Source organism: Nonomuraea sp. NPDC059007, assembly GCF_042740555.1.
Classification (GTDB): domain Bacteria; phylum Actinomycetota; class Actinomycetes; order Streptosporangiales; family Streptosporangiaceae; genus Nonomuraea.
On sequence record NZ_JBHYJD010000031.1, the window covers coordinates 1 to 54,952 of the forward strand.

Below are 54,952 nucleotides of genomic sequence, written 5' to 3' on the forward strand. Positions count from 1 at the left end.
AGCCGGGACTATGTCGCCCGGCTACCGGAACCGCGTCCTGGAACTGTCACACAGGAACCGGAACCAATGTGTCCACCATCTACCGGAACTGCACAAACGCCGGACCGGTGCCGAAGAGCAACCGCCGGACAACCAACGGCCGATCTCGGCCCTCGCAGGAGGCCACGAGAATCGAAAAACCCCAAGTCAGACGCGGTCTTTGGTGGTAGGGCGCCCGGGGCTCGAACCCAGAACCTACGGTTTAAAGTCCACAGCTGCGTTGCCCCGTGTGTGCGCCTAATCGCCCGTCCTCGTGACGGTCTCGCCATCGCCATCTCTGTCAGGTTCTGCCGCAGGCTATTGCTTTGTGTCGCCTCGCCCGGATGCCCGCCGGGTCCTTCTATATGGGCCGGAGGTGGCGGAATTTGCTGATCCTTGCCCGAGAGGGCTGTCCGATTTCTGGTCTGGTGGCAGGTATTTAGATTAGTGACGGGAGATTTTCCGTTGATCGTCGGGGCCGGCAAGGGTGTGTCAATTTCGGGTGGGGGGGTGGTGGTCGTTGGATTCCGGAACGGGGGTCGGATTGGGCTTGACCGATGCCGTGCAGGTGGGCGTCGATACATCCCCGCCCGACATGGCCATGCCGTATTCCCGGTGTTGGTCGCGGGGCGTGCTCGCCTGACCGGCATCCGGAGTGTGACTGCGCGCTGCCGGGCTCGCGGGCGGGAGAAGACATCGCATCGCAGGATGAGGGGAGAAAGTGATGGCTGACGGCACCACGTACAAGCGGTGCTCCTGCACGGGAGCCGACGGCAAGGCGCTGGGACAGAAATGCCCCAAGCTACGGCGTCCCGGTGGGGGCTGGAGTAACCGGCACGGCATCTGGAGTTACCAGATCGAGCTTCCGGCCACGGTGGAGGGGAAGCGCCGGGGTCCGCTGCGTCGTAGCGGCTTCGCCTCGCAGGACGCCGCTGGCGACCAGTTGGGGAAGGTGCGCGAGTTGCTGGCGCTGGCCGATCCGGGCGAGGTTGTGACCCGTAATCAGATCGCTGATCTGATCAAGAGGACGCTGGCCGAGACCGAAGCTCTGCCCAGCGTCGAGGTGGTGCGCCGCAAGGTGCGCACCCGCCAGGACCTGACCCAGGAGGTGACGGTCGAGCAGTGGCTGGAGGAGTTCCTCAAGCGCAAGCGGAAGATCGAAGAAACGACCCGGCGCTCCTACGAGGGCCACATCCGGCTGTATCTGACCCCCTACCTGGGTCATATCCGGCTGGATCAGCTCAGGGTCGGGGACGTGGCGGGGATGTTCGAGCAGATCGAGGAGTTCAACGACGTCATCGCCGAGCGCCGCGCCAGCGCTGACCGTGAGGTGCGGGCCAGCGTCAAGTATCGGCGGGCGGTCAGCATGGCCACCATGCACAGCATCCGGGCGACACTCCGGCATGCGCTGAACGTGGCCATCCGCCAGGACCGGCTGATCGACTTCAACCCCGCGGCGGTGCTGGAGATGCCGGCCAAGACCCGGCCCAGGCCACTGGTGTGGACCCGGGAGCGGGTCGAGGAATGGCATCAGGACTTCCGCGCCTACCGCAGCGCGGAGAAAGCGCGCCGGGGAGGGCGGCGAGTGGATCCGATCGACGCCTACATCCGGGTGCCGCGCCCATCGGCGGTGATGGTATGGACACCGGAGCAGACCCGGCTGTTTCTGGAAGAGGCCGGTCGGCATCCGTTGTTCGCCTTGTATCGGCTGATCACGCTTCGCGGGCTGCGGCGGGGCGAGGCATGCGGGCTGCGCTGGAAAGACATCGACCTGGATACCGGAGCCGCGAGCATCTCCTGGCAGCTGGTGCAGCTGGCCGGGCGCATCCACGAGGGCAAGCCCAAGACCGACGCCTCCATGCGCACCATCGCCCTGGACGCCGAAACGATCACGATCCTGCGCGCGCACCAGCGGCGTCAACGCGAACAACAACTCGCAGCAGGGGAGACATGGAGGGGGACCGGGTTCGTGTTCACCCAGTCCGATGGGGATCGGCTGCATCCGCAGCATGTGTCCGACCAGTTCCTGTGGCTGGCCTACCTGGCGGGACTACCACCGATCCGGCTCCATGACCTCCGGCATGGGGCTGCGTCGTTGATGCTGGCCGCGGGTGTGGAGATCAAGGTGGTCCAGGAAACTTTGGGGCATACCTCCAGCGCGTTCACCGCCGACACCTACACCTCGGTCTTTCCCCAGGTAGCGATGGCGGCGGCGGAGAAGACCGCAGCGCTGTTGCTGGGCGACGACGAGGAGTACGGCACACTGCGGCATCTGCGCGCATAGCCAAGAGTGCCTGACAGGGTCACAGGACGGCTTCGTCCCGCCGGAAACGCGGCGGACGGGGCCGTCCGCCGTATCGCGGGAACCGGTGAGTGCGGTGTCGGACGGCATGGTGATCATGGTGTGTACGGGGTTGGTACGGGCGAGCACGGTTGGAGCACGGAACGGCTAGAACTATGTTCCGCCCAGACGGCCAAGCGCATGTTTCAGCAGGTCAACGGCATGATCTAAGCGCGCCCTGCAGGATTCGAACCTGCGACCGTCGGATTAGAAGTCCGATGCTCTATCCAGCTGAGCTAAGGGCGCTCCCGCCTTATTGTGCATGATCCGGCGAGTTGTCACGCACTCGATTTGACCGTGTCACTCGGTCAGTCCGATCACCGCCCACATGAACAGCGTGCCCGCCAGCGTAGCCGTCAGGGTCAGGCCGGTGGATCGGCGGGGGGTGTGGGCTTCGGGGAGGATGTGGGAGGTGGCCAGGTACAGGAGGAAGCCGGCGAACAGACCCAGGTACGCGCCCAGCAGGCATTGGGGGATGGTGAGGAGGGTGGTCAGGGTGGCGCCGGCTATGGGGGCTATGGCATCCAGGGTGAGGAGGATGATGGCGCGGCGGCGGGCGTTGCCGTACAGGGTGGTGAGTGTGTAGGTGTTGAAGCCGTCGGTGAAGTCGTGTGCGATGACGCCTATGGCGACCGCCACGGCGAGGGCGGTGTCGGTTTGGAAGGCGGCGCCTATCGCGGCGCCGTCCAGGAAGCTGTGGATGACCAAGGCGCTGCCTGCTGCCAGGCCCATGCCGGCGTGGGCATGGCGGTGGGCGGCGTAGTCGCCTTCGTGCGTGTCGTGCATGGCCACGGCGCGTTCCACGATGTGGACGGCCAGGAAGCCGGCGGCGAAGGTGAGCATGGGCAGGGGGACGCCGTGCAGGGTCATGGTGTCCAGGGCGAGGGCCTCTGGTAGGAGGTCGAAGGCGACGACGCCGAGCATGACGCCGGCGGCGGCGCCCAGGACGAGGTTGCGGCGTTCGCGGACGCGGTGTGCGACCAGGCCGCCCAGGAGCGTCATCAGGAACGCCACTACGGACAGCAGGATCGGCATAAGGGCCACGCTATGGGCAGGCGGCGCCGGGGCGGTGGTCCGACACAAAAAGCCAGGCGGGATCGGTCTAAAGGGGTCTAAGATGCCGTTGCATGGTCGCGACGCTCCTGCATGAGACACCGCTGCGGGGCGGGGACGTGACGGACGGGGTGGTTCGGGTCGGGGATACGGTCCGCCGTCCGAAAAGCTCGTCCACGCCCGCCGTGCACGCCCTTTTGCGGCACCTTGAGGCCTCGGGGTTCGCCGGGGCGCCTCGGGTGGTGGGGTTCGATGAGTTCGATCGCGAGGTCATCACCTTCATTCCGGGTAGTTGCGGGCTTACCGTGCACAACGTGGCCGAGGATGGGTTGCGGAGTCTCGCGGAGCTGTTGCGGGGGTTTCATGACGCCACCGAAGGGTTCTCCGCCCAGGGGTGGGTCGAGGGGTCCAATGATGACAGGGCGCCGGAAGTCATCGGACACTGTGACTTACGGCCGGAGAACACGATTTTTCATCGTGGCAGCGCCGTCGCGCTGATCGACTTCGACCAGGCCAGGCCCACGACGCGCCTGTTCGACGTGGTCACCACGCTGCGCCACTGGGCGCCCATCGCCGATCCGCTCGACCGCCATCCGCTCCTGCGGGGCGTGGACGTGGGTGCTCGGCTGCGTCTTTTCTGCGACGCGTACGGCCTGCCGCCCCGAGACCGGCGCCGCCTGCTCGACCTGGCCAGGCTCCGCTTCCACCGCAGCTACGACGTGATGCGGAAGCGGGCGGACCAGGGCGGCGCCTGGGCGGCGATGTGGGCCGGCGGCGCCGGTGAGCGCATCCGCCGGGCGGCCGCCTGGCTCGATGTGCACGAAGATGAACTTCATGCACATCTGGTCTAGGTCCGCCGGTATCGCGCTCGGTGTCGCGCTTGACGCCGTGTTCGCGGATCCGCGCCGCGGACATCCCGTCGCGTTGTTCGGCCGGGCGGCCGCCGCTCTGGAGAAGCGCCTGTACGGCGACGCCCGCCCGAACGGCGTCGCCCACGTCGCCCTGTGCGTGGGCGCGGCGGCAGGCGTCGGCATCCTGGCCGAACGCGTACGCCACCCGCTGGCTCGCACCGCGCTCACCGCGGCGGCGACCTGGGCGGTGCTCGGCGGTACGACGCTGGCCCGCGAAGGCGCCCACATGGCCGGCGCCCTGGAGGACAAGGACGTCGAGCGGGCCAGGCGCCGCCTGCCGCACCTGTGCGGGCGCGACCCGTCGGAGCTGGAGGAGCCGGAGCTGGCCAGGGCGACGGTGGAGTCGCTGGCCGAGAACACCTCGGACGCCGTGGTGGCGCCGTTGTTCTGGGGTGCGGTGGCGGGGATTCCCGGATTGCTGGCCTATCGGGCGATCAACACCTTGGATGCGATGATCGGGCATCGTTCGCCCAGGTACGAGCGGTTCGGCTGGGCGGCGGCGCGGCTGGATGACGTGGCCAACTACGTTCCGGCGCGGGTGACCGGGCTGATCACCGTGGCGGTGGGGCCGGATCGGGCGGGGGCGCTGGCCGTACTGAAGAAGGATGGGCATCGGCACCCGAGCCCGAACGCGGGACGGTGCGAGGCGGCCTTCGCCGGCGCGCTCGGGGTGACGCTCGGCGGCACCAACGTGTACGGCGGGCGGACGGAACACCGTCCGACCATGGGCGACGGCCGCGCGCCCGAGGTCGGGGACATCGGGCGCGCGGTCCGGCTGACCAGGGCGGTGAGCTTCACGGCCGCCGGGCTGGCGGTGCTGGCGGCTATGCGTCCCTGGCCTCGTCGAGGACCTTCTTGGCGTCCCGCTCGAAGGACGCCCGCGCGCCCAGCGTGATCAGCCCGCCGAGGACCATGGGCACGATCAGCACGTACATGCCGCCGACCAGGGAGCCGAGCCGGTCGGAGAAGATGCCCACGATCAGCGAGCCGAACGCGCCGCCCGCGGTCGTGAACACCTGAAGGACGGCGAAGCCGAGCCCGCGCGAGCCCGCTCCGACCACGTCGGCCAGGCAGGCGGTCATGTTCGGGATGGCGATCGACATGAGCGAGCAGGACAGCAGGGTGAGCGCGGCCATGGCGAGCAGGGAGTTCATGGAGAGGGCGGCGGCGAGCACCGCGGCGCCGATCGTGATCCCGCCGCCGCCGGCCAGCAGCCGCCCGCCCTTGACGGTGCCGTGCCACTTGCGCCCGAGCCACGCGCCGACCAGGGTGCCGACGAGCGTGCCGGCGACCGTGATCAGGCCGCTGTAGGAGCCGGCGGTGGCCGGGGTGGCGCCGAACGCGCGCACCATCAGCGTGGGCAGCCAGAAGAAGATCCCGGCCAGGCCGAGCGTGAGCAGGGCCAGGCCGACGCAGACGAACATCAGCGTCGGATTGCGCAGCACGAGACGGAACTGCGGCCAGAACGGCTGCTTTGGCGCCTTAGCCGAAGAAGCCGGAGAAGCCGGAGAAGCCGGAGAAGCCGGGGTGGTTCCGCCCGCGACCAGCCGGTCCAGTTCGCCGCGTTTGGGCTCACGCAGCATCCAGCACAGGATCGCGGTGAGCACGCCCGGGATGACCATGACGAGGAAGGCGTTGCGCCAGCCCATGGCCTGGCCGAGGACGCCGCCGAGCAGGGTTCCGATGCCGCCGAGGTAGGTGGTGACGCGCGTGAGCCCGTACGCCTTGGCGCGGGAGAGCGGCGGATACCAGTCGGCGAGCAGGCTGCCGGCGGCGGGGTTGTCGATGTTCTCCGCGGCGGCCAGGAAGACGCGCATCAGGTAGAACATGGCGAATCCGGTCGCGAGGCCGGAGCCGAGGGTGGCGATCGCCCAGCAGAAGACGACGATGGCGAGGATGCGGGTGCGGTTGTAGCGGTCGGCGAAGTACCCGGCGGGCAGGGCCACCACCGCGGCGGCGAGGGCGGCGGCCGTGGGGATGGATCCGGCGGCGGTGTCGGAGAAGCCCCATTCCGCCTGGACCAGAGGGAGGACGCCCGACAGCAGGTTGTACTCGATGCGGTCGACCAGGCCGACGATGAACAGGACGACGAGCGGCGTCCAGCCGTACGGCGCGCGGTCCTGTGCGTTGATCACACCGGTTCGTGGTGATCCGAACGTCCCGACCATGCGGCACCTCTCTTAGAGCGACGTTCTAGGAGATTGTTCTAGAAGGGCAGTGCGCTGTAAATGGGGCACGTGTGAAAAAATGCCGCGGTGAAGGGTGCGTTGCTGGTGGCGGGGACGACGTCGGACGCGGGCAAGAGCGTGGTGACCGCCGGCATCTGCCGGTGGCTGGTCCGCCAGGGTGTGAAGGTGGCGCCGTTCAAGGCGCAGAACATGTCCCTGAACTCCTTCGTCACCGCCGGGGGCGCCGAGATCGGGCGGGCGCAGGAGGTGCAGGCGAGGGCGGCGCGGCTGGAGCCCGTCGCGGACATGAACCCCATCCTGCTCAAGCCGGGCAGCGACCGGCGCAGCCAGGTGGTCCTCATGGGCCGGCCCCTGACGGACGTGGACGCGCTGGAGTACGGGGCGCTCAAGGACATGCTGCGGGAGAAGGCCCTGGAGTCGCTGGAACGGCTGCGCGCCGCCCACGACGTGGTGATCTGCGAAGGGGCGGGCAGCCCTGCCGAGATCAACCTGCGGGCCGGTGACATCGCGAACATGGGCCTGGCCAGGGCGGCGGGGCTGCCGGTCGTGGTGGTGGGCGACATCGACCGGGGCGGGGTGTTCGCCGCCTTCTACGGGACGGTGGCGCTGCTGGACGCCGCCGACCAAGCCCATATTTCCGGATTTATCGTCAATAAGTTCCGCGGAGCGGTCGAACTCCTGCAACCCGGACTGGACACCCTCCACACGCTGACCGGGCGCCCCGTCTACGGCGTGCTGCCCTGGCTCGACGGGCTCTGGCTCGACGTCGAGGACTCCCTGGCCCTGGACAACCGCCGCGTCGTCACCCGCGGCCCGTACGGCAGGCAGACCCTGCGCGTGGCCGTGGTCCGGCTGCCCCGGATCTCCAACTTCACCGACCTGGACGCCCTGGCCGCCGAACCCGGCGTGGTCGTCCGCTTCGTCACCGACCCCGCCGAACTGGACGACGCCGACCTCGTGGTGCTGCCCGGCTCCCGCGCCACGGTCTCCGACCTCGCCTGGCTGCGGGAGAACGGGCTGGCGCGTGCCGTACAGGAGAGAAAGGGGCCGGTGCTGGGCATCTGCGGCGGCTTCCAGATGCTCGCCCGCGACATCCACGACGGCGTGGAGTCCGGCGCCGGCCACGTGAAGGGGCTCGGGCTACTTCCGGCGACCGTGACGTTCCGGGCGGAGAAGACGCTCGCCCGCCCCACCGGCGAGGCCTACGGCCAGCCCGTGCGCGCCTACGAGATCCACCACGGCGTGGCCGCCGTCGAGGGCGGCGAGCCGTTCCTGGACGGCTGCCGCGTCGGCGACGTCTGGGGCACCACCTGGCACGGCGCCCTGGAGAACGACGGCTTCCGCCGCGCCTTCCTCGCGGACGTGGCCGCGCGCGCCGGGCGGGCCTTCGCCCCGGACCCCGGCGTCAGCTTCGCCGCGCTGCGCGAGGAGCGCCTGGACGCGCTGGGCGACCTGGTCGAACAACATCTGGACGTCGGCGCGATGATGCGCCTCATCGAGCACGGTCCGATCGACGCTCCGCTTCTGCCTCCGGGAGGTGCCAGGCGTCCCGCGACGCCAGGTGGAGGATGAGGGCGGCGATGTTCCAGGCGTCGTCCTCGCCCCGGTGGTGCCGGCCTTCGAGCGGGAGCCCCGCGATGGTCAGCGCCTGGGCCATGCCGGGGCGTTTGCGCAGCCCGTGGGCGGCGGTGAAGGGCAGCTTGGCGTTGGTGTGGTTGCGGGAGAAGGGGTAGCGGGCGCCGGTGGCGGCGCACTGACGGGTGAACTGCTTGCGGTCGTAGTCGCCCCAGCTCGCCCAGGGACGCGAGCCCGCCCGGTGGTCGGCGGCCAGGACACGGCAGGCCTCGGCGAACGGCACGCCCCGCCCGACCTCGTCCTCGGTCAGGCCGGTCAGTTCCGTGCAGAACGGGCTGACGGTGGAGCGGGCGGGCTTCACCACGATGCCGTGCCTGCTCACGCGCTCGCCGGCCGCCAGGTCCACGACGGTCAGGCCGATCTCGATGATCTCGCTGACCATGCCCGGCGGCGGGGAGCCGGGCCAGCAGGTGGCCTCGACGTCCACGACGTTAAGGAGCAGGACGTTCAGGAAACGGTCCATGGCAGGCCAGCGTACGAGCCCTCCTACGGCTGGCGCACCTGATATCCGGTGGCGCGGAAGTGGAAGGAGGCCCACGAACGGTAGGGGCGCCACGAGTCGGCGATCTTCCGGTAGGCGGCGGGCGGGGCGTCCTCCGGCAGGCCGTACGCCTCGCGCAGGATCGCGAACAACCGGGGCTCGTCACCGGGGAAGGCGTCCGGTGCGCCCGCGCCGCGGATCAGGATGAGCCCGGCGGTGAACGGCCCGACGCCGGGCAGCCCGCGCAGTTCCGCGAGCGCCTCGGACGGCGGCAGGCCGCGCAGGTGCTCGGTGGTGAGGACGCCGTCGAGCGCGGCCCTGGCCAGGTCGTGGATCCACTCCTCCTTGCGTGCGGGCAGGCCGAGCCCGCCCGCCTCCACCAGGGAGATCGGGGGAGGGAAGGCCACGAAGGGGTGGCCGTCGACGTCGAGCGTGGCGCCGTACCGTTCGGCGATGCGCTGTTTGACGCGCGCGGCGATGTGCATCGAGGAGCGCTGCACGATCACCGCCCAGCACGCCGCCTCCCAGGGGCTCCAGAAGCACACCGGCCGCAGTCCGGGGCGCAGGCGCAGGACGTCGCCGAGTACCGGGTCGGCGGCGGCCAGCGCGGCGAAGCCGGTGCCGTCGACGTCGAGGGAGAGGATGCGGGCGATCTCGGCGCGGATCGCCGGGCCGGCCGGGCGGCTGGTCCGCACGGAGACGCCGCCGGGCGCCGCGCGCACGCTCACGCCGATGGGCCGCCAGTCGGACTCCGCGTTGTAGGCGAAGCGCAGGGCCGTGCCGTCGCTGGGCGCGAGCGTGCTGGTGGCGGGCCAGTCCTCGACGAAGCGCAGGGACTCGGCGAAGTCGAAGGGACCCTCGGCGGCGAGGGTGAAGCCGTGCGTGCTCATACGGACATGGTAGTAAGCTCCCTGAATTGGGATTTCACCAGCAGGGAATGAGGAATTGTTGATGGACGGTGACCGGGAATTCGTGCAAAAGGAGCTGCAGCGGCTCCGTGACAGTATCGACAATCTCGACGCCGCCCTGGTGCACCTGCTCGCGGAGCGGTTCAAATGCACGCAGGAAGTCGGGAAACTGAAGGCGGAATACAGCCTGCCGCCCGCCGATCCCGAGCGCGAGAAGCGGCAGATTACCCGGCTGCGCAGCCTGGCGGAACAATCGAAACTCGACCCGGTATTCGCGGAGCGCTTTCTTAATTTCATCATCGCCGAAGTCGTGCGCCACCACGAGCTGATCGCGAACAACCGGGCCCGCAGGTCCTAGCCGGCCACCTTCTGGGCGGCGATCCAGTCGTCGATGCTCTCCCATTGGTCGTAGAGCCAGCGGATACGTTCCTCGCGTTCGCGCGGGATCTCCGCGGCCGGTACCCGCCACCACTGGGCGGTGATCTTCGCCTCCAGGGGGAGCCGGCGCCAGATGTCGCCGACGGTGACGAGGTCGTCGAGGCCGGTGTGGGCGACGAAGATGACGTCGGCCGACGGGCAGGCCTCGATGGCGGCGATCGCCCCGCCCGGCCGGGGCGGCAGCAGGTGGTCGAGGCCGCGCGCCCGCTCGGCCTCGGCCGCCAGGCCCTTCTCCTCCAGGCGGCGGATGGCCAGGCGCCGGCGGCGCGGGGTGAAGTTGCCGCCTTCGGGGAAGATGACCAGGGCGTCGTGGTCCTCCATCGTCGAGGACAGGCGGGTGATCTCGTCCAGGATGCCGCTCTCGGTCACCCGGCGTGGGACGAAGGCGTTGGGCAGGCGGTTGACGAGGACGTCCAGCGAGGGGTCGTACTGCAGGGCCGCCTTCATGACGATGCGCGGCTTGCGCCGGTACAGCGCCAGCAGGTGGTGGACCAGCAGGAAGCTGTCGCCGGGGCCCGCGTGGCGCGAGAGCACGATGACCGGGCGGGTCAGCCGGGCGGCCTGTTCCTGTTCGGTCAGCGGGGGTTCGGCGATGGTGACGGTCAGGCGGAAGACACGTTCGGCGGTGCCGTACACGCGGGCGAGGAACCATTTGATCAGCGCGTAGTGGCGCGTCTGGAACTCGTCCCTGCGCAGCCGCCCGCCGAAGCCCGCGGCGACCCACAGCGCGAAGCAGGCCAGCAGCGCGCCGCACTCCAGCACCAGCCACGCCGCCGCGAACCAGATGAGCCGCACCCCGCGCCGCTGCGGCGGCGGCAGGCGCAGCGAGGCCACCGCCACCACCACCAGCCAGAACGGCAGCGTGACGACCACCACGACGGTCAGCACGATGACCAGGGGTGCGAGGATGAGGCGCCGCAGAATGCGTGGGGGCACGTCCTCATCCTCCCCTTGAAGCCAAATATCGGGAAGAAGCCTTGTAAGCGCGCTCGACATAAGCAGAAATCAGCGAAGCGTCCCGATAGCGGAGCGGAGAGACCGGCTCCGGCGCGCCCGCCGGCAGCACGTGCACCTCCACGCCCGGCGGCAGGTTCGCCATCTCCTCGGCGAACCGGTGCCGGCGCGCGATCTCGAAGGCCACCATCCCCACCTCCCACGGCCGCGTCGGCGCGCTGAGCGGGCGCTCGATCCGTCCGACATGAAGCACGAAAACCCGGCTGGCCCCCAGATGTACGGCCCGCCCGACCGGAATGCTGTGCACGAGCCCCCCGTCGAAGAAGTGCTCACCGCCCACGTCCACCGGCGGCAGCAATCCGGGCACGGAGCACGAGGCGAGCACCGCGTCCACCAGCGGCCCGCCGGTGAACCAGTGCGCCGCCGCCCGCTCCACCGAGGCCGCCACGCACTGGAACGGCACCGCCAGCTCCTCGATCCGCTCCACCCCGAGCGTGGCCGCCAGCATCCGCCGCAGCGGCCCGGCCGGATGCAGGTGGGTGCCGGTCCTGGCCAGGGTGGACAGCCGCGAGACCCATGAGCCGGCGAAAGCCGTACGGACCACGTCGGACGACCACAGGGTGGTCAGCCGTTCGACCGCGCGGTCGGGGTCGGCGGCCAGCACCGCGCCGTTGATCGCGCCGATCGAGGTGCCGAGCACCACGTCGGCGCGCACGCCCGCCTCGTCGAGCGCCCTGAGCATGCCCACCTCGTGAGCGCCGAGCAGCCCGCCGCCGCCGAGCACGAATGCCGTCTCCACGAAGGCAACATTATTGCCGGAAGACGGAAACCAAGCAGACTCCGCGACTGCCGGACTCGTGTGATGACGACGGGCCGGTGGCGGAGGAGCATCCGGGACATGACAGCAGTCGTGGAGGCCGAAGGGCTGACGAAGTACTACCGGGCGCGCCGCGGCCTGGAGGACCTGACGCTGGAGATCCGTCCCGGCGAGGTCTTCGGCTACCTGGGCCCGAACGGAGCAGGGAAGACGACCACCCTCCGCCTGCTCCTCGACGTGATCCGGCCGACCAGGGGCACGGTCCGGGTCCTCGGGCACGGCACCCGCGAGCCCGCCGCCCGCGCCAGGATCGGGTACCTGCCCGGCGAACTGGTCCTGGAGGGCCGCGAGAAGGCCCGCGACTACCTGCGCTTCCTGGGCAGGGTCCGCGGCGGCGTACCGCCCAAGCGGATCGAGGAACTGGCCGAGCGGCTCGACGCGGACCTGTCGGTGCCGATGCGCAAGCTCTCCAAGGGCAACAAGCAGAAGGTCGGGCTCATCCAGGCGTTCATGCACGAACCGGAGTTCCTGATCCTGGACGAGCCGACCAGCGGCCTCGACCCGCTGCTGCAGCGGGAGTTCCTGTCGATGGTGCGCGAGGTGCGCGTGTCGGGGCGGACCGTGCTCATGTCCTCGCACGTGCTGGCCGAGGTGGAGCAGGTCTCCGACCGGGTCGGCATCGTACGGGAGGGCCGCCTGGTCGCGGTGGAAGACGTCTCGGCGCTGCGGGAGAAGGCGGTACGCCGGGTGGAGCTGCACTTCGACGCGCCGGTGCCGCCCGAGGCGTTCGCCGGCCTGCCGGGTGTGCGGGAGCTCAGCATCCGCGGCGCCGCGGTGGCCTGCACGATCGACGGCCGCCCCGACGCGCTGATCAAGGCCGCCGCGCGCTTCACCGTCGTGCACCTCGTCAGCTCGGAACCCGACCTCGAAGAGATCTTCCTGACCTACTACAGCGAGGCATCATGATCGCCAAGGCCCTGGGCGAGTACCGCAGGTCGCTCATCGGCTGGTCGGTGGGCATCAGCCTGTTCCTGACCATGTACGTCAGCGTCTACGCCGGCATGCGCGAGGACCCCGAGATCCTCAGCAGGCAGGCGCTGGCCAAGTCGCCCGGCGCGCTGCGCGACATCATGGGCGGCATGGAGGACATCGCCTCCGCCTCCGGCTACCTCCAGACCGTCGTCTACCAGTTGCTCGTCCCGATCATGTTCATCGTGTGCGCGATGGTCCTCGGCAACCGGGCCCTCGCCCAGCCCGAGGAGTCCGGCACGCTGGAGCTGACGATCACGCTGCCCGTCGACCGCAAACGGCTGCTGCTGGAGCGCTACGCCGCGATGATCGCGGCGCTCTTCGTGATCGCCGCGATCACCTTCGCGGTCCTGGTGGCCGTCGCCCAGTCGATCGACCTGGGCGTCGGCGTGGACCGCATCCTCGCCGCCCACACCGGAGTCTTCCTGCTCGCCGTGTTCTTCGGCACGGTCACGGTGACCGTGGGCGCGGTGACCGGCCGCAAGGCCCCGGCCATGGCCGCCGTCGGCGTCTGGGCGGTCGCCGGCTACATGGTCGTGACCGTCGGCAGGAACGTCGAGGCGATCTCCTGGCTCAAGTGGCTCTCGCCGTTCCACTACTACGCCGAGGGCCGGCCCGTCTACCAGGGGCTGCCCGCATGGGACTACGTTGTGCTGGCGGGGGCGGCGGTCGTGCTGGCGCTCACCGCGGTCCTCGCCTTCGACCGGCGCGACGTAGGAGTCTGACGGGCAGATGGACGAGCCGCTGCGGCGTCTCGTGGCCGAGCACGCCGCCGCGGGGCGGCTGCCGGGCCGCGCGGCCGTCGAGGAGTGCCGCGCGATAGGCGAGAGCGCCGCCGTGCGCGGCGTCCCGCTGCGCGTGCTGGTGGACGACGCACTGGCCGCTGCCGACGGTACGGCGCCGCCCGCGCTGCGCCGGCTGGTGGCCGCGCTGATGGAGGGCTACGAGGCGGCCCAGCACGCCGCGCTGCGCAGCGAGGAAACGGCCCGCAAGGAGTTCGTGGACGACCTGCTCCAGGGCCGCGCGGAGCGCCTGGCCGAGCGGGCCGAGCACTTCGGGCTGCGCCTGGCCGAGTCGTACGTGGTGGCCGTGGCCAGCGGCATGAAGGACGGCGACCAGGACCGGATCGAACGCGACCTGGTCGCCAGGTTCGGCTCGCACAACATCCTCGTGGCCGCGCGCGAGTCCCTGCTGGTGTGCGTGTCACCGGCGACGCTCCCGGCCGCGGTGGGGAGTTCACCCACCACGTGCGGGCCAGGTTCGCGCCCGGCTGGCGGGTCGCGGTCGGGCGGGCACAGCGCGGTCCCGGCGGCGTCGTCACCTCCTTCAGGGAGGCCGAGCGGGCGCTGGAGCTGGCGGGCCGCCTCGGCCTGGCCGCCCCGGTGGTCAAGGCCGCCGACCTGCTGGTCTTCCCGGTGCTCCTGCGCGACAGGGCCGCCATCGAGGACCTGGTCAACAGCGTCCTCAGCCCGCTGCTCGGCGCGCGCGGCGGCCACGAGCCGCTGCTGGAGACGCTGGCGGCCGTCTTCGCGGTGCACGGCAACCAGGCGGCGGCCGCGCGCCGGCTCGGCGTCAGCACCAGAACCGTCACCTACCGGCTGGAGCGCATCCGCCGCCTGACGGGCTTCTCGCCGGACGAGCCGACGCAGCGGTTCACGCTGGAGACGGCGGTGCTGGGGGCGCGGCTGCTCGACTGGCCGCCGGCGTGATCAGCTGGGGTCCCGATCCGTCCTCGCCGACCAGGTGGCAGGCCACCGACCCGCCCTCCACCCGCCGCAACACCGGCTCCTCGGTACGGCAGCGCGCCTCCGCCACCGGACACCGCGTATGGAACCTGCACCCGGAAGGCGGATCGGCGGGCGAGGGCAGTTCCCCGGAGAGCACCACCCGCGTCCTGGCCCGCTGCGCGTCGGGATCGGGCCAGGGCGAGGCCGACAGCAGCGCCTGCGTGTAAGGATGACGGGGCGTGGCGAGCACCCGGCCGCTCTCCACGATCCGGCCCAGGTACATGACGGCCACGGTGTCGGCCAGGTACTCCACGGCTGACAGGTCGTGGGTGATGAACAGGCAGCCGAAGCCCAGGTCGCGTTGCAGGTCGGCGAGCAGGTTGAGCACGGCGGCCTGCACGGAGACGTCCAGCGCGCTGGTGGGCTCGTCGGCGATGAGCAGGTCGGGCCCCGAGACCAGGGCGCGGGCGATGCCGACGCGCTGGCGCTGGCCGCCGGACAGCTCGTGCGGGAAGCGGGCGGCGATGCGGGCGGGCAGGCCGACCTTCTCCAGCATCTCGTGCGCGCGGGCCGACCGCTGCCGTCCCGGCACGCGCTCGCTGCCGACGCGCAGCGGCTCGGCGACGATGTCGCCCACCCGGAACCTGGGGTCGAGCGAGCCCGCCGGGTCCTGGAAGATGATCGACACCTTGTGGCGGTGGGGGCGCAGGCGCCGCCTGTTCAGGGTGGTCACGTCCACGCCGCCGAGCAGGATCCGGCCGGAGGTGGGCTGCAGGAGCCGTACGACGCAGCGGCCCACGGTGGACTTGCCCGAGCCGCTCTCGCCGACGAGCGCGACCACCTGGCCGCGGTCGACGCGCAGGTTCACCCCGTCGACCGCGCGTACCCGGCCGAAATGCAGCACCAGATCCTCTACTTCACACAACGCACTCATATTTCGGCCCTTATGCAGGCGACTTCGTGGCCTTCGCCGCCACGGAGCGGTGGGCGGCCCGCCAGGCAGCCGGGTACGGCCAGCGGGCACCGGTTGGCGAACGTGCACGCGTCGGGCGAATCCGCCAGCACGGGCACCATGCCGGGGATCTCGGTCAGCCGCCGGCCGGCTCCCGCGGGCACCGCGCCCAGCAGGCCCCTGGTGTACGGGTGCAGGGGACGGGTGAAGATGGCGCGGGCGGTGCCCGACTCGGCGACGCGGCCCGCGTACATGACCACGACGCGGTCGGCGGAGTCGGCCACCACGCCCAGGTCGTGGGTGATCAGCAGGACCGCCGTGCCGAGCCTGGAGCGCAGGTCGCGCAGCAGGTCGAGGATGGCCGCCTGGATCGTCACGTCGAGCGCCGTGGTCGGCTCGTCGGCCACGATCAGCTTGGGGCCGCAGGCGACCGCCATCGCGATCATCACGCGCTGGCGCATGCCGCCGGAGAGCTGGTGGGGGTAGTGGCCGAGGCGTTCGAGCGGACGCGGGATGCCGACCAGGTCGAGCAGTTCCGCGGCCCGGTAGGCGGCGGCCCGCCTGGAGAAGGAGGTGTGCGCGCGGACCGCCTCGACGATCTGCCTGCCGATGGTGAAGACCGGGTTGAGTGAGGTGGCGGGCTCCTGGAAGACGTAGGCGATGTCCTTGCCGCGCACCGAGCGCAGCAGGTGGGCGGGGGCGCCGACCAACTCCGTGCCCTCGAAGCGGACCGAGCCGGACACGGCCGCGGTCGGCGGCAGCAGGCCGGTCAGCGCCATCGCCATGACGCTCTTGCCGCAGCCCGACTCGCCCACCACCGCGAGCACCTCGCCGGGCCGCACGTCGAACGAGACGCCGTCCACGGCCCGCACCGGACCGTCCTCGGTGCGGAAGCCGACCGACAGATCGGACACCTCGATCATCGGCGGCTCTCCTTCGGGTCGAGGGCGTCGCGCAGCCCGTCGCCGACCAGGTTGAAGGCGAAGGCGACCAGCAGGATCGTGATGCCGGGCACGACCGCGGTCCAGGGCGCGGTCGAGCTGTAGGACTGGGCGTCGGAGAGCATCGTGCCGAGGCTCGGCACCGGCGGCTGCACGCCCAGGCCGAGGAAGGAGAGCACGGACTCACCGATGATCGCGATCGGGACGGCCACCGTGGCCTGCACGATGATCGCGGAGACGGCGTTCGGGAAGACGTGCCGGGTGACGATCCAGCCGTCGCGGGCGCCGGCCGCCACGGCGGCGTCCACGTAGTCGAGCGCCTTGATCCGCAGGGTCTCCGAGCGGGTGACCCTGATCATGCCGGGGATCTGGGTGATGCCGATGGCCAGGGCGGCGTTGGTGAGCGACGGCCCGCGGATCGCGGCGAAGCCGACGGCCAGGATGAGGAACGGGAAGGCCAGGACCAGGTCGGTCAGGCGGGAGACCAGGCCATCGAAGGTCCTGAAATATCCGGCTATGAGACCTAGGGGGACGCCGATGCCCACGGCCAGCAGCACGGACAACACCCCCACCTGCAAGGAGGCCCGCATGCCGTACATGATGCGGGAGAGGATGTCGCGGCCGAGGTCGTCGGTGCCGAGGACGTGTCCCGGCGAGCCGGGCGGGCGGAACAGGCCGCCGAAGTCGGCGCGGTCGAAGGCGTGCGGCGCGAGCCACGGCGCCAGCAGCGCCGCCCCCACGCCGATCACGAGGACGAGCAGCCCGCCGACGGTCAGGGGGTTGCGCAGGAGCCTGCGCACGGCCCTCATGCGACCCTGATCCGCGGGTCGATGACCGAGTAGAGCAGATCGACCAGGAGGTTGATGACGATGTACGCGGTGGCGGTGACCAGCACCACGCCCTGGATGATCGGGTAGTCGCGCTGGAAGACCGCGTCGACCGTCAGCTTGCCGAATCCCGGGATCGCGAAGATCCGCTCGGTCACCACCGCGCCCGAGATCAGCACGCCCAGTTGCAGCCCGGCGATCGTGACCACCACGATCAGGCTGTTGCGCAGCGCGTGCACGCCGATCACCTGGCGTTCGGCCAGCCCCTTGGCCCGCGCCGTCCGCACGTAGTCGGCCGACAGCGCCTCCAGCATCGACGCCCTGGTCTGCCGCATGATCACCGCGGCCAGGCCGGTGCCCAGCACGACCGCGGGCATGACCATGCGGTGCAGGTTGCCCAGCGGGTCGGTGAAGAACGGGACATAACCGGAGGCCGGGAACAGGCCGAGCGCCACCGACAACCACAGGATGCCCATCAGGCCCAGCCAGAAGTTCGGGATCGACAGGCCGAGCAGGGCGAAGCCGTTGGCGACCCACTCGGCGGGGCGGCCGCGCCGTACCGCGGCGACGACGCCGGCGAGCACGCCGATGAGGACCGCGATCGCGAGCGAGAGCAGGGCCAGCTCCACCGTGACCGGCAGCGCCTGGGCCAGCATGTCGCGCACCGGCAGGCCGGTGCGCAGGCTCGTGCCCAGGTCGCCGGTGAGGCTGGTGGTGACGTAGCGGGTGTACTGGACGAGAAGCGGCTGGTCCAGCCCGTACTGCTCGCGGATGGCGGCGAGCAGTTCGGGCGTGGCGTCCTCACCGGCCAGCGCGCGCGCCGGATCGCCCGGCAGCGCCCGCACGCCCGCGAAGACCACCACGGTCGCCAGCAGAAACGTCACCGCCGACTCGGCCAGCCGCCGGAGCAGGTAGCGCCGCATGTCACGACACGAAACCGGCGAAGGCCACGCGGACCAGGCCGTCCGCGAACCCCTGCACGCCCGTGAGCCGGGCGCTGACGCCGGTGATGTTGCGCTGCCGGTAGAGGTAGATGAGCGGGTTGTCGCGCTGGAGGAGTTCGATCACCTGCGCGTAGGTCTGCGCGCGCTCGGCGGGCTGGAGCTGTTCGCGCGCCTTGTCCAGAAGCGCGTCGACCTGCTCGTCGCTGTAGCCGGCGACGTTCTGCGCCGCCTGGGTGCGCACGAACGGCGTGATGTTGGCGTCCGCGTCCACCCGCCCCGACCAGCCGATCTGCAGCGTCTCGTAGTCACCGGCGTCCTGCAGGTCGAGCAGCGAGGCGAACTCCGCCGCCTGGATCTCCATCTCGAACCCGCCGTCCTTCACCATGGCCTGGAGCGTCTGGGCCAGGCGCAGGTTCAGCGGCGTGTTCGTGACGGACATCTTGATCTTGTACGGCACCGCCGCCCCCGCCTCGGCCAGCAACTGCCGGGCCTTGGCCGGATCGTGCGGCCGGCACCGCTGGGCCCGCTCGCTCGTATAGGGCGAGTTGGGCGAGACGGGCGAGCAGGCCGTCCGGTAGAGCCCGCGGAAGACGGTCTTGACCAGGGCGTCGCGGTCGATCGCGTGCTCCAGCGCGATCCTGACGCGCGGGTCCTTGGCGATCGGGGTGCCGAGCGTCTTGGGCGGTTTGCCCAGCCCGTCGGTGTTGCCGACGTTGACGGTGAGCGACTGGTAGCCGAGCGAGTCGGACTGCAGCACCCGCAGGTTCGTGTCGGCGCTGAGCTGGGGCACGTCCTCCGGCGAGATCGTGTCGGCCACCTGGGCGTCGCCCGAGCGCAGGTTGGCCGCCCTGATGCTGCCGTCGGTGATGATCCGGTAGACGAGCTTGTCCAGCTTCACCTTGGCCGCGTCGTAGTAGTTGGGGTCCTTGACCAGCTCGATGCTGCTCTGCGGGACCCGCGAGGCGAACTTGAACGGCCCGACGCAGACCGGGGCGGCGGCGAAGTTCCCCTGGAGCGCCTTGGGCGACATCACCATGCCCGCCCGGTCGGCCAGGGCGGCGGTGAGCGGGGCGGTGGGGCGTTCGAGCGTGATGGTGACGGTCCGCGGATCGGTGGCGCGCACGGCCGTGATCGGCCCGAGCTCGCTGCGGCGCGAGGAGGTCTCCAGCGTGAGGTGCCGGTCGAGGCTGCGCTTGACCGCCTCGGCGTCGAACGGCGTGCCGTCGGCGAACTTCACCCCGGCGCGCAGGGGAATCGTGTAGGTCCTGCCGTCGGGGCTGATGCTCGGCAGGGCGGCGGCCAGTTGGGGGACGACCTGGACCTTCTCGTCGACGTCGTAGAGCTTCTCGCACATGGCGTGGAAGATCTGGCGACTGACCAGCGAACGGCTGAGCGTGGGATCCAGGTGGTCGGGGTCGGCGTTGAGCGCGAAGGTGAGCGTGCCGCCCGCGCGCACGGGGCCGGTGGAATGGGCGGGGCTCTGGGGCTGGGCGGGCTGGATCGAGGAACAGGCGGCGACGGTCAGCATGGCCGCCACCATGGGGATCACGGGTCTCATGGGGGCCTCCCGTGACCACGAGCTGATCACTCTGACTGTCGCCTGTCAAGAAGTTCAGCGCCGGACTAATCACGTCATCGGACGCGTTATCGTGACTGAGACATTTATGTCTCGCCATGAGACAAGGGAGGTTGGTCGTGCGCTGGGATCACAGCTTCGACGTCGTCGTGGTCGGATCGGGCGCCGCGGGGCTCACCGCGGCGCTGACCGCGCGGTTGCGCGGGCTCACCGCGGTGGTCATCGAGAAGACGGACAAGTACGGCGGGTCGAGCGCGCTGTCCGGCGGCGCCATCTGGGTGCCCGGCAACCTCTACCTCGACGGCACCGGCCTGAAGGACGGCAAGGAGGAGGCCGGGGCCTACCTCAAGGCGACGGTCGGCGACCGGGTGCCGGAGGATCGCCGGGCGGCGTACCTGGACAAGGGGCCGGAGATGGTGCGCTTCTTGCACGAGCGGACCCGCCACGTCCGCTTCGAGTACGCCCGCGGCTACCCCGACTACTTCCCCGAGCTCCCCGGCGGCAAGGCGATGGGCCGCTCGGTGGAGCCGCCCGTGTTCGACCTGCGCCGGCTCGGCGCGCTACGCCGGATCATGCGCCGTTCCGAGCTGGCGACGTACGGGATGGTCATGAAGTCCTCGGAGTTCCACGAGGTCAACATGATGACGCGCACCACGCGCGGCAAGCTGATGGCGGCCAAGATCGGGCTGCGCGCGGTCAAGGGGCTACTCACCGGCGCCCGCTACGCCGCGCTGGGCGAGGCGCTGGTCGGCCGGCTGAGCCTGTCGCTGGCCGAGGCGGGCGGTAAGATCTGGGTGAACACGCCGTTCGAGGAGTTCGTCGTCTCCGGCGACCGGGTCACCGGCGTACGCGCGGGCGGCAGGACGATCGAGGCGCGGGGCGGGGTGGTCCTGGCGGCGGGCGGGTTCTCGCACAGCCAGGAAATGCGGGAGAAGTACCTGCCGCTGCCCACCGACGCCCGCTGGAGCTCGGCGGCCCCGGCCCAGACCGGCGACACGATCGCCGCCGCCCTCGCGCTCGGCGCCGAACTCGACCTCATGGAGCGGGTCTGGGGCATGCCGGCCGCGGTGCCGCCGGGCGAGCCGCCGACGTTCCTCGTCACCGACCGCGGCGTGCCCGGGATGATCGTCGTGGACGGGCGGGGCGAGCGCTTCGTCAACGAGGCGGCGCCGTACCACCTGTTCGTCGACACCATGTACGCGCGCGACGCCGTACGTTCCTGGATGGTCATCGACCAGCGCACCAAGAACCGGCACATCATGCTCGGCCACTTCCCCGGTCAGCCGTTCAAGGCCGCGTGGCTCAAGAACGGCTTCGTCAAGAAGGCCGCGACCGTCGAGGAACTGGGCGCCCGCATGGGACTCGACCCGCGCAAGCTGCGCGCCACCGTGGACCGCTTCAACGGCTTCGCCCGCGCCGGCTCCGACGCCGACTTCCACCGCGGCGACAGCGCCTACGACCACTACTACGGCGACCCGACCCTGCCCAACCCGAACCTGCTGCCCATCGAGAAGGGCCCCTTCTACGCGATCCCCCTGGTACCCGGCGACATCGGCACGAAGGGCGGCGTGGTCACCGACGTGGACGCCCGCGTGCTGCGCGGGGACGGCTCGCCGATCGCCGGCCTGTACGCGGCGGGCAACGTCGCGGCCGCCGTCATGGGCGAGACCTACCCGGGGCCGGGCGCCACGCTGGGCCCGGCGATGACGTTCGGCTACGCCGCCGCCCTGCACATCGCCGCCTCGCTACGCTGACCTCCATGGACATAGCAGCATCAATCGCCTCGTTCGCCGCGGTCGTCGCCCTGCTGACGCTGACCCCCGGCCTGGACACGGCCTTGATCCTGCGCACGTCGCTGCTGTCGGGCCGGCGTCCGGCGTGGGGCGTCGTCCTCGGCATCCAGGCCGGCACCCTGGTCTGGGGCCTGGCGACCGCCGCCGGGCTGTCCGCCCTGCTGGCGGCCTCGCACCTGGCCTACGAGATCCTGCGCTGGGCCGGGGTCGCCTACCTCGTGTACATGGGCGCCCGCATGCTCTGGGACGCCCGCCACCCCGCCCGGCCGGAGGCCGCCCCGGTCACCGACCAGACGTTCGCGCGCGCGTTCCGGCGCGGCCTGCTGACCAACCTGCTCAACCCCAAGGTCGGCGCGTTCTACGTGGCGATGTTGCCCCAGTTCATCCCTGACGACGTGCCGCCCGCGCTGATGGGGCTGGCGCTGGCCGGCGTACACGTGGGCGAGGGGCTGGTGTGGAGCGCCCTGCTGGTCGCCTTCGCCACGTTCATGGGCGGCGTCCTGCGCACGCCCAGGGTCCGCCGCCTGCTCGACCGCCTCACGGGCGTGGTGATCATCGGCTTCGGGGTACGGCTGGCCGTACAGGATTGACGGGGAGTGCTGCGATACTCCCGTCTATGATCGATAGTCTGCTCGGCCGGGCCACGTCGATCCTTGAACGGCGCTCTCCGCGCAGTGCCTTCTTGACGGTGCTCCTGTTCGCCCCGCCGGCCGCGTCAGCGCCCCAACCCGCCGATGACCCGGCGGTCAGGATCGTGACCGGAGCGGCCGGGCCGGTCGGCCGTGCGGGCTGAGCTGCGGGACCGGGTCCGGAGGCTGGTGGCGTGGCTGGAGGGGCACCCGCTGGCCGCCGACGCGTCGCTGGCCGGGATCGCGTGTGCGTATCTGCTGATCGAGGTTCCCTACACCGAGGCTACGCTGGCCGAGATCGGGAGCGTTCCGCTGACGTTCTGGGGGGATCTGGCGGCCTTCGCCCTGCTGGCCCTGCGGCGGCGGTGGCCGCTCGGGGTGCTGGCGGCGGTCTGGGTGTTGTGGCTGGCGGTGGGGCGCTGGGACGTCTGGGCCGAGGTCAACGCCTCGTGGGCCGAGCTGGGGGCGTCCACCGCTCTGCAGGTCGCCTTTTACACGGTGGGCAGGTGGCGGGCTTCGCCGTACCACGGACTGCTGCTTTTGGGGGTGCTGGTGCCGGCGGGGGTGATGTCGGCGCTGGTGTGCGCGCTGCCGTGGGGCGCGGGGGTGGCGCGGCGGCGGTGGGTCGTCGCGGCGGCCGGCGCCGAGGAGGGGCGCGCGCGGGCCATGGTGGCGGAGGAGCGGGTGCGGATCGCCTGCGAACTGCACGACATCGTGGCGCACAACGTCAGCGCGATGGTGATCCAGTCGCACGTCGCGGTGTCGGCGCTGGCGGCGGAGGACCACGGGCCGGCGCGGACCTCGCTGGAGTCGATCAGGGAGTCGGGGCAGGCGGCGCTGACGGAGCTGCGGCTGCTGCTGGGCGGGCTGCGCGAGGAGCCGGGGGAGCGGCAGCCCGGCATCGAGGCGATCGACGCGCTGGTGGAGCGGCATCCGCTGGAGGTGCGGTTACGGGTCGAGGGGCGGGTCAGGGCGGTGCCCGCGGGGCTGGGGCTGGCCGCCTACCGGATCGTTCAGGAGGCGCTGACCAACGCGCTGAAGCACGCGGGCAAGGACGCCGAGGCGGACGTGGTGCTGCGCTACGGCGAGCAGGCGCTGGACATCACGGTCATCGACGACGGCGCCGGCCGGCCGCCCGCGCCGCCGCGCAGGTCCGGGCACGGCCTGGTCAACATCGCCGAGCGGGCCGCGCTGTTCGGCGGCGTCTCGCGGGCCGCGCCGTCGCCGCAGGGCGGGTTCAGGGTGGAGGCGTCGCTTCCGTGGGTGTGAGCCGGGCGCCCTGGAGGTAGAGCCTGACGATGGTGTCCGTGGCGTCCTCCACGCCCAGCTCCGACAGCGGCGCGAGCGTCAGCGCGCCCAGGATGAGCGCGCCGTGGGCGGCGGCCAGGAGTTCGGCGGGGACGTCGGCGCGCAGCACGCCCTCGCGCTGACCCCGCTCGGCCAGGATGCGCAGCCGCTCGCCGACCTCTTCCTCCTCCGGCCACAGCTGCGGCCGGTGGGTGCTGACCACCCAGAACTCGCGCCCGGCCGTCAGCAGGGCCCTGGTCAGGCGGGTCAGGGCGGTCTCGGTCGCGACGCCGTCGATGCCGGCCGCGTCGATCACCCGGATGGACTCCTCCGCGGCGAAGCGGCCGAGCTCGACCAGCAGGTCGTCGCGGGTGGCGAAGTGGCGGTAGAGGGTGGCGCGGCCGACGCCGGCCGCGGCGGCGATGTCGGCCATGCCGGCTCGCTCGTGGGTGCGCAGCGCCGTGGCGGCGGCGCGGAGGATCGCGTCCCGGGTTCTCGCCATGGAGTCGGAGGTGCTCATCAGGACATATCCTAGACGAGACATAGTTGTCTCGTAGTGAGACGTGGAGGATTCATGGAGCGTTTCGCGGGCAAGAAGGTCCTGCTGACCGGCGCGGCCACCGGGATCGGGCGGGCGACGGCCCTGCGGCTGGCGGAGGAAGGGGCGCGGGTCTTCGCCGTCGACCTCAACCCGGAGATTCCCCGCCATCCGGCCATCACCCCGCATGTCGCCGACGTGGCCGACGAGGGGCAGGTCAAGGAAGCCGTGGCCCTGGCGGCCAAGGAGTTCGGCGGGATCGACACGTTGATCAACGTCGCCGGCATCCACAAGACGACGCCGCTGGCCACGCTCTCGCTCGCCGACTTCCGCAGGCTCCTTGAGGTCAACCTGCTCGGCACGTTCCTGTTCTGCCGGGAGGCCATGCCGTACCTGGTGGAGGTCAAGGGCGTCGTGGTCAACACGGCCTCCACCTCGGCCACGCACGCGCACCCCTACATGACCGGGTACGCGGCCTCCAAGGGCGGCGTCCTGGCGTTCTCGCTGAGCCTGGCGGCGGAGGTGGCGCCGCAGGGCGTGCGGGTCGTGGCGGTCTCGCCGGGCGGCGTGGTGACGCCGCTGATGAGCTCGGTGAGCTTCCCCGACGACGTGGACGCCTCCTTCTACGGGCGGATCATGCCGCAGGTCGGCTTCGGCGAGCCGGAGGCGATCGCGGGCACCATCGCCTACGCCGCCTCGGCCGACGGCGCCTACCTCACCGGCGTGGAGCTGCGCGTCGACGGCGGCTCCCACGTGTGAGCCCGAGCCCCGAGGACGGTGAGCCGTCCTCGGGGCTGAGGTCTCAGGGGATCAGAAGCAGCTTTCCCGTCGTACGGCGCGCCGCCAGGTCCTCATGCGCCCGCGCCGCCTCGGCCAGCGGGTACCGGTGGGAGACGTCGATGCGCAACTGCCCGGCGGCGATCCACCCGAAGACCTCGCGGGCCCGCCACAGCAGTTCCTCCCGCTCGGCGACGTGGTGCACGAGCGTGGGCCGGGTCAGGAACAACGAGCCCGACCGGTTGAGCATCTGCGGGTCCATGGGCGGCACGGGGCCGCTGGCCGCGCCGTACAGGGCCATGAGGCCGCGCGGGCGCAGGGCGGCCAGGCCGCCGTCGAAGGTGGTGGCGCCGACGCCGTCGTAGACCACGTCGATGCTGTTCTCGAGCGCCTGCGCGAAGTCGTCGTAGGAGTGGACCTCGTCGGCGCCGGCGGCGCGGGCCAGCTTGGCCTTCTCGTCGGTGGAGACGGTGGTGTGGACGGTGGCGCCGTAGAGCTTGGCGAGCTGGATGAGCAGCTGGCCCATGCCGCCGGCGCCGGCGTGGATGAGGATCCGGTCGCCCTCCTTGACCTCGTGCGTGGAGCGTGTGAGGAAGTGGGCGGTCATGCCCTGCAGGAGGGCGGCGGCGGCCAGGTCGGCGGTGACGCCGTCGGGCACGGGCACGAGGCGGTCGGCGGGTACGACGGCCTTCTCGGCGTAGCTGCCCAGGACGTTCGCCCAGCCGACGGTGTCGCCGACGGCGAAGCCGGTGACGCCGGGGCCGACGGCCGAGACGGTGCCGGCGCCCTCACCGCCGATGGGGCTCGGGAGCTGCAGCGGGTAGACGCCGGAGCGCTGGTAGATGTCGATGAAGTTGACGCCGCTCGCGGCGACGTCGACGACCACCTCTCCGGGTCCCGCGACAGGATCGGGGTGCTCGGCGTATTCGAGGACCTCTGGGCCGCCCTGGGCGGCGATGACGACTGCGCGCATAGTCCTGTCTAACCCAGGCGCGCGTGTATTGCTTCCAGCCGCGCGGACATGCCGGGCGCCGGGTGAGTCAGGGCTGCTCCGAGCGCTGGCCGCGCAGTTCGAAGTCGTCGAAGACGGTCTTCATGATCGACTTCTCGTCTTTAGGCACCCGGGCGAACAACCCGACATGGCCGGTCTTGATGCCGTTGGGGTCCTCGGCCCGCAGTATCTGCTTGCCGTCCACCCACATGGTCAGCTTCACCGTTGAGCCCGACTGCTCGCAGAAGGCCTCGAGCCGGACCTTGGCCTGCGGTTTGATCTCGAGCTCCGCCTGCTGCGCGAGCGTGCCGCCGGCGCCGTCGATGATCTTCCTGATCCGGGCGTTGCCCGTGGTGTCGAGGCCGAACTCGTAGAAGGTGCCGTCCGCGGTGTTGTGGCAGTAGACGCCGTACTCGCCGTCGCCGGAGACCTTCCTGGCCTGCGCCGTCACGCTGATCAGCACGGAGTCGGGCATGAGCGGGGTCGGGGTGGCGCTGGGGGAGGGCGTGGGGGAGGCGTTGGCGAAGGGCGCCGGAGCCTTGGCCCAGCGCTGCTCGTAGCTCGGCTCGACGTCGAGGCCGTAGGTGCCGTCGGTCTTGTAGCCGAAGCTGGCCTCGTCGTCGGCGTCGTAGGTGCCGTCCCAGCCGCCGGAGGAGGTCGTGAAGTCCTCCTGGTAGAGGCGGCCCAGGTGGGTCGGCGGCGAGCCCTGCGACAGCATCAGCGCCGCCACGGCGCCGCCCGCGACCAGCACCGCCCCGGCCGTGAGGCCCGCGATCAGCTTGACGCGCCGTGCGCCGCCGCCCGGCGGAGCGGGCTGCGCCGTGGTGATCGGGGTGGTCGCCCGCTGCCAGGCCACCTGCACGGTGTGCGCGGCCTGCTCGGGCGCGGCCTGCCTGCCCACCAGATGGTCGAGCAGTTGCTGCGCGGTCGGGCGCAGCGCCGGGTCCTTCTGCAGCGCCGCCACGACCAGCGGGCGCAGCCCCGGCTCCACACCGCCGAGGTCGGGCTCGGTGCTGAGCACCGAATAGATCATCGAGGGCAGCGAGTCGCCGCCGAACGGCGCCCGCCCGCTGGCCGCGAAGGCGATCAGGCAGCCCCAGGAGAACACGTCACAGGCGGGCGAGACCGGCTCGCCCCGCAGCACCTCGGGCGCCATGTAGCGGGGCGTGCCGATGATCTCGCCGGTGCCGGTCACGCCGCCCAGTTCGTCAAGCGCCCGCGCGATGCCGAAGTCGATCACCCGCGGGCCGACCGGCGACAGCAGCACGTTCGACGGTTTGAGGTCGCGGTGCACGACCCCGGCGCCGTGGATGGCGGTGAGCGCGGTGGCCACGCTGACCGCCAGCGCGTCGAGGCTGGAGCCGGTCAGCGGTCCCGACTGCTTGACCGCCTCCTCCAGGTTCGGCCCCGGCACGTACTCGGTGACGACGTAGAGCTGGTTGCCGTCGAGCGCGGCGTCCAGCACCGCCGCCGTGCAGAACCGCCGCACCCGCTGCGCCGCGTCCGCCTCCCGGCGAAAGCGCATGCGAAACTGCTCGTGCTGGCTGAACTCGGGGTTGATCACCTTGACCGCGACCCGCACGCCTGCGGGGTCCTCGGCCAGGTGAACCGTGCCCATCCCGCCGCGGCCCAGCACACTGATCAGTTTGTAGCGCCCGATGTGGGAGGTTTCACCGCTCACGGCGGGTTAGCTTACCGACATGGCATGCAGTTCGGGCAGGCCGTGCGCAGGATCGACCACCACGACCCGGCATCCGGCCGACGTGGCCGCGGCGATGCCGGCCGGACTGTCCTCCACGGCGACGCACTCCTGCGGCCGCAGCCCCAGCAGCCGCGCCGCCTTCAGATAGGGATCCGGGTACGGCTTGCCCCGCGAACTGTCCTCCGCCGTGATCACCAGATCGAAGCGGTGCCCGTCGAGGTTGGGCAGCACCCGCTCGACGATGCTCCGCGGCGAGGCGGTCACCAGCGCCGTGGGCACCCCGGCGGCCGTCAGCTCGCGCAGCAGGTCAAGGGCGCCGGGGATGAGGTCGATGCCACCGGCGATGCGCTCGGCGAAGGCGTCGGTGAGGCGGACCGCCACCGCCCCCGCGTCGGCGGGCGCCAGGTGGGCGGCGGTGTCCTCGACCGAGCGGCCGAGGACGTGGGGGACGTCATCGGGGCCGAGTCCGCCGTGGCCGAGCGACTCGGCGACGGCGGCGGTGGCCTGCCACCACAGGCCCTCGGTGTCGACCAGGGTGCCGTCCATGTCGAACAGGACGGCGGCGGGGAGATCAGACGGCATCTGCTGTTTCCGTGACGGGGGCGGGGACCGTGACCGTGCGGGCGGCCACCAGGACCGGTCGTTCGACCAGACGTACGGTCACCTTAGTGCCGGCCGCGAGCCGTACCGCCTCGTGACCTGGTACGTCGGCGAGCACCTCGCCCCCTTCCAGGGCCACCCTGAGCCGGACCGAGGCGCCGCGGAAGGAGGCGGCCAGGATCTCGGCCCTGCCGTCCGCCGCGGGGGTGACCTGGACGGCCTCCGGGCGGATGAGCACGTCCACGGACGGGTCATCGGGCACCTGGCCGTCCACGGGCAGGAGCTGGCCGAGCACCGTCACCTGGTCACCGGACACCCGCCCGGCCAGGTGGTTCATGGTGCCGACGAACTCGGCCACGAACGGGGTGGCGGGCCGGTCGTAGACCTCGGCGGGCGCGCCGCACTGCTCCAGGCGGCCGTCCCGCAGCACCGCGACCCGGTCGGCGATCGACAGCGCCTCCTCCTGGTCGTGGGTGACGAAGATGGTGGTGATGCCGAGATCGAGCTGCAGGCGGCGGATCTCCTCGCGCAGGTTGACGCGGACCTTGGCGTCGAGCGCCGACAGCGGCTCGTCGAGCAGCAGCACGCGCGGCTCCAGGGCCAGGGCGCGGGCGAGCGCCACCCGCTGCTGCTGGCCGCCGGAGAGCTGGTGCGGGTAGCGGCCGGCGTGGGAGGGCAGGCCGACCAGCTCCAGCAGTTCCAGCGCCTTGGTCCGGCGCTGCGCGGCCGGGGCCTTGCGCACCCGCAGGCCGAAGGAGACGTTGTCGGCGGCGTTGAGGTTCGGGAAGAGCGAGTAGGACTGGAAGACCATGCCCGCGTCCCGCTTGTTGGCGGGGACGGCGGTGATGTCCTTGCCGTCCACGAGCACGGCTCCGGAGTCGGGACGCTCGAACCCGGCCACGCAGCGCAGCGCCGTCGTCTTGCCGCAGCCCGACGGGCCGAGCAGGGCGACGAGCTCACCCGGCTCGATGGTCAGGTCAAGGCCGTCGAGCGCGACCGTCTTGCCGAACACCCTGCGAAGAGCCCGAAACTCCACCTGGGCTGTCACGAGCCCTCCTTCGTCGGTCTCGCGACAAGGTCGCTGTGTTTGACGATGCCCTCACTCCGTTCGGTCATTGCTTCTTCTCCTTGCCGAAGACGCTGGAGACCACCAGCAGCAGCAGCCAGATGAGCAGCAGGCTGAGGATCGAGACCGCGACCGACAGCTGGCCCCTGGAGCCGGAGATCGTCACGATCCAGACCGCGAACGGCTGGTAGCCGAGCAGCCTGGCCACGGTGAACTCGCCCAGCACCAGGGCCAGCGTCAGGAACGAGGCGCTGGCGATGGCCGAGCGCAGGTTGGGGATGATCACCCGGAACATCACGTACGGCCACGAGGCGCCGAGGTTGCGCGCCGCCTCGACCAGTGTGCGCACGTCCATGGTGCGCAGGCCGGCGTCGAGTGAGCGGTAGACGAACGGCAGCACCAGCACCACGTACGCGAGCACGAGCACCATGGGGAAGCCCGGGTTCTGGATCGCGATGAGCGTGGCCCAGAACGGGGTGGGGGCGAGCACCTCGCCGCCCACCGCCAGCGACTTGCCGATCCCGACGACGAACGTGATCGGGGGCACGACGAGGGGCAGCGTGCACAGCACTTCCATCACGGGGCGCAGGCGCGGGGCGGCCAGCCGTACGGCCAGCATCGCCGGCAGCGTGAGCAGCAGGACCAGCACGATCGTCGCGACGGCCAGGCTCAGCGACAGCAGCAGCGACTGGGCGAAGCCCTCGGCGGTCAGCAGTTCGGCGTAGGGCGCGAGGGAGAAGCCGGTGTTCGCGTTGTAGACCGTGTACCAGAGCGAGGCGCCGAGCGGCACCAGGAAGTACAGGGCGGCCGGCAGGAACACGGCCCACCGCCAGCGGCCTCCCCGCTGCACGGCGCGGACCTTCTCCAGGCCCGTCACTGCAGCCATCGGGTGCTCCTCTTCTGCAGCGGCAGGTAGACCGCCATCACGAGCCCGGCCACCACGATCATGTCGAGGCTGAGCGCGAGCGCCACGTTCTCCTGGCCGATCAGCACGTCGCTGGTCAGCGCGTTGGCGATTTTGAGGGTGACCAGCGGGACGACGGTTCCCGCGCCCATGGCCGCGGCCGTGGCGTAGGCGGAGAACGCCATGCCGAACAGCAGCACGACACCGCCGAGCAGGGCCGGGGTGAGCACGGGCAGGGCGACGTAGCGCCAGTAGTGCCAGGAGGTGGCGCCGTTGTTGGCGGCCGCCTCCCGCCACTGGGGCTTCAGCCCGTCCAGCGCGGGCGCCATCACGAGCACCATCATCGGCACCGAGAAGTACAGGTAGACGATGACCAGCCCCCAGAACGTGAACAGCACGCCGGAGGGCAGCCCGAACAGGCCGCTGACGATCCCCGAGTTGCCGAGCGTGGCCACCCAGAAGAACGCCAGCGGCACCCCGCCGAAGTTGGCCAGCACGCCGGAGGCCGTCAGCACGGCCGAGCGCAGCGCGCCCGACCCGGAGGTGACGACGGCGTAGGCCAGGAACGTGCCCAGCACGGCCCCGGCCACCGCCACGACCGCCGACACCTGGACGCTGCCGGCGATCGCGGTCAGGTTGCCGCCCTGCAGGCTCAGCCGCATGTTGTCGAGCGTGGGCTCACCCCGCGAGGTGAACGCCCCGGCCAGCAGGGCGACGGCCGGGACGCCGAAGACGAGCGCGTAGACGGCGAACAGCGGCAGCGCGCCCAGCCAGCCCCGGGACTTCCTCATCCGGAGATCGCGGCGTCCCAGCCTTCGGCGAGCTTCGCCTTGGCCGCGTCCACCTGCTCGGGGGTGGGGAACGTGGGCGTGCCGTCGACCTGCGGCAGCTTCTCGGCGGCGGCCTTGTCGACGCTTCCGTCGGTGGTCATGACGGGCAGCAGGACCGGGCGGGCGAAGCCCTTGAGGTAGAGGTTCTGGCCTTCGGCGCTGTAGAGGTACTCCTGCCACAGGCGCGCGGCGGCCGGGTGCGGGGCGTCCTTGTTGATGGCCTGGGCGTACATCTGGAAGTACTTGCCGTCGCTCGGCACGTTGACCTTCCAGTCGAGGCCCTTGGCGGCCAGCTGCGGCGCGTAGGCGGCGTTGTTGTAGTCCCAGTCGATGCTGATCTGGGTCTCGCCCTTCTCGATGGTCGCCGGCGTGGTCTCGACCGGGTTGTAGTTGCCGGCGGCCTTGAGCTGCTTGAAGAACTCGATGCCGGGCTGGATGTCGTCGAAGGAGCCGCCGTTGGAGATGGCCGCGGCGTAGACGCCGGCGAAGGCGGAACCGGACTTGGTCGGGTTGCCGTTCATCGCGACCTTGCCCTTGTACTCGGGCTTGAGCAGGTCCTTGAAGCTCGTGGGGCAGTTCGGGATCTTCTTGGCGTCGCAGCCGATGGAGACGTAGCCGCCGTAGTCGTTGGTCCAGAGGCCGGTGGCCTCCTTCTGGCCTTCGGGGATCTTGTCGAAGGACTGCACCTTGTAGGGCGCGAACAGCCCCTCCTTGGCGCCGCTGATGGCGAAGGACTGGCCGAGGTCGAGCACGTCGGGGGCGCGGTCCTGGCCCTTGCGGGTCTTGACGGCGTTGATCTCGTCGGCGCTGGCCGCGTCCGGGTCCTCACTCTCGATCTTGATGCCGTACTTGGCCTCGAAAGTCTTGATGATCTCGCCGTAGTTGGCCCAGTCCGGGGGAAGCGCGATCACGTGGAGGTTGCCCTCCTTCTTGGCCGCCTCCACAAGCTTGTCGAAACCACCGAAGTCGGCGGCGGAGGTGGCCGTCTTGGCGTCCACCCCGCCCTTCGACGGTTCGGCGGTCTGTGTGCCGGGTGCCGCGCCGCAGGCGGCGGTGGCTACGGTTAGGGCTGCTATGACGCCTGCCACGCTGGCGCGAGGAGTGAACACGTCGCCTCCACTCTGGGGGTGTAGAACGAACTTAGGGGAACTTGTACAAACAAGGCCAGCCCTAGTAAGTCGGATAAAGATTGCTCTTTCGTGAACGGGAAGGGTCGAGAATGGTCGCGCGCTATGAACGAATCGCCGCTGAGCTGCGCGATGACATTCTTCGGGGTGTGCACTCCGTGGGGTCCACGTTGCCGACCGATGCCGAGCTGGCTGCGCGCTACTCCGCAGCCCGTGGCACGGTACGGCAGGCGCTGGCCGTACTGGTGGCGGAAGGGCTGGTCGGCAGCCGTCAGGGGGCCCGCCGCATTGTCCTCGGCAACTCGCGTAGTCAGAGTTTCGCGGAATTGCACAGCTTTGCCCAGTGGGCCAAATCCAACGGCTACAGCTTCGGCGGGCAGGTGCTCCAGCAGCGCCGCCGGGCCGCGGGTCCCGCGGAGGCGGCCAGGCTGGGCTCCGAGGAGGTCCTGGAGGTCCTGCGCCTGCGTACGCTCGAGACCGAGCCCGTCCTCGTCGAGCGCACCGTCTACGCGGGCTGGATCGCCGCCGCCGTCGAGGCCATCCCGCGCGACTGCGGCTCGATCACGCAGGCGCTCTACGACTCCACCGGGCTGGTCTTCGCCTATGGCGAGCACCTCATCGACGCCGTGGCCGCGGGCGCGCAGGACGCCCGCCTCCTGGGTGTACGGCGCGGCAGCCCCCTCCTGCGCCAGCGCCGGATCACCACCACGCAGGAGGGCCGGCCGGTGGAGAGCTCGGACGACCGCTACCGGGCCGGCAGCGTGACGTTCAGCATCCGCAACTCGATCGGCGCGAACCCCCTCATACGGCAGGCGGGCGACTTGCACTTCGGGGTGTGAGAACGTATGTTCGAGTATTAGCAGCGCCCGTCTTCCCCCGGGTGGCTCACCGAAGGACCAGAGCCGCGGGGAGAAGAAGCGTCTTGAGCAGACTCTATGGCGATCCGATCGAGGTGTGGACCCGCGACGGGCAACCCACCCAATTCGTCTGGCGTGACCGCCTCTACCTCGTCCGGCGCGTCCTCGACCACTGGGTCGTGGCCCGGGAGTGGTGGAAGACCAGCGAGGGGGATCCGGGCGAACGGCAGTTCTGGCGGGTCGAGGCCAGCCCCGGCCGCGAGACCGGCTCCTACGAGCTCCGTTTCGACACCGCCAGCGGTGGCTGGCTGCTGCTGCGGGCGTGGGATTGATGGCGCGCCCGTTCCCGCACCTCAGCGTCAGCTCCGCCTACTCGATGCGTTACGGCACCGCCTTCCCGCGGCAGCTTGCCGCCCGCGCGGCCGAACACGGGATGGACGTCCTCGCCCTGACCGACCGCGACGGTCTCTACGGCGCGGTCAAGCACGCCCAGGCCTGCGCCGACGCCGGGCTGCGCGCGGTGTTCGGGGTGAACCTGGCGCTGCGGCCCGACATCTACGCGGGCGCGCCGGGTCCCGACCTGTCCTTCTGGGACGCGCCCCCGGGCTCCGCAGGCGCTGATCTCTCCGGTTCCGCCGGCGGCGGCTCTTCACGAGGCGGCTCCCGAGGCGGCTCCAGGGGTGGCGGCTTCCCCGGTGGTGGCCTTTCCGGTGGCGGCCTTTCAGGTGGCGGCCTTTCGGGTGGCGGCCTTTCGGGTGGTGGCTTTTCGGGTGGGCGGCCGAAGACCGGGCCGATGGCGGAGGACCGCGTCACCGTGCTGGCCCGCAAGGGCGGCTGGCCGAGGCTGGCCAGGCTGGTCACCGCCGCCCACCACATGGGCGAGCGCGGCGACCCGTGGATCACCCGCGAACTGCTGGCGGAACTCGGCGCCGACGACCGGCTCGTCGTGCTGCTCGGCCCGCGTTCCGACGTGGGCAGGGCGGTCGCCGAGCGCCGTGACGAGCACGCCAGGGTGCTGCTCAACCTGTGGCGCTCCATGGTCTCCGGGATCGCGATCGAGCTGGTCGACCAGTACGGCTACCGCGACTCCGGCACCGCCGTGCGCATGCTGGCCCTGGCCGAGTCGCTCGGCGTACCCGCGGTGCTGACCAACGCGGTGCGCTACCTCGACCCCGCCGACCACCAGGTCGGCGACGTGCTCGACGCGGCCAGGCAGCTCGTCCCGCTGCACCCCCGGCACCTGGACCGGCCCACCTCGCACGCCTATCTCAAGAGCACCAAGGAGATGTGGCAGGTGGCGCTGAAGGTCACCGGCGCCGACCGCGAGCGGGCCGGGCGGCTGCTGCTGACCACGCGCCAGCTCGCCGAGGCCTGCGCGGTGGACCCGGTCTCGATGCTGGCGCTGCGGAGCGAGCCGCCGAACCTGCACCTGCCGGAGATCGGCGGCGACCCGGTGCCGCTGCTGCGCCACCGGGTGGAGGACGGCCTGCACGCGCGCGGGCTGGAGGGCTCGCGCGACGCCAGGGAGCGGCTGGACGAGGAACTGGCGATCATCGAAAGCAAACGCCTGTCCGGATATTTCGTGGCAGTGGTCGGCATCACCGACATGATCCGAAAAATGGACATCAGGTGTGCCATCCGGGGCTCGGGAGCGGGCAGCCTGGTCAACTACCTCATCGGCATCGGCGAGGTGAACCCGCTCGAACACGGCCTGCTCATGGAACGCTTCCTGTCCCACGGCCGCATCGGGCTGCCCGACATCGACATCGACGTCGAGTCCGCCCGCCGCCTCGACTGCTACAAGGCCATCTTCGATGAGTACGGCGAGGCCCGCGTCGCCTGCGTGTCGATGATGGAGACCTACCGGGCCCGCAGCGCCATCCGCGACGTGGCCGCGGCCATGGGCCTGCCGCCCCACGAGATCGACGCCATCGCCAAGGCCTTCCCGCACATCCGCGCCCGCCAGATCACCGCCTCACTCAGCGACCTGCCGGAACTGCGCGACAGCCGCCTCGGCGAGGCCGGGCTCGACCGGGTCTTCCGGCTGGCCGAGAAGCTCGACGGCCTGCCCAGGCACATCGCGCTGCACCCCTGCGGCGTGCTGATCGGCAACGCCGGGCTCAAGGACGTGACGCCGGTCGAGCGCAGCTTCCTGGACTTCCCCATGTCGCAGTTCGACAAGGACGACGTCGAGGAGGCGGGGCTGCTCAAGCTCGACGTCCTCGGCGTACGCATGCAGTCGGCCATGGCCTACACGCTCGGCGAGATCAAGCGGGTGGACGACGCCGACGTCGACCTGGACGCCGTGCCCCACGACGACGCGGCCACCTACGACATGATCTGCGCGAGCCGTACCCTGGGGTGCTTCCAGATCGAGTCGCCGGGGCAGCGCGAGCTCGTGGCCAAGCTCGAACCGCGCACGATGCACGACCTGATCGTGGACATCTCGCTGTTCCGGCCGGGGCCGGTCAACTCCGACATGGTCACGCCGTACCTGGAGGCCAGGCACGGGTGGCGGCAGCCGTACTATCCGCACGAGAAACTGCGGGAGGCGCTCAAGGAGACGCACGGCGTGGTCGTCTTCCACGAACAGGTACTCAAGATCATCTCGGTGATGACGGGGAAGGACCTGCACTTCGCCGAGAGCATGCGGCGCACGCTCGCCACCGAGGCGGGACGGCTGAAGGTGCGCGGCCACTTCGTCCCGCTGGCCAAGTCGCGGGGCTTCTCCGACGAGGAGGTGGAGAAGGCGTGGAAGGTGCTCGACGCGTTCGGCGCCTTCGGCTTCTGCAAGGCGCACGCCGCCGCCTTCGCGCTGCCCACCTACCAGTCGGCCTGGCTCAAGCGGCACCACGCGGCCGCCTTCTTCGCCGGAGTGCTCACCCACGAGCCCGGCATGTACCCGCAGCGGGTCATCATCGACGAGGCCCGCCAGTGCGGGGTGGCCATCCTGCCGCTCGACATCAACAAGTCCGGCAAGGACTGGCAGGTCGAACGCCTGAAGGTCCGGGTCAAACCGGCCGACCTGGGCGACTACCGGCGGCGTGAGTTCAAAATCTCCGAGATCGGCAAGGGGTACGCGCTGCGCGTGCCGTTCTCCGCCGTCAAGGGGGTGAGCGAGGCCGAGGTGGAGCGGATGGTGGCGGGCCAGCCGTACACCTCGATGGCCGATTTCTGGGACCGGGCGCGGCCCGCGCGGCCGACCATGGAGCGGATCGTGCAGGTGGGCGGCCTCGACGCCCTGCACGACCTGCACCCCGGCGGCGAGCGCTGGCGCGCGGGCGAGCTGACCAGGCGCGATCTGATCGCCCAGACCGGCGTGCTGGAGCGCGCCTCGTCGTCCGGCGCGACCACCGCGCCGCGCCGGCGGCGCGGCTACACCCCCAGAACAGCCCCCCGGCAGAACGGCGCCGCGACCCCACCGGGTTCACCGGGCGGCCATCGTCTGCCGGGGGGCCTGCCTTCCGGCATACCTGATTCCGCGCCTCCGGACCAGCCGGAAGCCGGAAGCGCCGTGCAGTTGCCGCTGGGGTTCACCGAGCACATCGCGCCCGGCGAACTGCCCGAGATGACCGAGAGCGAGATGGTCGAGGCCGAGCTGGAGATCCTCGGCATCGACGTGAGCAGGCACGTGATCCGCTTCCACGACGAACTGCTCGACCTGATCGGCGTGGTGCGCTCCCAGGACCTGCTCGACCAGCGCAACGGTGCCGAGGTGCTGGTGGCGGGGGTCAAGGTGGCCACCCAGACGCCGGCCGTACGCTCCGGCCAGCGGGTCATCTTCGCCACGCTCGACGACTCGACCGGGCCGGTGGACCTGACGTTCTTCGAGTCGGTGCAGGGGCGGTGCGCGGCGACGGTGTTCGGGTCCTGGCTGATGGTGGCCCGCGGCGTGATCAGGCGCACCGGGCCGCGGGCGATCTCGATGCGGGCCGTGGACTGCTGGGACCTCGTCGACCTGGACCGCCTGTGGCGCGCCCAGGGCGTCGACGCGGTCAGGGCGCTGCTGGCCCAGACGCCGGAGGAACGCGAGAACGTGGGCGGCCGGCGGATCGAGTACGCCAACGGCTTCCTCCTGTCGCCCTACTCCGACCTGGGCCCGGCCATCACCGCCAACCCGCCTCGCAAGCTCTGGCACGCCAGCCAGGGCAGCTCGGGCCCGACCCAGATCGCCGTCTGACCCGCTTTCAGGAGGCCACGTCTTTCAGGAGGCCACGTCGGAGGCGGCGTGGCGGGCGGGGCGGGGACGTGCCAGCGGCAGGCGGCGTACCTGCGGGCTGTCGTGCAGGGAACGCTGGATGGCGGTGACGTCGCGCACGGTCCACGCGCACAGCACCGCGGCCAGCAGCGTCACGGCGAGCTCCGTCAGCCCCAGCCCGGTCAGCTCGCCCACGCTGGTGTCCAGCAGGCGGGCGGCCACCAGGAACACCGCGGCCAGGCACGACACCCACCAGGCCGTCAGCAGCCCCAGCCAGCGCCCGCGCCGGTCGAAGGGCGGGCGGGCGCCCCGCCACACCTCGTCGGCCAGGACGAACGGGGCGACCAGGTTGACGCCGGGCACCAGCCACGCGGCCAGCACGGGAGCCGCCGGGGCGGTGGGGACGTTGACCTGCCTGGCGCGGATCAGCCAGGTCAGGTAGGCGATGGCGGCGGCGACGGTGGTGCCGACCAGCAACATCATCAGGACGGCGAAGACGGTGACCGCGCCGACCACGGCCTGCGAGCCCCGGGCCTCGCCGCCGAGCGCGGCGATCTGCCCGGCGAGGCTGCGGCCGCGGACCTGCTCGAAGACGACCAGGGCCCCGAGGGAAAGGACCTGGATGACGAGCGTCAGGTAGACGGCGGAGGCAGCCCCTGTGGGTGGTGTCTGGACAGCCCGCACGTAGTTCTCCCCCCGGGCCATGCGCTGGGTTCTCCCCTAACTTGTATCCCGCGGGCCCCGGAATTAATCAGCTCACCACACCGGATTCCCACGCCCATGCGGCGATCTCCACCCGGTTCCGGGCACCGAGTTTCGACTGGATGCTCCCGAGATGTGTCTTTACCGTGGACAGCGAGACGAACAGCTCACCGGCCACCTCCTGGTTCGTCCTGCCCCTGGCCACCAGGCGTACCACGTCGAGTTCGCGCTCGGTCAGCGCCTCGTCGGGCTGCGCGGCGCTCCGCTTGGGCTGGGCCAGGTGCTGCAGCAGCCGGACCGTCACCGAAGGCGACACCAGGGCGTCGCCCGTCGCCGCCGCCCTGATGGCCTCGATGAGCAGCGTCGGGCCGCTGTCCTTCAGCAGGAAACCGGTCGCGCCCGCGCGCAGCGCGCCGTAGACGTACTCGTCCAGGTCGAACGTGGTGACGATCACCACGCGCATCGGGTTCTCCACCCCGGGGCCCGCCAGCGCCCTGGTCACCTCCAGCCCGTCCAGCTTCGGCATGCGGATGTCGAGCAGGCACACGTCGGGACGCAGCCGCCTGGCCTCGGCGACCGCGTCGGCCCCGTCGGCCACCGCCGCCACCACGTCCATGTCCGGCTGGGCGTCGAGGATCATCTTGAAGCCCGTGCGCACGAGTTCCTGGTCATCGGCGATGAGTACGCGAATAGTCACGGCCCCAACTCTAGAATCAGCCGTTCGGCCGAGGGGCAACCGGACGCTCGGCCGATCCGCCGCCCCCCGGTTGATCGAGAAGCTTTTCCCCATGAACGAGGTGCTTGCAGGAAGGGCGCTGGCCAAACGATTCGGCCAGACGGTCGCGCTGGGCGGCGTGGACATAGCGGTACGGGCCGGCGAGGCTGTGGCGATCATGGGGCCGAGCGGCTCCGGCAAGTCGACCCTGCTCCACTGCCTGGCCGGGATCATGAAACCGGACTCCGGCGAGGTGCACCTGCTCGGCCAGCGCATCGACGCCATGGGCGAACGACAGCGGAGCGCGCTGCGCCGTACCCGCTTCGGGTTCGTCTTCCAGTTCGGGCAGCTTCTGCCCGAACTGCCGGCCGAGGAGAACGTCGCGCTCCCGCTCATGCTGGGCGGCGTCACCCGCCTCCAGGCCGTACGGCAGGCCCGCGAATGGTTCGCCCCCCTCGGCCTGCAGGGCATGGAGACCCGGCGGCCCGGCGAACTGTCCGGTGGCCAGGCGCAGCGCGTCGCGATCGCCCGCGCGCTGGTCACCAAGCCGGCCGTCGTCTTCGCCGACGAGCCCACCGGCGCGCTCGACCAGAACACCGGCCACGACACCATGCGCCTGCTCGTCCAGGCCACCAAGCACAACGACGCCTCGCTCATCGTCGTCACCCACGACCCCAACGTGGCCGCCGCCTGCGACCGCACGGTCGAGGTCCGCGACGGCCACATCCTGGCACTCCGGGGAGCGCACGGATGAAGACCACACTCGCGCTCAGCTGGCGGCTGCTGCGTGGCGGGGGCCGGCGCGGCATGCTCGGCACCTGGCTGACCTTCGGCGCCGTGGCCATCTCCACCGCGCTGCTGCTGTTCGCGGTCTCCGCCAACTTCGCCTTCGACGCCCGCGCCGACCGCGGCGCCTGGCGCAACCCCGTCGCCGCCCAGGCCGGGGCGGTGGCGATCGAGGCCCAGCGCCACGACTTCGTCCGCGACCGGCAGATCACCGTCGTCGACCTGGCCGCGCTGCCTCCCGAGAAGGCGGCAGCCGGAGTGGCGCCCGCCGGGACGGTGCCGGCTGGGGTGGCACCCGCTGGGGCGGTGCCCGCTGGGGTGGCGTCCGCTGGGGTGGCGTCCGCTGGGGTGGTGCCTGCACCGCCTGGTTTGCCGCGTTTTCCCGCGCCCGGGGAGGCGTGGCTGTCGCCCGCGCTGGCCGCTCTGGTCAAGGAACTGCCCGCCGACCAGTTGGCCGGCCGCTATCCCAAGGTCGCCGGTCAGATCGGCGACGAAGGGCTCGTCCATCCCGGTGAGCTGGTCGCCGTCATCGGGCACCGTCCCGACGCCGCCGCCATGACCGCGCCGCGCAGCGACGACTGGATCGTGGGCTCGCCACCCACCAAGATCGCTTCTTTCGCGGGGGCGGCGTCGGAGGAGGCCGAGGCGTACCAGGTCCTGGCGCTGATCGCGACCGTGCTCATGATCGTGCCGCTGCTCGTGTTCGGGGGCGCGGCGGCCCGTCTCACGGTCGCCCGCCGGGACCAGCGCCTCGCCTCGCTCCGGCTCATCGGCGCCACCCCCGGGCAGGTCGCCGCCATGACCGTGGCCGAGGCGATCATCGTCGCCTTCGCCGGCGCACTGACGGGCGCCATCCTGTACGGCGTGGCCGTACCCCTGCTGTCGCGCATTCAGATCGGCGGCGGCGTCTGGTACCTGTCCGACCTGTGGCCCAGCCCTCTCGTCCTGGCCGCGACCCTCGTGGCGGTGCCGCTGCTCGTCGGCCTGTCGGCGGTGGTGGGACTGCGCCGGGTCGTGGTCAGCCCGCTGGGGGTGGCCAAGCGGGAGACCCCGCCGGGGCTGCGGTTCTTCCGTGTGCTGGCGTTGGTCGCGGTGCTGGCGGTCGTTCCCCTGCTGAGCAGGAGCACGAGCGTGAGCGTGATCGCGGTGGTGATCGGGCTGGCGTTCCTGTGCATCAACCTGGTCGGGCCATGGGTGGTGGCCCTGATCGGCCGGATCACGGCCGGCTCGGCCCGCCGTCCCGCACGACTGCTGGCCGGGCGGCGGCTCGTGGACGACCCGCGCTCGGCCTGGCGCACGGTCAGCGGGGTGGCGCTGACCGGGTTCGTGGCAGGCTTCCTGGGGTTGCTGAGCCCGTCGGCCTTCTCGTCGGATCCGGGGCCCGCGCAGTTGCGTGTCGCGGTGTTGTCGGGTTCGCCGCAGGACGCGGTGACACAGGCGAAGGAACGGCTGTCGAAAGCGGGGGTGACCGCAACGGTGAAGGCCGAGAAGAAGGTCGTCGTAGCCGCCCTGGGCTCCACCGCGGACGCCGCGGTAGTGGACCGGGCCAGGACGGCCCTCGACGGCCTGACCCCCGGCAGGACACCGACCACCGAGGCCGACGACCAGCGGTTCGGCATGCAGATGCTCGCCGACGTGGGAGCCGGGACGGTGGTGGTGCTGTCGGTGTCGTTCCTGGTGGCGATCGCCAGCTCGGGCATCACGGCCGCGTCGTCGGTGCTGGACCGCCGGCAGACGTACGCGTTGCTGCGCCTGGCGGGCACCCCGCTGTCGGTCCTGGACAAGGCAAGGCGGGCGGAGACGTTGATCCCGCTGACGGTGATGGGTGGTGGCGCGATCGCGGTGGGCGCGTTCTGCGCGATGCCGTTCATGCTGGGCTCGGTAAGCGTGAACGGCCTGATCACGCTGGCGGTCTGTGTGGGGCTGGGCTTCGGCGGAGTGATCGGGGCAGGAGCGCTGAGCAGGCCACTGCTACGCGCGGTCACCGCCGACCCGGCCCCCCGCCCCGACTAACTCGGGCCTCCGCTCTTCTCAGAAGGCGCTTCGCGCAAGGGGAGGCTCCGGGCTGTGACACGTGGGGGGCTCAGCGCCCCCCACACCCCCACAAGGGCAAGGTCCTCGCTCCGCTCGGGCGCTCTCCTGAGGGGCAAGCCCGGGTGAGGCGGTTGGGTGTCTGAAGGACGGAGGGCCGCGGCTCCGCGTGACGATCACACGATGATCGCAGCATCCGTCCAGGGTGACGTTGATGGAGTAGCGAAGGGGGACGCAGGGTGTCAGAGCACGGGACGGATCATGGATACAGGCGGGCGATCCACTCCTCGCCCGTGAGCACGTTGGCGCCCCTGGCCGGGAAGACGCGGCCGACCAGGAAGTCGTGCACGTCCGTTTCCCCGTCGGCGCAGCCGTCGCTGAGCACGGTGAGGCGGTAGTCGCGGTCGGCGGCGTCGTAGAGCGTGGCGGCGACCATCGCCCCGGTCGCCACCCCGGTCAGCACGATCGAGTCGACGCCCTGGGCGCGCAGGATCAGGTCGAGGTCGGTCGCCGCGAACGCGCTGGCGCGGTGCTTGAGCACGACGGCCTCGCCGGGCAACGGCTCGATGCGCGGGTGCACGAGCGTCTCGGGCGACTCTGAGTGGAACCGCGTCCCGGCTCCGTGCAGGCCGCTGATCACCTGGTTCCCGGCTGACACGTCGAGGCCGGAGGCCCGCAGCCCGAACCGGATGAAGATCACCGGGATTCCGGCGGCCCTGGCCGCGGGAACGACCTTTTCCACGACGGGCAGCACACCGGCGGCGAACGGATAGTTGTCCACGATGCCCGCCTGCAGGTCGCCGACGATGAGCGCGGTGGTCATACGGATTCCTTGTCTGTACAGGGTTGTTCTCGATCTCGCACGACGATAGTGGGCCGAACCAGGCAGCAGCTCGACGGCTACCTGTGGACTGGTCGCAGCGGCGGAAAGTAGCTCACTTCTCCCAGACGGGGACAGACGGCAGGCCCCGCTCCTGCCGGGCCCGGTCGGTCAGCTCCTGGATGAGTTCCGTCTTCGCGCGGGCGTAGTCGCCGGGAGCGATCCCGGTGGCGGCGAGCGCCTGTTTGAGTTCGGCGTAGCGGGCCGCGTCCGCGGGGTACTCGCGCAGGTAGTCGCGGAAGAAGCGCTGGTTGCGCCTCGGCCAGCTGTCGAGCGTGACCACGTGCAATTGGTACGCGCGGACGCCGCCGCTCGCACGCACGTACAGGAGCCGGTCGGACATGTCGTTGAAGTGCCGCTCATAGCCGAGGCCGGTGAGTACCGCCTCCTGCCGTTCGACCAGCGCGAGGTCCGCCGCCGCCATCAGGTCGATGATCGGCTTGGCCGCCAGGTCCGGGACCGCGGTCGAGCCGATGTGCTCGATCTCCGCGAACGCGCCGGGCAACGCCTCCCGCAGCTCTCGCATCGCGGTGGCGGCGCGGGCCGGCCAGGCCGGGTCGTAGGGGACGATCTGGATGCTCGCCTCGGACATGGCCTCGTCATTCCCGTGAGGTAGGACAGAGCGCGTGGGGGATGCGGTCGAGTACCCGGTGGCTGGCCAGGCCGTAGGCGTAGAAGTCGACCGCGTGGGCGCCGGCCGCGCGGGCGCCGCGCACCTTGGCGGTCAGGCGGTCGGCCGAGTCGTTGTCGGGGTAACCCGGGCGCAGCACCACGCGTACCTCGCGATGCTTGCCCACTGAGCGCAGGTAGGCGCGCACGTCGTCGGCCACCCTGGCGGCGTCGCGGGCGTAGGCCAGGACGGCGAAGGAGGAGACGAGGTCGGCCAGCGCGGCCGGGTCGACGCCGAGCAGCCAGGCGTCGTGCGCGGCCAGGGCCGGTGACGGGAGGCCGTCGCGGTAGCCCTTCACGGCGCCGGTCGGGTCGATGAAGACCAGTTCGCAGGTCACCGCCTCCGCTACCTCGGCGACCAGCGAGGTGACGGTCTCCGCGCGGGCGCGGGCGTAGGCGACGACGTCGGGGCCCGCGTAGGCGCTCAGGGCGGCCCGGGTCACCTCGCCCTCGGCGGGCGGGTCGCCGTCGAGGACGCCGCCGACGATCCGCGCGCACTCCTCGCGCGCCGCGTGAGCGTCGATGCCGAGGGCGGACGCCCGTGCCACGCAGTGGTCGCAGAAGCACAGGGCCATCAGGTACGCGTCCATCGGCCCCAGCGGCACGAACGATCGCTCGGCCCGCAACGGCCGGTAGTGCAGCCCCTCGGCGACGACGCTGTCCACTCCGAGCCTGGCGACGGCCCTGGCCAGCGCCACCGCGTACTGCCGCACGTCGGGGTGGGCCGGGCACAGGTCGGTCAGGTAGCCGCGGTCGCCGAAGCAGTTGCGCACGGTCACGTCGGGGTGCCGGGCGCCGAGCGTGCCGTTGCGCAGGAACACCACCCGTCCGTGCAACTTCAGCCCCCGTGTACGGCAGGCCGCGAGCAGACCGTCGAAGGCGTCCGTGTAGCCGGTCGGCGGCACCAGGCGCAGCCCGGCGAACAGGTCGTCCGGCACGGCGAAGTGGGCGCCGTCGTGCCGCAGGGTCAGCTTGGACGGCCCGTGCGGGGTGACATCGCGGGAACCGTGGTGGACGGCCCCGACGGTGACCCCGGCCACGCCGTACCCCAGCACCCGGTCGAGCACCTTGCCGACGCCTTCGCCGCGCAGGTCCTCGACGAGGACGAAGAGAGAACTGTCCACGTTCTGACCTTACGCGAGTGATCTCCTGTTGATTGGGCTCCGTCCACGTGAAGAAGATGCTCGCGGCCGCCGGCGCTCTCCCCGCCAAGGACCCCGCCGGTGTCCGATGGAGCCCGGTGCGGGGGTGCGCTTCCGGGGCAAGAAGGTATCGGTCAAGGCTCCTGGTCCGGCCCTGGTCGCGACCAAACTCAAGAAGCGGGGACCGCTCAGGCCGCTTGGAGAGAGCGCCGGGGAAAGGTGACCTCCGTCAGCTCTTCGGAGACCTCCCACAGGCGCCGCGCCGCTTCGGCGTCGCGTGCCTTCGCCGAGCGGCCGACCAGCTTCGGTGCGCCGCGTGTCTCCAGGAAACCGCGCGGGCCCGCGTAGCTGTTGCCCGGGATGTCGGCCACGGCCGCGTACAGCGTCGGGAGGGCGCCGTCGTCGTCGCTCTGCGCGAGCAGACCGACCGCCGCCTTCATCACGAGGTACCGCACGCGGCTCCGGCCGTCGAACCGCAGCAGGTTCGTGGCCGACGCCCCGGGGTGCGCGGCGGTCGCGATCACCGTTGAACCGGCCTCGCTGAGCCGTCGCTGGAGCTCCGAGGTGAACAGCAGGTTGGCGAGCTTGGACTGCGCATAAGCCCCCATCGCCCGGTACGGCTTGCGCTCCCAGCCGAGGTCGTCGAAGTCGATCGAGCCCACCCGGTGCCCGCCGGACGAGACGGTGACGACCCGTTCCCTGACCTGGGGCAGCAGCAGGTTCGTCAGGGCGAAGTGCCCCAGGTGGTTGGTCCCGAACTGGAGCTCGAACCCGTCGACCGTACGCGAGAACGGCGGGATCATGACGCCCGCGTTGTTGATCAGCACGTCGACCGGCTCGGTGAAGTCCTCGGCGAACGCGCGGACCGAGGCGAGGTCGGCGAGGTCGAGCCGCCGGACCTCGACGCGGCCGGTCATCCCGGCGGCGGCCGCCCGGCCCTTGGCGAGGTCGCGTACGGCGAGCACCACCCGCGCGTCCTTGGCGGCGAGCACGCGGGCGGCGGCGCGGCCGATCCCGCTGTTCGCGCCGGTGACGACGACGGTACGCCCGGCCATGGACGGGACGTCAGAAGCAGAGAATGTTGTCATGGACTACAAAGTAGGCACCGACAACAATGTTGTCAACAGACACATTGTGCTAGCCTCTGCCTGTGCCAGAAGCAACCGACGAGCGCCCCTACCACCACGGAAACCTCCGCGCCGCCCTGCTCGACGCGGCCGAACGTGTCCTGCGCGAGAGTGGCGCGGACCAGCTGGCGCTGCGCGATCTGGCCAGGGAGATCGGCGTCAGCCACGCCGCCCCGCGCCGGCACTTCCCCAACCGCCAGGCGCTGCTCGACGCGCTCGCCGTGGCCGGATTCGCCCGCCTGGACACCACGCTGCGCACCGCGATGGCGGGCGCGGGCGACGACTTCCCGTCCCGGGTGCGGGCCGCGATGATGGCGTACACCCGCTTCGCCACCGACAACGCGGCGCTGCTTGAGCTGATGTACACGAGCAAGCACCGGCCGGACGCGAAGCAGATCGCCGAGGCGGCCGAGGCGCCGTTCGGGCTGATGATCGAACTGATCCTGCAAGGGCAGGCGCAGGGCATGCTCCAGGCGGGCGACACGGCCCGGATCGGGATCGTCCTGTTTGCGACCCTTCAGGGCATCGCCGCGCTCATCAACGGCAACCTTGTCGACCCGGAACTGCTCGACGGACTCGTGGAGACCGCGGTCGAGCAGTTTCTCCGCGGCGCCCGCCCGCTTCCCTAGCCGCTGCGCGGCTACCACCTCGGGCTTTACGCTGTGCACTGATGTGCACACAGTAAACATCTTGCGTACGTATTACTCTTGCGATTACAGTGTTCACAATGGCGCCTTCGCCATGCCCGAAGATAACCTATTTCCTGTTTGCGCATACGCATAACGGCGCTGCGTGAATGCAGCATCGTAATGTCGATATTGACCATTCCTGTGAATTCAGGATAACTTTCCAGTCAGCTTCTCAAGGGGGCCCAGAGAAGCTGATCTGGAGGGTGGCACCACGCTGCCCTCATCGCGATTGCCCCCTTGTCGACAGGTCAAGGAAGGGAAATGCACATGAAGCGAAAAGCAGCTCTCGTCATCAGCGCCCTGGCGCTCGGCGTCGTCGGGTTCGCGGGATTGGGTCCCGCCGCCCAGGCGACTGACGACCCGATCGAACCCACTGCCAGCGAGCTGACCGTCGAAGTCATCGACAGTCGCGCCGACGCCGCAGGCCGCTGTGCCAACAACCGCCTGTGCCTGTACGAACACGACGATTTCCGCGGTCTCGCGCTCCGGATCATCATGCCCTCGCCCGGGGTCTGCGGGAACCTCCCACCCGAGTACAGGAACATGGCGAGCTCCCAGCAGAACGAATACAACCGGACCATCAAGTTCTACGCCAAGACAAACTGTTCCGGCTCGTCCGGCTACAAGGCCCTGGCCGAGAGTGAGGACAAGGACCTCACGAACAACGGCTTCGACAACAAGACGGATTCGCTGAGATAGCCGTTGTAATTCAGCGGCAATAATTCGCATCTAGGAGATGAGCATGCCGATCCGGCGATGGGGCATGGCCCTTGTGCTCCTCGTCGGAGCGGCATCCGGCTGCTCGCCGACCGAAAGGGAAACGCCGTCGAAAAGGCCGCAGGAGATCGCCGTTCCAGAACCCGATCCGCAAGTGCGGCAACTCACCATTCCTTTTGACGCCTACAACTTCAGCCCCGCCGAGGACATGACCCTGGATGTCGCCGAGGACGTCGTCGTCCGCGACTGCATGAACGCTCGCGGCCTGGCCTGGCAGGCGCTGCCCGGTCCCGGCGAGAGCGAGATCGAGCCGCCGCATCGCCGTCGCTACGGTGTCATCGAGTCGCGGGTAGCCGACGTGTTCGGCTATCACGCGCCGCCGTACCGGCCGGCCGTGGCCGCTCGCGGGGTCAAGGCGCTCGCCCGCGTCACCGGGGCTCCGCCGGGCGTACGCGAGGCGGCGAAGGCGTGCCTCAAGCAAGCCCGCGACAGCATGTACGGCGGCGCCCCGAAGGTCGACGCCGCCTTCTTCAACAAGGTCATCTTCACCACGTTCGACGCGGCTCAGCGAGACGAGGGGGTCGTCCGCGTCTTCCGGTCCTGGAGCGCCTGCATGGCGGAGGCGGGCTTCCGCTACCCCGACCCGCTCGCCGCGATCACCGACCGGCGCTGGTCGACGAAGGAGCCCACCGGGCAGGAGATCCGCACGGCCCAGACGGACGTGCGGTGCAAGGAGAAGACCGGCCTCGTGTCCGTCTGGGCCGCGGCCGAGACCCGCGTCCAGAACGACGCCATCCGCGCCAACCCCAAGAAGTTCCAGGTGCTGAGAGCGGTCAAGGTGCGGCAGCTCGCGGCGGCCCGCCGGATCCTCGGCTGACCTCCGGCCCGGTGATGGTGGCGCGCAGGAGGGCGATCCACCAGTCGAGCGCGCGGTCCCTGGCGGCCGTGTCCAGTCCGACGCTTCTGCGGAACTCGCCGCCGAACAGCGGCTCCAGCGCGACGGCCTGGTGCAGCCCGGCCATCGTGAGCTGGATCGCCTCGCGTGACGGCGGCGTTCTTCCGGTGCTCGCGCAGTGCAGGCGGGCCTGGGCGTGCAGGCGGTCCACCACCTCGTCGAGCAGCCCGCTGCCGGGGTCGCGCCAGCCGGACTGGTGCAGCGCGATCGCCAGGGCGGCGTAACCGCCGGCGTAGAGCGTGTAGAGGGTGTGGACCAGCGCGGCGGGGTCGACCGGGCCGTCGGCCCACGCGCCCAGGACGGTGCGCAGTTCGGCTTTCAGCTTGGACCCGCCGAACCGCAGCAGGGACTCCAGGAGTTGTTCGCGGGTGCCGAAGTGGTGGTTGATCGCGGCGTCGGTCATCCCGACCTCGGCGGCGACGGCGCGTACCTGCACGGCGGCGGGTCCGCCGGCCGAGAGCAGCCTGCTCGCCGCCTCAAGGATCATCCGCTTGGCTTCATCGGGTTTGCGTCGCACTCGGCCGGTCACGTGCCCACTCTACCTTGACTGGCCAAGGTAATTCTCTTACCTTGAAGGCCCAAGGTAAGGAGGCGTCGTGCGAACCACGATCGAGCTGGCGGCGGCGCTCGGAGTCGCGATCCACGATCCGGCGCCGCCTCGCGAGATCCGCTTCACCCGCGCGGGCTGCCGGTTACGCGGGCTCGACTGGGGCGGCACGGGAACCCCGGTGTTCCTGCTGCACGGCGGCGGGCTCACCGCGCGTACCTGGGACTTCGTCTGTCTCGGCCTGCGCGGCGAGGCCCGGCTGATCGCGCTGGACCTGCGCGGGCACGGCGACAGCGACTGGTCGGACGACTACCGCGTCGGCACCCACGCCGCCGACGTCGCCGCCGCGGCCGAGCACCTCGGCCTCGACCGGGTACGGCTGGCCGGCATGTCACTCGGCGGCGTGGTGGGGGCCCGCCTGGCCGAGTCGCGGCCCGGCCTGGTGGACAGGCTGGCGCTCGTCGACGTCGCGCCCGGCGTGGACTTCGAGAGCACCAGGGAGGTACGGGCCTTCATGTTCGGGCTGGGCCCGGTGGCGGATCTGGAGACGGTCGTGGAGGCCGCGCTGCGCGTCAATCCGCGCGCCGGCCGCGCCGGCGTCGCCCACCGGATGGGCACGCTGTTCCGCCGCGGCCCCGGCGGCGGCTGGGTGCCGAAGGGCGACCTGCGTCCCCCCGACTTCCCCGCCATCCTCGCGGCCGTCGAAGAGCTGCCCGCCCAGCTCGCCGGGGTGCCGGTGCTGCTGGTGCGCGGCGGCCGCAGCAGGGTGCTCACCCAGGCCGTCGCCGAACAGCTGGCCGATCGCCTCCCGAACTGGGAGCTCGCCGTCGTGCCCGACGCGGGCCATCTCGTCCAGGAGGACAACCCGGCCGACCTGATCACCGTGCTCCGTGCCTTCCTGACCTGACGCCAGGAAGGTCAGGAAAGGACCAGGTCGCGGATCGTGCGCAGGGAGTCCTCGTCGCGCGGGCCCATCACCAGCAGGCTGGTCACGGGGGACTTGTGCCACAGCTCCAGCCGCTCCTTGATCCGGCCGGGCGGCCCGACCAGCGAGATGCCGTCGGCCAGCTCGTCGGGGATCGCCTTGAACGCCTCGTCCCTGCGGCCCGCGAGGTACAGCGCCTGGATGTGCTCGGCGGCCTCCGCGTAGCCCATGCGGCCGATGATGTCGGCGTGGAAGTTGCGGTGTTTGGCGCCCATGCCGCCGATGTACAGGGTGAGCATCATCTTCACGCCGTCCAGCGCGGAGCGCACGTCGTCGGAGATGACGACCATCACCATGGCGGCGATCTCGAAGTCGGGGCCCCGGCCGGCCAGGGCGCCGCCGTACATCTCCTCGATCTTGGAGGGGAAGGCGAACAGCGGGAGCCAGCCCTGCCCGATCTCGGCGGCCAGGGCGACGTTCTTGGGGCCCTCCGCGCCGAGATAGACGGGGATGTCGGGGCGCAGGGGGTGGGTGATGAGCTTGAGCGGCTTGCCGAGCTCGCCGGGAAGGGGGAGGGGGTAGTGCGGGCCGTCGCTGGTGACGGGGGCCTCGCGCCGCCAGACCTGGCGCATGATGTCCACGTACTCGCGGGTTCTGGCCAGGGGTTTGGCGAACGGCCGGCCGTACCAGCCCTCCACGACCTGCGGGCCGGAGGCGCCGACGCCCAGCAGCAGGCGGCCGCCCGTCAGGTGGTCCAGGGTCATCGCGGTCATGGCCGTGGCCACGGGCGTCCTGGCCGACAGCTGGACCACGGAGGTGCCCAGCTTGATGCGGCTCGTGCGGGCGCCGTACCAGGCCAACGGGGTGAAGGCGTCGCTGCCGTAGGCCTCCGCCGTCCACACCGAGTCGTAGCCGAGCCGCTCGGCCGCGAGGACCGCGTCGGTCGCGTCGTCGGCGTTGCGCTGCCAGTAGCCGAGGTTCAGCCCGAGCTTCATGTGACACCTCCGAATTAAGTTCTATTAGTGCTGCGCACGCCGTTGGGTGTCAATGCACCATCTTTCGGGGAAGTCTGTTCTGTGGTTAAGGGTTTCTGTCGACTCGCCTTCCTGTTGCTGCTCCTACCTGCGGCGATGGGGACGACGCTCGCCACGGGAGCGGTGGGGGCGCCCAAGCCGAACATCGTGCTCGTCCTGGTCGACGACCTGGAGTCCGGCACGCTGCAGTACTTCCCGAACATCACCCGCCAGCTGGTGAGCCAGGGCACCTCGTTCGACCGCTTCTTCGTGACCAACTCCTGGTGCTGCCCCTCGCGCAGCTCCATCCTGAGATCCCAGTACGTCCACAGTCACGGCGTCCTGACCAACACCGCGCCGGAAGGCGGATTCGACAAGTTCTACCGCTCAGGTCTGGAACGTTCCACGATCGGCACCTGGATGCGTTCCGCCGGATATCGCACCGCCCTCATGGGCAAGTTCCTCAACCACTACCCGGGCGAGTCCGCCGCGCCCACCTACGTGCCGCCCGGCTGGGACGACTGGCGCGTGCCCGTCCGCAACCTCTACGAGGAGTACGGCTACCGCCTCAACGAGAACGGCACCCTCGTCGACTACGGCTGGGCCGAGGACGACTACCTCTCCGACGTGCTCGCCACCAAGGTGCGCGACTTCGTCCAGTCCTCGGGCCGGCAGCCGTTCTTCCTCTACCTGGCCCCGGTTGCCCCCCACAACCCCGCCAACCCCGCGGTACGGCACGCCGGAGCCTTCCCCGACGCCCAGGCCCCCAGGACCAAGAACTTCAACCGTGAGGACGTGGGCAACGAGCCGGTCTGGCTCCGCTCGCTGCCGAAACTCGGCCAGCGGGCCATCGACCGCGTCGACGAGCGCTACCGGGCCAGGCTGCGCGCCATGCTCGGCGTCGACGACCTGGTCGGCTCGCTCATGACCACGCTGCAGGAGAACGGCAAGCTCGCCGACACCTACATCTTCTTCGCCTCCGACAACGGCTTCCACCTCGGCACCCACCGCCTCAAACAGGGCAAGACCACGCCGTTCGAGGAGGCGATCCGGGTGCCGCTCGTGGTGCGCGGGCCCGGAGTGCCGGTGGGGGCGACCGTCCGGGACCTGACCGCGACCGTGGATCTGGCGCCCACCTTCGCCCAGCTCGGCGGGGCCGTCACGCCCGACTTCGCGGAGGGGCGGTCGCTGCTGCCGTTCCTGCGCGGGCAGGAGCCGCGGCCGTGGCGGAAGAACGTGCTCGTCGAGTTCAACCGGCCGCTCAACCAGATGTCGGCCAAGCAGACGCCGGTGCCCGACTACGCGGCGCTGCGTACCAAGGACTACACCTACGTCCAGTACCAGACCGGCGAGACCCAGCTCTACGACCTCAACCAGGACCCCGACCAGCTGAACAACCTCGCCGGGACCGCGCCGCTCGGGCTGGTGCTGGCGTTGCAGGCGCGGCTGACGGCCATGCGCGGCTGTGTCGGAGCCTCGTGCCGCATCGCCGACCTACAGGAGTGATCAGGTTTTATAGGCGTGACCAGGTTTATAGGCGTGACCAGGCGCACGGGACCGGGGCGGGCAGCCGGCCGGCGCGGAAGGCGCCCGGCGGGACGCCCATGACCGCGCGGAAGTCGGCCGACAGGTGCGACTGGTCGTAGAAGCCGGTTTCGGCGGCAAGTTCCGCCCATGGCTCCTCGCGGGCCCCGGCCAGGACGCTGCGGACCCGGTGGATACGGGCGTAGCGCTTGGGGGACAGGCCGGCGGCGTCGTGGAAGAGGTTGCGCAGGTGCCGTTCCGAGACGCCCAGCTCGCGGGCCACCTCGGGCACCCGGCCGGCGCCGGTGAGGAGTCCGGCGGCGGCGTCCACCAGATCGGCGCGGGCGGCGTCGGCGGCCGAGCCGGCCCGGACCCGCTCCTCCAGCGCTCCGGCCAGGCCGTGGGCCACCTCGGCGTCGTCGCGGGCGGCCAGCCGGTCCAGGAGGGTGTCGGCGGCGGCTCCCCACAGGTCTCTGAGCAGCACCACCCGGTCCACCAGCCCGCGCATCGTCACCCCGAGCGCCGCGCCCGCCGGCCCTGGGCGCAGCCGGATCGTCACGCAGCGCGGGGCGTCGCCCGGGGCGAAATAGGACGCCCGGGTTCTGGGCCCGAGCACCACCAGCCCGGTCCCGTCCCTTCCGCTGCGGAAGGCGAGCACGGCGGCGGTGTCCGGGGCGCGCACGTGCACCTCGTGATCGGTGTGCGCCCGCCGGGTCAGCACCTCGGCCTCCAGGGTTCTCATGACCGTGGGCAACCCCGACGCCGTGCCGATTCTTCCTATAGGCCGCCGGGGCGCCGCTGGCAGCGTGGACGGCATGATTCTGATCACCGGTGCCACGGGCACCATCGGCAGTGAAGTGACCAGGCTCCTGGCCGGGGCGGGCGTCCCGGCCAGGGCGATGACGCGCGATCCCGGCAAGGTGGCGGGGCCTGCCGTACAGGGGGATTTCGGGGACGTGCGGTCGCTGGAGGCGGCCGTGACGGGGGTGTCGGCGGCGCTGCTACTGACGCCGTTCGGGCCGGAGATCGCCGCGCACGACCGCGCGTTCGTGGACGTGGCGGCCGGAGCGGGCGTGAAGAGGATCGTGAAGATCTCGGCCATCGGGGCGGGCGACAGCGAGGACCCCGAGGACGTCGCCGGCATGCACGCGGCCGGCGAGCGCGCCCTCACCGGCTCCGGGGTCGAGTGGACGATCGTCCGGCCCTCGATGTTCGCCACGAACGCCCTGGGCTGGGCCGAGATGGTCAAGGCCGGGCAGCCGATCCCCAACATGACCGGCGACGGCCGCCAAGGCATCGTCGACCCGCGCGACATCGCGGCGGTGGCCGTGGCGGCGCTCACGGGCTCCGAGCACCACGGCCGGGTCTACGAGGTCACGGGACCCGACCTGCTCACCACCCACGACCAGGCCGAACTGATCGGACGGGCGATCGGGCGGCGCGTGGAGACGGTCGACGTGCCGATCGAGCGGGCCGTCGCCCAGATCCCCGACCCGGCCTACGCGAAGGCGGCGGCCAAGGGCTGGGCGTTCATCGCGGCGGGCGGCAACGCGGTGGTGACCACGGCGGTCCAGGACGTTCTGGGCCGCCCGGCGCGCTCCTTCGAGTCGTGGGCCAGGGACAACAAGGCCGCCTTCGGCGGCTAAGGCTCCGGGAAGGCGGCTAGGACTCCGGGAAGAGGGCGGGGTAGGCGTGCGCCAGGTGGTCGGTGACCGCCCGCGCCGCCTCCTCGGGTGATCCGGCGGCGATCGCGGCCAGGATGCGCCGATGATCGGCCTGCAGCACGCGGGTGTCGCCGAGCTGCTCGACCGCCTCGATCGCGTACCGCCGTACCGACTCCCGCAGCGAGCGCATGATCGCGGCGATCAGCCGGTTCCCCGAGGCGTCGGCGATGGCGCAGTGGAAGGCCGTGTCGTGCTCGACGAACTCCTCCGCCGTCCGGGCCCGCTCCATCCCCTCCAGCGCGGCGACGAGGCCGGTGGTGTCGGCGCGGGCGGTGGCGGCGCCGGCGGCGGCCCAGCGTTCGATCATGAGCCGGGTGTCGATCACCTCGCGCAGCTCCAGGCTGGCCAGGCCGAGGTGGAGCCTGAGCAGGTCGGTCAGCGCGCTGTCGGGCCGGGAGGTGAGCACGGCTCCGGCGTCCGGGCCCCGCCCGGCCTGCGAGGAGACCACGCCCAGCGTCTCCAGCACGCGCAGCGCCTCGCGTACCGACGAGCGTCCGACCCGGAGCTGCTCGGCGAGCTGGCGTTCGCCGGGTAGCCGGTCGCCGACGGTCAGCCCGTCCTCGACGATGCGGTGCTCGATCTGGGCCAGCACGTCCTCGAACGCGCGGGTCCGCTTCACGGGCCGCCATCCGGTGTCGGTCACGGGCACCCCTCTTGTCGCGTTGTATGGTCTGACCATACAGTGGTCAGACCATAGAGAGGAAGGAGTGCCGTGCGGGTCGCCCTGTTCATCACGTGCGTCAACGACACGCTCTTCCCCGGCACCGGCAAGGCGGTGGTGTCGCTGCTGCGCCGGCTGGGCTGCGAGGTCGACTTTCCCGCCGCCCAGACCTGCTGCGGGCAGATGCACGTCAACACCGGCTATCGCGATGAGGGGGTACGGCTGGCGCGCCACTTCACCGAGGTCTTCGCCGGGTACGACGCGGTCGTCGCGCCGTCGGGCTCCTGTGCGGCGATGGTGCGCGAGCAGTACCCCAAGCTGGTACGGCCCGGCAGCAGGGGAGCCGTGGCCGTGGCGGAGGTGGCCCCGAAGGTGCACGACCTGTCGGAGTTCCTCATCGACGTCCTCAAAGTCGACGACGTAGGCGCATATTTCCCGCACCGGGTGACATATCACCCGACGTGTCACTCGCTCCGCGGCCTCCACCTGGGCGATCGCCCCACCCGCCTCCTGCGGAACGTGCGCGGCCTCGAACTGATCCCCCTGGGCGGCGCCGACGAGTGCTGCGGCTTCGGCGGCACGTTCGCCGTCAAGAACCCGGCCATCTCCGCCGCCATGTGCGCCGACAAGGTACGCAACGTGCTCGACACCGGCGCCGAAGTGCTCTGCGCCGCCGACAACTCCTGCCTGATGCACATCGGCGGCACGATGAAACGCCAGCGGACCGGGGTGCGGATCATGCACCTGGCCGAGATCCTGGCCGCGACGGAGGAACGATGAGCGGCACCTTCCTCGGCATGCCCGGCGCCTTTCCGGCCAACGCGGCGGCGGCCGTACAGGACAGTCAGCTTCGCTACAACCTGCGCAAGGCCACGCACACCATCCGCGGCAAGCGCGTCAAGGCCGTCGACGAACTGCCCGACTGGATGGAGCTGCGCGCGGCGGGGAAGGCCATCAAGGACCACACCCTGCGCCACCTCGACCGCTACCTGCTGCAGATGGAGGAGGCGGTCACCCGCAACGGCGGCACCGTCCACTGGGCGCGCGACGCCGCCGAGGCCAACCGCATCGTCACCGACCTGGTCAAGGCCACCGGCGAGCGCGA

Annotated in this window: 56 protein-coding genes, 1 tRNA gene and 1 pseudogene (1 of these 58 cut by a window edge); 27 read left to right on the forward strand and 31 right to left on the reverse strand. The window is 71.0% G+C overall.

Translation table 11 applies throughout. The annotated features are described in order from the left end of the window. Positions 1-742: 742 nt before the first annotated feature. Positions 743-2,302: a tyrosine-type recombinase/integrase gene (locus ACFWY5_RS38060; RefSeq protein ID WP_379614734.1), complete on the forward strand. Its 1,560-nt coding sequence runs from the start codon at positions 743-745 to the stop codon at positions 2,300-2,302. A 229-nt stretch (positions 2,303-2,531) separates the two neighbouring features. On the opposite strand, the gene ACFWY5_RS38065 is transcribed toward ACFWY5_RS38060, so the two are convergent. Both ACFWY5_RS38065 and ACFWY5_RS38070 read right to left on the reverse strand, forming a co-directional pair. Then, positions 2,532-2,605 (reverse strand) — tRNA-Arg (locus tag ACFWY5_RS38065). 54 nt (positions 2,606-2,659) lie between these two features. Next, a complete protein-coding gene (locus ACFWY5_RS38070) occupies positions 2,660-3,394 on the reverse strand; it encodes a ZIP family metal transporter (protein ID WP_379637659.1) in 735 nt (244 codons plus the stop codon). A gap of 92 nt (positions 3,395-3,486) precedes the next feature. On the opposite strand from ACFWY5_RS38070, the gene ACFWY5_RS38075 reads away from it, so the two are divergent. After that, entirely contained in the window at positions 3,487-4,263 is a 777-nt protein-coding gene (locus ACFWY5_RS38075; protein WP_379614738.1) for a phosphotransferase, read from the forward strand. After that, a complete protein-coding gene (locus tag ACFWY5_RS38080; protein WP_379614740.1) occupies positions 4,247-5,218 on the forward strand; it encodes a cobalamin biosynthesis protein in 972 nt (323 codons plus the stop codon). Before ACFWY5_RS38075 ends, ACFWY5_RS38080 begins: the two co-directional genes overlap by 17 nt. Here ACFWY5_RS38080 and ACFWY5_RS38085 read toward each other — a convergent pair. Continuing rightward, complete coding sequence (locus ACFWY5_RS38085) at positions 5,148-6,458, reverse strand: MFS transporter (protein ID WP_379637660.1); 1,311 nt, start codon at positions 6,456-6,458, stop codon at positions 5,148-5,150. The two genes, ACFWY5_RS38080 and ACFWY5_RS38085, sit on opposite strands and share 71 nt — an antisense overlap. A gap of 120 nt (positions 6,459-6,578) precedes the next feature. On the opposite strand from ACFWY5_RS38085, the gene ACFWY5_RS38090 reads away from it, so the two are divergent. Next, on the forward strand, positions 6,579-8,084 hold the full coding sequence (locus tag ACFWY5_RS38090; RefSeq protein WP_379637661.1) for a cobyric acid synthase: 1,506 nt from the start codon (positions 6,579-6,581) through the stop codon (positions 8,082-8,084). On the opposite strand, the gene ACFWY5_RS38095 is transcribed toward ACFWY5_RS38090, so the two are convergent. Both ACFWY5_RS38095 and ACFWY5_RS38100 read right to left on the reverse strand, forming a co-directional pair. Next, positions 8,005-8,610: an exonuclease domain-containing protein gene (locus tag ACFWY5_RS38095; RefSeq protein ID WP_379637662.1), complete on the reverse strand. Its 606-nt coding sequence runs from the start codon at positions 8,608-8,610 to the stop codon at positions 8,005-8,007. The two genes, ACFWY5_RS38090 and ACFWY5_RS38095, sit on opposite strands and share 80 nt — an antisense overlap. A 23-nt stretch (positions 8,611-8,633) precedes the next feature. Continuing rightward, positions 8,634-9,518, reverse strand: a complete 885-nt coding sequence (locus ACFWY5_RS38100) for a DNA-3-methyladenine glycosylase family protein (RefSeq protein WP_379637663.1) — start codon at positions 9,516-9,518, stop codon at positions 8,634-8,636. Between the two features lie 61 nt (positions 9,519-9,579). Here ACFWY5_RS38100 and ACFWY5_RS38105 point away from each other — a divergent pair, with 61 nt between their 5' ends. Next, entirely contained in the window at positions 9,580-9,894 is a 315-nt protein-coding gene (locus tag ACFWY5_RS38105; protein WP_184959739.1) for a chorismate mutase, read from the forward strand. On the opposite strand, the gene ACFWY5_RS38110 is transcribed toward ACFWY5_RS38105, so the two are convergent. Both ACFWY5_RS38110 and ACFWY5_RS38115 read right to left on the reverse strand, forming a co-directional pair. Continuing rightward, positions 9,891-10,910 carry a 1-acyl-sn-glycerol-3-phosphate acyltransferase gene (locus ACFWY5_RS38110; RefSeq protein WP_379614749.1) on the reverse strand — a complete coding sequence of 340 codons (1,020 nt, stop codon included), beginning with the start codon at positions 10,908-10,910 and terminating at the stop codon, positions 9,891-9,893. The two genes, ACFWY5_RS38105 and ACFWY5_RS38110, sit on opposite strands and share 4 nt — an antisense overlap. Positions 10,911-10,914: 4 nt before the next feature. Next, positions 10,915-11,727 carry a patatin-like phospholipase family protein gene (locus ACFWY5_RS38115; RefSeq protein WP_379637664.1) on the reverse strand — a complete coding sequence of 271 codons (813 nt, stop codon included), beginning with the start codon at positions 11,725-11,727 and terminating at the stop codon, positions 10,915-10,917. A gap of 99 nt (positions 11,728-11,826) precedes the next feature. Between ACFWY5_RS38115 and ACFWY5_RS38120 the strand changes: the two genes are divergently transcribed. Next, entirely contained in the window at positions 11,827-12,711 is an 885-nt protein-coding gene (locus ACFWY5_RS38120) for an ABC transporter ATP-binding protein (protein ID WP_379614753.1), read from the forward strand. Further along, positions 12,708-13,499 (forward strand): ABC transporter permease subunit, encoded by a 792-nt coding sequence (locus tag ACFWY5_RS38125; protein ID WP_379637665.1) that lies wholly within the window; start codon positions 12,708-12,710, stop codon positions 13,497-13,499. Before ACFWY5_RS38120 ends, ACFWY5_RS38125 begins: the two co-directional genes overlap by 4 nt. On the opposite strand, the gene ACFWY5_RS38130 is transcribed toward ACFWY5_RS38125, so the two are convergent. Further along, a complete protein-coding gene (locus ACFWY5_RS38130; RefSeq protein WP_379637734.1) occupies positions 13,456-13,935 on the reverse strand; it encodes a hypothetical protein in 480 nt (159 codons plus the stop codon). The genes ACFWY5_RS38125 and ACFWY5_RS38130 overlap by 44 nt on opposite strands. Here ACFWY5_RS38130 and ACFWY5_RS38135 point away from each other — a divergent pair. Beyond that, positions 13,858-14,069 (forward strand): annotated as a pseudogene (locus tag ACFWY5_RS38135) (PucR family transcriptional regulator); the annotation flags it as partial. The gene ACFWY5_RS38130 and the pseudogene ACFWY5_RS38135 sit on opposite strands and share 78 nt — an antisense overlap. Positions 14,070-14,306: 237 nt before the next feature. Then, complete coding sequence (locus ACFWY5_RS38140; RefSeq protein WP_379637732.1) at positions 14,307-14,483, forward strand: helix-turn-helix domain-containing protein; 177 nt, start codon at positions 14,307-14,309, stop codon at positions 14,481-14,483. Here the strand turns inward: ACFWY5_RS38140 and ACFWY5_RS38145 are convergent. The 5 genes from ACFWY5_RS38145 to ACFWY5_RS38165 are packed head-to-tail and all read right to left on the reverse strand — an operon-like array spanning position 14,428 to position 19,723. Then, positions 14,428-15,435 carry an ABC transporter ATP-binding protein gene (locus ACFWY5_RS38145; RefSeq protein WP_379637666.1) on the reverse strand — a complete coding sequence of 336 codons (1,008 nt, stop codon included), beginning with the start codon at positions 15,433-15,435 and terminating at the stop codon, positions 14,428-14,430. The genes ACFWY5_RS38140 and ACFWY5_RS38145 overlap by 56 nt on opposite strands. Beyond that, a complete protein-coding gene (locus tag ACFWY5_RS38150; RefSeq protein WP_379614761.1) occupies positions 15,432-16,376 on the reverse strand; it encodes an ABC transporter ATP-binding protein in 945 nt (314 codons plus the stop codon). Before ACFWY5_RS38150 ends, ACFWY5_RS38145 begins: the two co-directional genes overlap by 4 nt. Continuing rightward, complete coding sequence (locus tag ACFWY5_RS38155; protein ID WP_379614763.1) at positions 16,373-17,194, reverse strand: ABC transporter permease; 822 nt, start codon at positions 17,192-17,194, stop codon at positions 16,373-16,375. The genes ACFWY5_RS38150 and ACFWY5_RS38155 overlap by 4 nt, the downstream gene beginning before the upstream one ends. Before the next feature lie 5 nt (positions 17,195-17,199). Then, the gene (locus tag ACFWY5_RS38160; RefSeq protein ID WP_379637667.1) at positions 17,200-18,144 is read right to left on the reverse strand and encodes an ABC transporter permease; all 945 of its coding nucleotides are present in this window, start codon (positions 18,142-18,144) and stop codon (positions 17,200-17,202) included. A 1-nt stretch (position 18,145) separates the two neighbouring features. Then, on the reverse strand, positions 18,146-19,723 hold the full coding sequence (locus ACFWY5_RS38165; protein WP_379614767.1) for an ABC transporter substrate-binding protein: 1,578 nt from the start codon (positions 19,721-19,723) through the stop codon (positions 18,146-18,148). 137 nt (positions 19,724-19,860) lie between these two features. Here ACFWY5_RS38165 and ACFWY5_RS38170 point away from each other — a divergent pair, with 137 nt between their 5' ends. The 4 genes from ACFWY5_RS38170 to ACFWY5_RS38185 are packed head-to-tail and all read left to right on the forward strand — an operon-like array spanning position 19,861 to position 23,432. Further along, a complete protein-coding gene (locus tag ACFWY5_RS38170; RefSeq protein ID WP_379637668.1) occupies positions 19,861-21,495 on the forward strand; it encodes an FAD-dependent oxidoreductase in 1,635 nt (544 codons plus the stop codon). Between the two features lie 5 nt (positions 21,496-21,500). Further along, complete coding sequence (locus tag ACFWY5_RS38175) at positions 21,501-22,124, forward strand: LysE family translocator (RefSeq protein WP_379614771.1); 624 nt, start codon at positions 21,501-21,503, stop codon at positions 22,122-22,124. Between the two features lie 26 nt (positions 22,125-22,150). Continuing rightward, positions 22,151-22,327: a hypothetical protein gene (locus ACFWY5_RS38180; protein ID WP_379614773.1), complete on the forward strand. Its 177-nt coding sequence runs from the start codon at positions 22,151-22,153 to the stop codon at positions 22,325-22,327. A gap of 25 nt (positions 22,328-22,352) precedes the next feature. Beyond that, positions 22,353-23,432 carry a sensor histidine kinase gene (locus ACFWY5_RS38185; RefSeq protein WP_379637669.1) on the forward strand — a complete coding sequence of 360 codons (1,080 nt, stop codon included), beginning with the start codon at positions 22,353-22,355 and terminating at the stop codon, positions 23,430-23,432. Here the strand turns inward: ACFWY5_RS38185 and ACFWY5_RS38190 are convergent. Continuing rightward, complete coding sequence (locus ACFWY5_RS38190) at positions 23,401-23,970, reverse strand: TetR/AcrR family transcriptional regulator (protein ID WP_379614777.1); 570 nt, start codon at positions 23,968-23,970, stop codon at positions 23,401-23,403. The genes ACFWY5_RS38185 and ACFWY5_RS38190 overlap by 32 nt on opposite strands. Before the next feature lie 54 nt (positions 23,971-24,024). On the opposite strand from ACFWY5_RS38190, the gene ACFWY5_RS38195 reads away from it, so the two are divergent. Next, on the forward strand, positions 24,025-24,747 hold the full coding sequence (locus ACFWY5_RS38195; RefSeq protein ID WP_379637670.1) for an SDR family NAD(P)-dependent oxidoreductase: 723 nt from the start codon (positions 24,025-24,027) through the stop codon (positions 24,745-24,747). 43 nt (positions 24,748-24,790) lie between these two features. Here ACFWY5_RS38195 and ACFWY5_RS38200 read toward each other — a convergent pair whose 3' ends face one another. The 7 genes from ACFWY5_RS38200 to ACFWY5_RS38230 form a co-directional block, all read right to left on the reverse strand. Then, on the reverse strand, positions 24,791-25,738 hold the full coding sequence (locus ACFWY5_RS38200) for a quinone oxidoreductase family protein (protein WP_379614781.1): 948 nt from the start codon (positions 25,736-25,738) through the stop codon (positions 24,791-24,793). Between the two features lie 67 nt (positions 25,739-25,805). Then, the gene (locus ACFWY5_RS38205; protein WP_379614783.1) at positions 25,806-27,437 is read right to left on the reverse strand and encodes a serine/threonine-protein kinase; all 1,632 of its coding nucleotides are present in this window, start codon (positions 27,435-27,437) and stop codon (positions 25,806-25,808) included. Between the two features lie 6 nt (positions 27,438-27,443). Then, positions 27,444-28,040: an HAD family hydrolase gene (locus ACFWY5_RS38210; protein ID WP_379614785.1), complete on the reverse strand. Its 597-nt coding sequence runs from the start codon at positions 28,038-28,040 to the stop codon at positions 27,444-27,446. Continuing rightward, positions 28,030-29,106, reverse strand: coding sequence for an ABC transporter ATP-binding protein (locus tag ACFWY5_RS38215; protein WP_379637671.1), 1,077 nt, complete (start codon positions 29,104-29,106; stop codon positions 28,030-28,032). Before ACFWY5_RS38215 ends, ACFWY5_RS38210 begins: the two co-directional genes overlap by 11 nt. A gap of 64 nt (positions 29,107-29,170) precedes the next feature. After that, a complete protein-coding gene (locus ACFWY5_RS38220) occupies positions 29,171-30,010 on the reverse strand; it encodes an ABC transporter permease (RefSeq protein ID WP_379637672.1) in 840 nt (279 codons plus the stop codon). Beyond that, positions 29,998-30,819, reverse strand: coding sequence for an ABC transporter permease (locus ACFWY5_RS38225; protein ID WP_379614792.1), 822 nt, complete (start codon positions 30,817-30,819; stop codon positions 29,998-30,000). The genes ACFWY5_RS38220 and ACFWY5_RS38225 overlap by 13 nt, the downstream gene beginning before the upstream one ends. Then, positions 30,816-31,967, reverse strand: a complete 1,152-nt coding sequence (locus ACFWY5_RS38230; RefSeq protein WP_379614795.1) for an ABC transporter substrate-binding protein — start codon at positions 31,965-31,967, stop codon at positions 30,816-30,818. The genes ACFWY5_RS38225 and ACFWY5_RS38230 overlap by 4 nt, the downstream gene beginning before the upstream one ends. A 110-nt stretch (positions 31,968-32,077) precedes the next feature. Between ACFWY5_RS38230 and ACFWY5_RS38235 the strand changes: the two genes are divergently transcribed. The 3 genes from ACFWY5_RS38235 (at position 32,078) to ACFWY5_RS38245 (ending at position 37,022) form a co-directional block, all read left to right on the forward strand. After that, positions 32,078-32,824, forward strand: coding sequence for a GntR family transcriptional regulator (locus tag ACFWY5_RS38235; RefSeq protein WP_379614797.1), 747 nt, complete (start codon positions 32,078-32,080; stop codon positions 32,822-32,824). Between the two features lie 83 nt (positions 32,825-32,907). Beyond that, positions 32,908-33,174, forward strand: coding sequence for a DUF6504 family protein (locus tag ACFWY5_RS38240; protein ID WP_379614799.1), 267 nt, complete (start codon positions 32,908-32,910; stop codon positions 33,172-33,174). Next, positions 33,174-37,022, forward strand: a complete 3,849-nt coding sequence (locus ACFWY5_RS38245) for a DNA polymerase III subunit alpha (protein WP_379637673.1) — start codon at positions 33,174-33,176, stop codon at positions 37,020-37,022. The genes ACFWY5_RS38240 and ACFWY5_RS38245 overlap by 1 nt, the downstream gene beginning before the upstream one ends. A gap of 24 nt (positions 37,023-37,046) precedes the next feature. Here the strand turns inward: ACFWY5_RS38245 and ACFWY5_RS38250 are convergent, their stop codons facing one another. Further along, the gene (locus tag ACFWY5_RS38250; RefSeq protein WP_379637674.1) at positions 37,047-37,724 is read right to left on the reverse strand and encodes a DUF4328 domain-containing protein; all 678 of its coding nucleotides are present in this window, start codon (positions 37,722-37,724) and stop codon (positions 37,047-37,049) included. 67 nt (positions 37,725-37,791) lie between these two features. Next, the gene (locus ACFWY5_RS38255) at positions 37,792-38,439 is read right to left on the reverse strand and encodes a response regulator (RefSeq protein WP_379614805.1); all 648 of its coding nucleotides are present in this window, start codon (positions 38,437-38,439) and stop codon (positions 37,792-37,794) included. A 91-nt stretch (positions 38,440-38,530) separates the two neighbouring features. Here ACFWY5_RS38255 and ACFWY5_RS38260 point away from each other — a divergent pair, with 91 nt between their 5' ends. Continuing rightward, positions 38,531-39,211 (forward strand): ABC transporter ATP-binding protein, encoded by a 681-nt coding sequence (locus ACFWY5_RS38260; protein ID WP_379614807.1) that lies wholly within the window; start codon positions 38,531-38,533, stop codon positions 39,209-39,211. Next, positions 39,208-41,256: an ABC transporter permease gene (locus tag ACFWY5_RS38265; protein WP_379637675.1), complete on the forward strand. Its 2,049-nt coding sequence runs from the start codon at positions 39,208-39,210 to the stop codon at positions 41,254-41,256. Before ACFWY5_RS38260 ends, ACFWY5_RS38265 begins: the two co-directional genes overlap by 4 nt. Positions 41,257-41,533: 277 nt before the next feature. Here the strand turns inward: ACFWY5_RS38265 and ACFWY5_RS38270 are convergent, their stop codons facing one another. The 4 genes from ACFWY5_RS38270 to ACFWY5_RS38285 all read right to left on the reverse strand — a co-directional run bounded on the left by ACFWY5_RS38270 (position 41,534) and on the right by ACFWY5_RS38285 (position 45,053). After that, positions 41,534-42,097, reverse strand: coding sequence for a cysteine hydrolase (locus ACFWY5_RS38270; RefSeq protein WP_379637676.1), 564 nt, complete (start codon positions 42,095-42,097; stop codon positions 41,534-41,536). Positions 42,098-42,209: 112 nt separating this feature from the next. After that, positions 42,210-42,746, reverse strand: coding sequence for a GrpB family protein (locus ACFWY5_RS38275; protein WP_379637677.1), 537 nt, complete (start codon positions 42,744-42,746; stop codon positions 42,210-42,212). 7 nt (positions 42,747-42,753) lie between these two features. Next, entirely contained in the window at positions 42,754-43,947 is a 1,194-nt protein-coding gene (locus ACFWY5_RS38280; RefSeq protein WP_379637678.1) for a hypothetical protein, read from the reverse strand. Between the two features lie 206 nt (positions 43,948-44,153). After that, positions 44,154-45,053: an oxidoreductase gene (locus ACFWY5_RS38285; protein ID WP_379637679.1), complete on the reverse strand. Its 900-nt coding sequence runs from the start codon at positions 45,051-45,053 to the stop codon at positions 44,154-44,156. Positions 45,054-45,115: 62 nt separating this feature from the next. Here ACFWY5_RS38285 and ACFWY5_RS38290 point away from each other — a divergent pair, with 62 nt between their 5' ends. From ACFWY5_RS38290 to ACFWY5_RS38300, 3 genes are all read left to right on the forward strand, one after another. Further along, entirely contained in the window at positions 45,116-45,721 is a 606-nt protein-coding gene (locus ACFWY5_RS38290; protein WP_379614821.1) for a TetR/AcrR family transcriptional regulator, read from the forward strand. Positions 45,722-46,042: 321 nt separating this feature from the next. Next, on the forward strand, positions 46,043-46,480 hold the full coding sequence (locus ACFWY5_RS38295; RefSeq protein ID WP_379637680.1) for a peptidase inhibitor family I36 protein: 438 nt from the start codon (positions 46,043-46,045) through the stop codon (positions 46,478-46,480). A gap of 172 nt (positions 46,481-46,652) precedes the next feature. Continuing rightward, complete coding sequence (locus ACFWY5_RS38300) at positions 46,653-47,375, forward strand: hypothetical protein (RefSeq protein ID WP_379637681.1); 723 nt, start codon at positions 46,653-46,655, stop codon at positions 47,373-47,375. Here the strand turns inward: ACFWY5_RS38300 and ACFWY5_RS38305 are convergent. Continuing rightward, a complete protein-coding gene (locus ACFWY5_RS38305) occupies positions 47,332-47,982 on the reverse strand; it encodes a TetR/AcrR family transcriptional regulator (RefSeq protein WP_379637682.1) in 651 nt (216 codons plus the stop codon). The genes ACFWY5_RS38300 and ACFWY5_RS38305 overlap by 44 nt on opposite strands. 67 nt (positions 47,983-48,049) lie before the next feature. On the opposite strand from ACFWY5_RS38305, the gene ACFWY5_RS38310 reads away from it, so the two are divergent. After that, positions 48,050-48,907, forward strand: a complete 858-nt coding sequence (locus tag ACFWY5_RS38310; protein WP_379637683.1) for an alpha/beta fold hydrolase — start codon at positions 48,050-48,052, stop codon at positions 48,905-48,907. 11 nt (positions 48,908-48,918) lie between these two features. Here the strand turns inward: ACFWY5_RS38310 and ACFWY5_RS38315 are convergent, their stop codons facing one another. Beyond that, entirely contained in the window at positions 48,919-49,920 is a 1,002-nt protein-coding gene (locus ACFWY5_RS38315; RefSeq protein WP_379637684.1) for an LLM class F420-dependent oxidoreductase, read from the reverse strand. Positions 49,921-50,055: 135 nt separating this feature from the next. Here ACFWY5_RS38315 and ACFWY5_RS38320 point away from each other — a divergent pair, with 135 nt between their 5' ends. Then, positions 50,056-51,444: a sulfatase gene (locus ACFWY5_RS38320; protein ID WP_379637685.1), complete on the forward strand. Its 1,389-nt coding sequence runs from the start codon at positions 50,056-50,058 to the stop codon at positions 51,442-51,444. A 25-nt stretch (positions 51,445-51,469) separates the two neighbouring features. Here ACFWY5_RS38320 and ACFWY5_RS38325 read toward each other — a convergent pair whose 3' ends face one another. Then, positions 51,470-52,204: a helix-turn-helix domain-containing protein gene (locus ACFWY5_RS38325; RefSeq protein WP_379637686.1), complete on the reverse strand. Its 735-nt coding sequence runs from the start codon at positions 52,202-52,204 to the stop codon at positions 51,470-51,472. 73 nt (positions 52,205-52,277) lie between these two features. Between ACFWY5_RS38325 and ACFWY5_RS38330 the strand changes: the two genes are divergently transcribed. Next, positions 52,278-53,108, forward strand: a complete 831-nt coding sequence (locus ACFWY5_RS38330; RefSeq protein ID WP_379637687.1) for an NAD(P)H-binding protein — start codon at positions 52,278-52,280, stop codon at positions 53,106-53,108. Between the two features lie 16 nt (positions 53,109-53,124). Here the strand turns inward: ACFWY5_RS38330 and ACFWY5_RS38335 are convergent, their stop codons facing one another. Next, positions 53,125-53,829 (reverse strand): FadR/GntR family transcriptional regulator, encoded by a 705-nt coding sequence (locus tag ACFWY5_RS38335; protein ID WP_379637688.1) that lies wholly within the window; start codon positions 53,827-53,829, stop codon positions 53,125-53,127. 69 nt (positions 53,830-53,898) lie between these two features. Between ACFWY5_RS38335 and ACFWY5_RS38340 the strand changes: the two genes are divergently transcribed. Then, the gene (locus ACFWY5_RS38340) at positions 53,899-54,627 is read left to right on the forward strand and encodes a (Fe-S)-binding protein (protein WP_379614841.1); all 729 of its coding nucleotides are present in this window, start codon (positions 53,899-53,901) and stop codon (positions 54,625-54,627) included. Further along, positions 54,624-54,952: the beginning of a lactate utilization protein B gene (locus ACFWY5_RS38345; protein WP_379637689.1), read on the forward strand. The gene runs 1,075 nt beyond the window's last position; only the first 329 of its 1,404 coding nucleotides appear in the window; the start codon lies at positions 54,624-54,626; the stop codon falls past the right edge of the window. Before ACFWY5_RS38340 ends, ACFWY5_RS38345 begins: the two co-directional genes overlap by 4 nt.

Excerpts from the sequence above, each read along its gene's own strand:
- ACFWY5_RS38235 (WP_379614797.1), top strand. The coding sequence starts at position 32,078 with ATGGTCGCGCGCTATGAACGAATCGCCGCTGAGCTGCGCGATGACATT.
- ACFWY5_RS38320 (WP_379637685.1), top strand. The coding sequence starts at position 50,056 with ATGGGGACGACGCTCGCCACGGGAGCGGTGGGGGCGCCCAAGCCGAAC.
- ACFWY5_RS38190 (WP_379614777.1), bottom strand. The coding sequence starts at position 23,970 with ATGAGCACCTCCGACTCCATGGCGAGAACCCGGGACGCGATCCTCCGC.
- ACFWY5_RS38225 (WP_379614792.1), bottom strand. The coding sequence starts at position 30,819 with ATGAGGAAGTCCCGGGGCTGGCTGGGCGCGCTGCCGCTGTTCGCCGTC.
- ACFWY5_RS38125 (WP_379637665.1), top strand. The coding sequence starts at position 12,708 with ATGATCGCCAAGGCCCTGGGCGAGTACCGCAGGTCGCTCATCGGCTGG.
- ACFWY5_RS38160 (WP_379637667.1), bottom strand. The coding sequence starts at position 18,144 with ATGCGGCGCTACCTGCTCCGGCGGCTGGCCGAGTCGGCGGTGACGTTT.
- ACFWY5_RS38270 (WP_379637676.1), bottom strand. The coding sequence starts at position 42,097 with ATGACCACCGCGCTCATCGTCGGCGACCTGCAGGCGGGCATCGTGGAC.
- ACFWY5_RS38260 (WP_379614807.1), top strand. The coding sequence starts at position 38,531 with ATGAACGAGGTGCTTGCAGGAAGGGCGCTGGCCAAACGATTCGGCCAG.
- ACFWY5_RS38265 (WP_379637675.1), top strand. The coding sequence starts at position 39,208 with ATGAAGACCACACTCGCGCTCAGCTGGCGGCTGCTGCGTGGCGGGGGC.
- ACFWY5_RS38150 (WP_379614761.1), bottom strand. The coding sequence starts at position 16,376 with ATGATCGAGGTGTCCGATCTGTCGGTCGGCTTCCGCACCGAGGACGGT.
- ACFWY5_RS38275 (WP_379637677.1), bottom strand. The coding sequence starts at position 42,746 with ATGTCCGAGGCGAGCATCCAGATCGTCCCCTACGACCCGGCCTGGCCG.
- ACFWY5_RS38285 (WP_379637679.1), bottom strand. The coding sequence starts at position 45,053 with ATGACAACATTCTCTGCTTCTGACGTCCCGTCCATGGCCGGGCGTACC.
- ACFWY5_RS38325 (WP_379637686.1), bottom strand. The coding sequence starts at position 52,204 with ATGAGAACCCTGGAGGCCGAGGTGCTGACCCGGCGGGCGCACACCGAT.
- ACFWY5_RS38245 (WP_379637673.1), top strand. The coding sequence starts at position 33,174 with ATGGCGCGCCCGTTCCCGCACCTCAGCGTCAGCTCCGCCTACTCGATG.
- ACFWY5_RS38075 (WP_379614738.1), top strand. The coding sequence starts at position 3,487 with ATGGTCGCGACGCTCCTGCATGAGACACCGCTGCGGGGCGGGGACGTG.
- ACFWY5_RS38180 (WP_379614773.1), top strand. The coding sequence starts at position 22,151 with ATGATCGATAGTCTGCTCGGCCGGGCCACGTCGATCCTTGAACGGCGC.
- ACFWY5_RS38060 (WP_379614734.1), top strand. The coding sequence starts at position 743 with ATGGCTGACGGCACCACGTACAAGCGGTGCTCCTGCACGGGAGCCGAC.
- ACFWY5_RS38200 (WP_379614781.1), bottom strand. The coding sequence starts at position 25,738 with ATGCGCGCAGTCGTCATCGCCGCCCAGGGCGGCCCAGAGGTCCTCGAA.
- ACFWY5_RS38175 (WP_379614771.1), top strand. The coding sequence starts at position 21,501 with ATGGACATAGCAGCATCAATCGCCTCGTTCGCCGCGGTCGTCGCCCTG.
- ACFWY5_RS38080 (WP_379614740.1), top strand. The coding sequence starts at position 4,247 with ATGCACATCTGGTCTAGGTCCGCCGGTATCGCGCTCGGTGTCGCGCTT.
- ACFWY5_RS38145 (WP_379637666.1), bottom strand. The coding sequence starts at position 15,435 with ATGAGTGCGTTGTGTGAAGTAGAGGATCTGGTGCTGCATTTCGGCCGG.
- ACFWY5_RS38295 (WP_379637680.1), top strand. The coding sequence starts at position 46,043 with ATGCACATGAAGCGAAAAGCAGCTCTCGTCATCAGCGCCCTGGCGCTC.
- ACFWY5_RS38210 (WP_379614785.1), bottom strand. The coding sequence starts at position 28,040 with ATGCCGTCTGATCTCCCCGCCGCCGTCCTGTTCGACATGGACGGCACC.
- ACFWY5_RS38070 (WP_379637659.1), bottom strand. The coding sequence starts at position 3,394 with ATGCCGATCCTGCTGTCCGTAGTGGCGTTCCTGATGACGCTCCTGGGC.
- ACFWY5_RS38100 (WP_379637663.1), bottom strand. The coding sequence starts at position 9,518 with ATGAGCACGCACGGCTTCACCCTCGCCGCCGAGGGTCCCTTCGACTTC.
- ACFWY5_RS38120 (WP_379614753.1), top strand. The coding sequence starts at position 11,827 with ATGACAGCAGTCGTGGAGGCCGAAGGGCTGACGAAGTACTACCGGGCG.
- ACFWY5_RS38105 (WP_184959739.1), top strand. The coding sequence starts at position 9,580 with ATGGACGGTGACCGGGAATTCGTGCAAAAGGAGCTGCAGCGGCTCCGT.
- ACFWY5_RS38195 (WP_379637670.1), top strand. The coding sequence starts at position 24,025 with ATGGAGCGTTTCGCGGGCAAGAAGGTCCTGCTGACCGGCGCGGCCACC.
- ACFWY5_RS38220 (WP_379637672.1), bottom strand. The coding sequence starts at position 30,010 with ATGGCTGCAGTGACGGGCCTGGAGAAGGTCCGCGCCGTGCAGCGGGGA.
- ACFWY5_RS38315 (WP_379637684.1), bottom strand. The coding sequence starts at position 49,920 with ATGAAGCTCGGGCTGAACCTCGGCTACTGGCAGCGCAACGCCGACGAC.
- ACFWY5_RS38165 (WP_379614767.1), bottom strand. The coding sequence starts at position 19,723 with ATGAGACCCGTGATCCCCATGGTGGCGGCCATGCTGACCGTCGCCGCC.
- ACFWY5_RS38330 (WP_379637687.1), top strand. The coding sequence starts at position 52,278 with ATGATTCTGATCACCGGTGCCACGGGCACCATCGGCAGTGAAGTGACC.
- ACFWY5_RS38095 (WP_379637662.1), bottom strand. The coding sequence starts at position 8,610 with ATGGACCGTTTCCTGAACGTCCTGCTCCTTAACGTCGTGGACGTCGAG.